This is a genomic window from Clostridioides sp. ES-S-0054-01 (genome assembly GCA_021561035.1).
GTDB lineage: Bacteria > Bacillota > Clostridia > Peptostreptococcales > Peptostreptococcaceae > Clostridioides.
This window is the reverse complement of sequence record CP067346.1, coordinates 2,865,560-2,923,230: the sequence shown is the minus strand read 5'-3', so window position 1 is coordinate 2,923,230 and position 57,671 is coordinate 2,865,560. Positions and strand designations below refer to the sequence as shown.

Here is a 57,671-nt window from a genome sequence, read left to right as displayed (position 1 = left end):
CAGCTGTATATCAAGGGATATCAAAAGGAAATTCTGATTTAAACACACAAGTAGATAGACTATATAATAGTATGCTTGCATGGGAACAAATTATGGATTTAATATATTCTGAAAGAGGAGTATTTAAGACACAAGATTTAGATGGTAATGGAACTGTAGATGATAATGAATTTAATATAACTAAAAATGATATGGCTCCAAAATCACGTATGAACATAAAATATCAAAGAATGTTTATTGGAGCATTTATGTATGCTTCTGGGCTACATGTAGGAGTAGAATACGGTTCAGTGCCAGGACTTATGAATGGAGTACCTTTCCAAATAGATACTAATGGAAAAGCTAGTGGAGGAAGTTTATTTGGATGGGGAATAGGTCATGAGATAGGGCATGTTACAGATATTGGTAAGATGACCTATAGCGAAACTAGTAACAATGTACTTGCTTTACTTGCCCAGACATTTGATGATAAGACACATTCAAGACTTGAAGGTTCAACAATGGATAAGATATATGAACATGTAACTTCAAATAGCTTAGGTATACCAAGCAATGTATTTGAAAGGCTTGGAATGTTATGGCAATTACATCTAGCTTATGATGATGATTTTACAGGCTCAATGTTAAAGAATAACTCAGATGCTGATTTAAGTAATGACACATTCTATGCAAAGATTTCAAGAAAATACAGAGCACTTTCAAGTAGTGACCCAATTAATAGTTTACCAAAAGACCAAATGTTGGTAGCAATGGCATCAAGTGTTGTTGAAAAAGATTTAAGAGATTACTTTAAGGCATGGGGAGTAGAAATTACACCAGAATTAAGCAGTATAATGGATAGTAATAAGTACGAAAAAGAAGCTAGAAAGATACAATATGTAAATGACGAAGCTAGAAGAAAGATTTTAAATGAAAATATAGCTAGTATGGCGAAAGATACTAAAGTAAGTGCTAGTTTTTCTGATGGGATAATAAGTGGTTCTCTAGTTAAGTCTAATAAGATATCTATAGACCTAGATGTAGATAAGGATAAAGATAAGATATTAGGATACGAAATAATAAGAAGTGATGGAAATTATTTAGATGGTGAAAATGGAACTCAAGTAAAATACAGAACAGTTGGGTTTGTAGATGCAAAAGGAAATAGTAAAGCTAAATTTACTGATAATATATCTCCTCTTAACAACAGAGCATTTACATATAAGGTAGTTGCATATGATTATCATCTAAATCCAACAGAAGAATTTGAAGTTGGTACTGTAAAATTATCAGATGAAGGGAAAATAAATAAATCAGCATGGTCATTCATAACAAATACTGTTTCTGATGGTGATGTTAGAACTGAAAATGACTCACATGGACCACTACAAAATCCTGAAATTGATAATATAAAGGACAATGATGCAAGTACTACTTATAAAGGGAAGAGAATTAGTAAAGCTGAGTGGAATAAAGACCCACAAAAAGACCCTGATATAAATGTAGAAGAAAATCCATATATAATAGTAGATATGAAAGAGACATTACCTATAGTAGGATTAAAATATACAAAACCAAAGACAGAAGCTAGAAAATTCTCATTAAAAGGATTGTTTAACTTTAGAAAGGATACTAGTACAACATACAATTCTTTAACTAATTACAAGATACAAGTAAGCAATGATAAAAAGAACTGGGAAGATGTAAGTCAAGGAACTTTTGAATATGGACAAGATTTAGTTGGTGGAGGAAAAGACCAAGATAATGAGGCTAGAGTTACATTTAATAAAAATGGTAATCTTTGGACTTATCAAGCTAGATATGTAAAACTAATCTCAAACAATAAGTCTAATATAGAAGTTGCAGAGTTAGATATAATAGGACCTCCAGGTGACAATATAGAGATTGGAACAGTGAATAGTGCAGACCAGACTCGTACTAATGGAATTGGAAAATTAGCAGAAGATTATGTATATCAAAGTGATAACTCTAACACAAGTGAAGATGAAACAGCTAAGATTCCAGCAGGTTCAATAGTTATTACAGGCGAATACAGTGGAAATCCAGCATTTAACTTACCACTACTTATAGATAAAAACAATAAGACTATATCTGGAGAAGCACTTTTATTTGCAGAGGTTCCAGAAAAAGGTGAATTAGGAGAAATAAGTAAAGGTACATGGGTTTACTATATGCCAAAAGAAAGCTTTGATTCTTTAAGTGATAAAGTTAAGGCTGAATTATATAGATACAATGACCTTCAAGGAGATACTCCAGTAGGTCAAAGATTTGTAAGTGATACAATGTATGTACCTGTGGAAGCTAAGAATTACGATGAGTTAAAGACAATAAGCCTTACTGATAGTAATAGTAAAGCTAGAAAGGCTACAAGAAATGCTATTGATGTCAGTAATAAGAAGGTTGTAGCTGTAAGTAATAAAGTAAAAGGTAACATTGTCAGAGATAAATAGTAGAGGTAAGTCTAAAAAAGCTAAAAATACTAGTGCTAACATTGTATATTTAATGTGAGTAGATACTAGAATAGTTTTAAAAGAGTAGATGTTAAAAGTAAAGTATATAAATGTAACTATAAGTTTAGGATAATTTATAAATTAAATATAAAAGCTAGGTGGATAAGCAATTTTATCCATCTAGCTAATGATAGATAAGGACGGGTGTTAATGAGTAAAAGAAAATCTTTTATAAGAACCGTAGCAGTGTCAACTATGGCAGTAGCTGTAACTGGTAGTGCTACATGTGCATATGCAGAACCAGTTTTACAAGGAACAAAAACTTATGAGAAAGTAAATACCATAGACATATCTGTGGACTCAGTAGAAAATATAGTATATTCATTTCAAGCTAGTATAAAAGTACAAGGTGAGGTTGAAATAGTAGATAATGAGCAGAAAGAAAAGATTACTTGGTCTGATAATATAAAATCTCAGATAAAAAGTGGAAATGCAAATGCTACTTGTAGAGCAGAATACAATAAATCAAGTAATACAACTACATTAGATATATATGTTACATCAAATGAAGATTTACTAGATGGAAATAGATTGAATATAGGAAGAATATCTGTAAAAAAATCTGGCAGTAACTCAAATGCTGACTATAAAATTTTAGGGAATGGAACAAGTGATAAACCAGCTTTAAAAATTGTAACATATAACAATAAAACAGTGGATTATGAAAGTATAAATTCAGATGAAAGTTTAATATTTACCCTTATTAATGAGAGTGAAGTAAAACCAATTGGGGGAACTGGCTCTAGTAAAAGTGACCCTGAAAAGTATAAGATAGAGAAAAGTGAAGCACTTGAATATTTATTAAACAATATTAGGATAAACTATTCTGTTGTTAGCAAAGAAACAGAAGAAAGTGGCTTAAATGTAATATTAAAACTTGGATTATCACAAAAAACGACTAGAGGAAGAAAAGCTACAATAAACAAATATGTTGAAGTTACGCTTCCAAAAAGTTTAGAGTACATAGTTGAAAATGAATTATCTAAACCAGATGAATTGCCACCAGATAATAATAGTGGAGGAAGTAATTCAGGTGGCTCATCTAGTGGTGGAAGCTCTGGAGGAGGAAGTTCAAGTGAGTCTACATCTAATGTCATAGTCAAAAAATTAAAAGGTGCTGATAGATTTGAGACAGCTGTTAAAATATCGCAAAGTGGCTGGACAAAATCAGATACAGTTGTAATTGTAAATGGAGAAGATAAAAGTATGGTGGATGGACTTACAGCTACACCACTTGCTAGTGTAAAAAACTCACCAATTCTTTTATCATCAAATGAAAAGCTTCCTCAAAAAACTGTAGAAGAATTAAAAAGATTAAATCCATCAAAAGTAATTGTAATAGGTGGAAATAACTCAATGCCAAATTCAATTGTTGAAGCTATCAAAGCTGTAAATTCAAAAATATCAGTACAAAGAATAGGTGGAGATACAAGATATCAAACTTCTATTAATATAGCAAAAGAAATAGATAAGACAAATAAGGTAAGCAAGTTGTATATAGGGGCAGGAAATGGAGAAGCTGATTCATTATCAATAGCATCACTGGCTGGTAAGGAAAAAACTCCAATAGTACTTACACAAAAAGATGGTGTAGATAATGAAGCTGAACAATTTATTAAATCAAATAATGTGTCAAATATATACTTTATTGGTGGAATAGAAAAAATATCCAACAAGGCTATTGAGCAAGTTGGAAAAATAGCAAACAAAGATATATCAAACAATAGAGTAGCAGGTCAAACTAGACAAGAGACAAATGCCAAAGTAATAGACAAATTCTATTCTCAATCTAAACTTGATGGAGTTGTAGTTGCGAATCAAGATAAACTTATAGATGCCTTAGCAGTTGGACCATTAGCAGCTAAAAACAATTCACCAGTTATACTTGCTACAAATGCGTTAGATAAATCACAAGAATCGTCATTAAAAGGTAAAAATTCATCAAAGTTGTTTGAAGTAGGCGGAGGAATAGCCTCATCTGTAGTAGATAAGATTAGGAGCTTAATTGAAAAATAAATATATTAAGTAAATTAAAAATAAGAATGTATTTAAATATAAATTTATATGTTTAAAAGTACATTCTTATTTTATTTTTATTATGTTGATAATTTAATAATATTGAAGTTAAAATGTATAATAATTTGAGTAGTATTAAGTTTATTTTTTAAATGAAGCAGGTATCTTTCATCTATAAACTCTATTTTTGAGCATATTTAAAATGAAGATAAAAATAATTTTTTAAATTTAATAAAATAAAATATTAATATATAGACGAAATATATTAATATCATATATACTCTATAATATATAGAAAATAAAGGAAAAATGAAGTTTAAATGAAAACATTATAAATATAAAATATAAAAATCATCAGGGGGATATGAAAATGAACAAAAAAATATTATCATTAGGTCTAGCAGTATCATTAATCTTGGTAAACTTCAAAAGTGTAAGTGCATCATCAGTAGTAGAAAAAATATATGGTAAAGATAGATATGAAACAGCAGCAAAGATAGCTGATAGACAGACTTATGAAACAGTAATTTTAGTAAATACAGAAAAATCACTTGCAGATGGATTAAGTGCAAGTGGATTATCAGGTGCTACAAAAGCGCCAATACTATTTACACAACAAAATAAGATACCAGCAGACACAAATAGATGTTTAAAAAATATCAAAAAAGCATACATAATAGGTACAGAAGATACTATAAGTAAATCAGTAGAAAAAGAACTAGATTCTAAAAATATAGAAGTCAAAAGAATTGGTGGAGAAGATAGACTAAAAACAAGCTACTTAATAGCTAAAGAAATAGCAAATATAAAACAAGTGGATAAAGTACTCTTAACTAATGCATATAGTGGAGAAGCAGATGCAATGAGTGTATCATCAGTAGCTACTAGAGATGGAGCTCCAATCATACTTACAGATGGAAAGAGTGTACCTTTTGATGTAAAAAATATTCCATCGTATTGTATAGGCTCGGAGGAGATAATGAGTAATTCTCTAGTAAAAAGTACAAACTCAGTAAGAATACAAGGAACTGACCGATTTGAAACTAACAAAGAGGTAATAGACTACTTTTTTAAAAGTGCAGATGGATTTTATGTATCAGATGGGTATCAATTAGTAGATGCAATAGCAGCTGCACCACTTACTAAAGACTCTCCAATGGTACTAGTAAATGATGGTAGTGATAAGACTGTATTAGAAGGAGCTAAGAATATAACTTCTATAGGTGAAATAGATGAGAAAGTAATACAACAGTGTATAAATGCTTCAAAGTCAAATGGACAACCCCCAACAATTACAGTTGGAAGTACAGAGATATATAGAGGTGAAAAGTTTGACACTGGCAAATTAAATATAGTAGCTAAAGATAACACTGGGAGGGTATTGCCAATCGAAGTTGATGGATTTATAGATACGGATAGAATAGGTACATATATATTGACATTAAAGGCTACAGATGAATGGGGAAAAAGTATAGAAAAAAGAGTAGAGATAAAAGTGTTAGATGATAAATCTCATGATTACAACAGCCCAGAATTTAAAAAAATGGTGTCTACTGAAATGTACAACTTAATCAATTCTTATAGAAAAGAAAAAGGTAAAGAGCCTTTGGTGGTGTCTAGTAAGCTAGAAGGTATGGCAAATGCGTGGTCTAAGTATATGATGGATAACGCAGTTTTTGCACATTATATAGATGGAAAAAATGCTCCACAAGTATTTTCTGAATTTGGAATGAGAAGTGAGGAGAATATAGCATATATTTATATAGATTCTAAGAGTGTTCAAACGACTCAAGATGCAAAAGATTTGGCAAAGGCTATATTTGAAGTATGGGAGAAGTCTCCTGAATATAATGCAAATATGCTTAGTGATGATTTTTCCAGTACCGGATTTGGACTTTATATATTATCTGACGGTCAGGTACATGCTACTCAAGAGTTTTTAAATGGTAACGAGGGTAGTTTGTAAAAATTTACCATAAATCTTGTTTTTTTATTAATTTACTGATATCATAAAATGAAAATCACATCTAAAGTACTTTTTGTAGTCTATTTTGTTATTATTTTATAGATTATAGTATTTTAGATGTTTTTTATTTTAGTCATTTATAAATTTTAAGGGAATCACTACTGAGGATGTAATTTATAATTAGCTGAATTATATAAAAAAATTAGTAGGAGGAGTTCGATGAAGGTAAATAAGAGAGTATTATCGATAGGATTGACAATATCATTAATAATGGCAGGGGCAACAAATATCAATGCACTTTCAAGCATAGAAAAGATACAAGGGAAAGATAGATATGAGACTTCTGCATTGATATCAGACAAACAAATATATGATACAGTCATATTAGTAAACACTGATAATTCTATAGTAGATGGATTAAGTGCAAGTGGACTATCAGGAGTTGCAAAAGCTCCTATAATGTTGGTACAAAAAGATAAAATACCAACTGATGTTGAAAAAAGATTAAAGGACGTTAAGAATGCTTATGTTATAGGAACAGAGGATACTATAGGTAAGTCTGTGGAAAATCAACTTAAGAATAAGGGAATTGAGGTCAAAAGAATTGGTGGTGAGGATAGAATAAAGACTAGCTATCTTATAGCTAAGGAAATTTCAGCTATTAAACCAGTAAATAGTGGTGATAAGGTTTTTCTTGTAAATGGATATACAGGTGAGGCTGATGCAATGAGTGTATCTTCTGTAGCTGCTAGAGATGGAGTGCCAGTGATACTTACTGATGGAAAGAGTATACCATTTAATGTGGATGATGTTCAGTGTTATTCTCTTGGCTCAGAGGAGATAATGAGTAATGAACTCGTGAGTAAGACTAATTCTGTTAGGATTGCTGGTAAGGATAGATTTGAGACTAATAAGAAGGTTATACAACGCTTTTATAAGGGAACAAAGAAGTTTTATGTTTCGCAAGGGTATAAATTAGTTGATGCTGTGGCTGGTTCTCCATTGGCTAAGGAAAAACCTATAGTACTTGTTGATGATGGAAGTGATAAGAGTGTACTTAGAGGTGCTGATGAAGTTACTTCTTTAGGTGGAATGGATAAGAAGGTTGTTGACCAATGTGTTAGTTCTGTATCTGATAAAAATACACTGCCTACGATAACTGCTAATGATGTTGAGATTTCTGTAGGGGATAAGTTTGATAATAGTATGTTGAATATAGTTGCTACTGATTATTATGGAAACGATTTAAAGACCGATATTAAAGGAAATGTAGATGTTAATAAGGTTGGTACGTATGTTTTAAATATAAGTGTAGTAGATAATTTAGGTCAGAAGAGTGAGATTAGTGTAAATGTTAAGGTAGTTGTAAATACAAGTACAAAAGACCCTAATAGTTATGAGTTTAAGGCTATGGTTTCTAATGAAATGTATAACTTAGTTAATTCATATAGAAAAGAAAAAGGTAAGAAGACTTTAAGGGAATTAGATTCTTTAGCTGGAATGGCAAGTGCATGGTCTAAGTATATGGATGATAAGAAGGTATTTGCTCATGAGATTGATGGTAAAAATGCAGCTGAAGTATTTTTTGGATTTGGAGCAAGAAGTGGTGAAAATATTGCATATCTACCTATGAATGTTAAGTCTGTTTATACTTCTAAAGATGCAAAGGATATGGCTAAATCTATTTTTGATTTATGGAAGAAGTCTTCTAAGTATAATGAGAATATGTTAAAAGAAGAATTTTATAGTTTCGGATTTGGTATGCATGTTTCTAGGCAAGGAGAAGTGAATGCGACAATGGAATTTTTAAATAGTTAGATTTTATATTAATTTATATTAGAAAATATGCAGTGAATTTGTAAAAATAGATATATAAAATCAAAATAACTTAAAAAATTATAAAAAATAATTTAAAAAATATAAAAATGATGAAAAAACAATTAATTTGTTGGAAAAAACTTCAATTAATTTTGCATAAATTATTGAAATTATATTTTATATAGTCTATCATAAGAGTGTGAGAAATATTTGGATTATATGAACATGGAAATTTAATGTACATAATTAAAGAGATGTAATTAATATAATGTTGGGAGGAATTTAAGAAATGAATAAGAAAAATTTAGCAATGGCTATGGCTGCTGTTACTGTAGTGGGTTCTGCTGCTCCAGTATTTGCTGCTGACGTTGATCAAAACGTAGACGTAGACGGTAAAGGGTATACAGTAGTTCAGGATAAGTATGAAAAATTACTTAAGGAATTAAAATCAGGTTTAAAAAATGAAACAATAACAAAAGTAAGTATATATTTTGATGGTGAATTTATAACTACTGTAGATGCTGGTGAAAAAGCTGGTGATAAGTTAGAGACACTTACTAAAAATCAACTTAAAGGTTTAGGTGATGGAAAGTATGTGGAATTTGCAGTTAGATATAAAACTGAGGAATCTAGTACACCTGAAGCAGAAAAACTGACTCAAGATATGTTAAAAGCAGCTAAGAAAGATATAGAAGATAATGCTTCTAAAGAAATCATTGATGAAGCAAAGGATGATGGTTCAGCTAAAGGAATGGTAACAATTTCAGGTGATGTTACAACTAAAGCGTCTCCTCTTACATTAGGTAAGCTTGTGGATGCGCAATTATCATCTGATGGTAATACACTTACAATTAAACAAAAAAATCTTGGTGATCTAAGATATGGTGAAGTAGCTTCTACTGGTGTAACTGATGGAGACGATAAAGCAAAAGCTATTGTGTTTGAAGAACAAGTTTTCAATGTTGACGAAGAAAAAAGTATAAAATCGATAAGCGAATCAGCAAATGCATTTAAATTTAATGCAAATACTTTTAAGGTAAGTGGATTAGAGTTTAGTACTACAAGTAGTAGTGGAGGAAGTTCTACTCCTGAAACTAAAGATGTTACAATTAAAGTGATAAAAGCTGTAGAAAAAACAATAGATGTTAAATCTAACTCAAGTACAAAAGCTAAAGATTTAGCTAAACAATATGTATTTAAAGATGATAAAGTTGACAACGATGGTAATCCAGAAAAAGACAATTTAAGTTATATAGCTGAACATGTAAGCGAAGTAGCAGTGAGAGATACTGATGGTGATTTAACAGTAACTCTTTATCCAGAAGGAAAAAGATTAGGTACTTTATCTGCATCTACAAAAACACCAACTGACTTAGGAAATGAAAATGCACCAGCTAAAATAGTATTAAAAGCTTCAAAAGAAAAAGATTTAATAGATTATTTAGATGATTTAGTAACTTATAATAACAGCTACTCAAATGTGCAAGCTGTTGCAGGTAGTGATAGAATAGAAACTGCTATAGAATTAAGCCGTAAATTCTATAACTCTACTGATTCAAAAGCATTATATAAAAATCCAGTAAATAGTGTTGTACTAGTTGGTTCTCAAGCTATAGTTGATGGTTTAGTAGCATCTCCTTTAGCAGCAGAAAAAGATGCTCCTTTACTATTAAGTTCTAAAGATAAGTTAGATTCTTCAGTAAGAGCTGAAATAAAGAGAGTTATGGATTTAAATTCTTCAACTGGAATAAGCAATGAAAAAGAAGTTTTCATAGCAGGTGGAGTAAATTCTGTATCTAAAGCAGTTGAAAATGAATTAAAAGATATGGGTCTTAAAGTAACTAGATTATCAGGTGATGATAGATATGAGACTTCATTATCTATAGCTGATGAAATAGATATAGATGATAAAGCATATGTAGTAGGTGGAACAGGATTAGCAGATGCTATGAGTATAGCACCAGTTGCATCTCAATTAAAAGGTGGAGAAGCTACTCCAATCATTGTTGTAGATGGAAAAGCTGAGAAGTTATCTAAAGAAGCTGAAGATTTCTTAGATGATGCACAAGTTGATATAATCGGTGGAGAAAATAGTGTTTCTGCTAAAATGGAAGATTATATAGATGATGCTACTGGAAAATCTCCAGAAAGAATTAGTGGTGAAGATAGACAAGCAACTAATGCTGAAGTTATAAAAGAATACTTTGATAAAGATGGAGTTGAGAATTACTTCTTAGCAAAAGATGGTTCTACTAAGGAAGATCAATTAGTAGATGCTTTAGCAGCAGCAGCGGTAGCTGGAAACTTTGGTGCTGTATATGATGGTGATAAGGTAACTGGAACTCCATCTCCAGCGCCAATAGTATTAGCAACTGATAATTTATCAGCTGAGCAACATGTAGCTATAAGTAAAACAGTTAATGGCAATGGTGCTAAAAACTTAGTTCAAGTAGGACAAGGAATAGCTGATTCAGTTGTTAAGAAATTAAAAGAATTATTAGATATGTAATATAAATGCTATATATTAAAAAGGTTTCTCTTTTGAGAAGCCTTTTTTAATTAAACATATGCAGATAAAAAAAGAGGCTAAATTAGCCTCTTTTTAATGTGAGAAACACTTAAAAAATAAGATGTAATTATTTATTTAAGTATCATTATTATACTATACCTTAAAATAAATGTCTACTATTGTATCATTTTAATGTATAATAGTAAGTGGAAAACAAATTAGGAGGTAAATTAAATATGTCAGTTTTAGATGTAATACTAGACAAAACAGATGAATTAGAAATTAAAAAATTAAATAATATAGTAGATAAAATAGATGCTTTAGAAGATAAAATAAAAATACTAGATGATGAAGCATTAAAAAGTATGACAAATGTATTTAAGGATAGATTAAGTAAAGGAGAAACCTTAGATGACATATTGCCAGAAGCTTTTGCTGTTGTAAGAGAAGTATCAAAAAGAATATTAGGTATGCGTCAATATAGAGTTCAATTAATTGGTGGGATTGTATTACATCAAGGGAAAATAGCAGAGATGAGAACGGGAGAAGGAAAGACTCTAGTGGGAGTAGCTCCAGTTTACTTAAATGCATTGACTGGTAAAGGTGTACATGTCATCACAGTTAATGATTACTTAGCTCAACGTGATAAAGAGCTTATGCAACCAGTGTATGAATTCTTGGGATTAACAGTAGGAGTAATTATTAATGGGCAACAGCCAGCAGAACGAAAATTACAATATCAATGTGACATTACTTATGGTACAAATAATGAGTATGGATTCGATTATCTAAGAGATAATATGGTAACTCGGAACTCAGACAAAGTTCAAAGAGAACTGAACTTTGCTATAGTTGATGAGGTTGATTCAATACTTATAGATGAAGCTAGAACTCCACTTATAATTGCTGGTGGAGGAGACGAAGGTACTAAGCTATATGAACTTGCAAATGCTTTTATAAAAACTATAAAAGATGAAGATTTTGAAATGGATAGAAAAGACAACACAATAGCACTTACTGCAAGTGGTCTTAGTAAAGCAGAAAAATTTTTTGGAATAGAAAATATTACTCATATAGATAATATAGAAATTTTTCACCATGTAAATCAATCTCTAAGAGCACATAAATTAATGGATATAGATGTTGAATATGTTGTTAGAGATAATGAGATATTAATTGTAGACGAATTCACAGGGAGAATAATGGATGGAAGAAGGTTTACTGATGGTCTTCATCAAGCAATTGAAGCCAAAGAAGGTGTAAAGATAAATGATGAATCAAAGACCATGGCAACAGTAACATTTCAAAATTTCTTTAGATTATACTCTAAATTATCAGGTATGACAGGTACAGCAAAGACAGAAGAAAGTGAGTTTGAAACTACATATAAGATTAATGTTGTTCAGATACCTACCAATAAGCCTGTTATAAGAGCTGATTTGCATGATAAAGTATTTAAGACAGAACGTGCAAAGTACAATGCTGTTGTAGAAGAAATAATAAGAATAAATAAAACTAAACAACCAGTGCTTGTAGGGACAGTTTCAATTGAAAAATCTGAAAAGTTATCTAAACTACTTAAGAAGAAAGGGATAAAACATGAAGTCTTAAATGCTAAACAACATGATAAGGAAGCTGAAATAATATCTAAAGCTGGTAAATTAGGTTCCGTTACAATTGCTACTAATATGGCAGGTAGAGGAACAGATATATCACTTGGAGCTGGAGATAAAGAAGAAGAAGAAAAGGTGAAAGAGTTAGGTGGATTGTATGTTATAGGTACTGAAAGACATGAGACAAGAAGGATAGATAATCAGCTTAGAGGGCGTTCAGGAAGACAAGGTGACCCTGGAACTTCTAGATTCTTTGTAAGTTTAGAAGATGAAGTAATAAAATTATATGGTGGAAAAAGTATAGAGAAGATATTAAAAAGAATGAATGCAAATGAAGATGAAGCATTAGAAAGTAAGGCTTTAAATAGAGCAATAGAAAGAGCACAAAAAGGTATTGAAGGTAAAAACTTTGAACAAAGAAAGAATGTTCTAAAATATGATGATACTATCAATGAGCAAAGAAAAGTAATATATGATGAAAGAAATAAGGTACTGGATGGTTCTGATATTGAAGAAGAGATACAAAAAATGGTTATGGATATTATTAAAGATGCAGCTGAAAAATACTTAAAAAAAGTTAGAGATTATCATGGATATTTTAAATATCTATACAGTACTTTTATGCCAGCTGATACTCTATTAATTCCAAATTTAGATAAAAAGAGCGTTGAAGAAATAGTAGAACAAACTTATCAGATTTCAAAGCGTGTTTATGATCTTAAAAAGATGATGATTGGAATTGAAGAACTAGCTCAATTAGAGAAAAAAGTATTACTTCAAGTTGTGGATACTTATTGGGTCGACCATATAGATGCAATGGATCAGCTAAGACAATATATAGGTCTTAAATCTTATGCACAAAAAGATCCATTTAAAGAATATGCTATAGAAGGTTATGAGATGTTTGAAACTTTGAATAAGAATATAAGGATAACAACAGTACAATATTTGTACAAGTTTAACTAAAAAAGTGACCCTTTGGGTCACTTTTTTATATTAAAATTAAAGTACAATTTATCTTGCAATATAGTTTTATAAATAAACGTTTATATTAGTGAAAAAGAGGCTGAACGTCAGCCTCTTTTTCTGTGTGAGAAATACGGAAAAAAGAGATGCTTGAAATTTCTTTCTTCCATCTAATATTATACTATAAAGATAATAAAAAGTCCATGAGTTATCTCTATGATAAAAAAAAAAAATTACAATTTTGTTACTTTTTAGTATACAATAATAGATTTAAATTGTTATTGTTAACTTTTATTAATAAAATATCCAAATATTACAATATCTACAGTTTGTTGAAATAATATGCAAATTATATTATAATTGGTAAATAAGGAAAAAATGATAAATAACTGAATTTTTTAGGGGGAAAATATATGAATAAAAAAAGTCTTTCTTTAATTATGGCAGCTGCAATGGTAAGCACATCAGTAGCTCCAATTTTTGCTGAAGAAGCTACACAAGTAAATGAACAAATAATAACTAAAAATGAAAAAGATTTAAAAGATGTTAGAGGTGAATTAGAAGGAAATTCAAAGGTTAAATTGATAGCTGGAGACGATAGATATGAAACTGCAGTAGCTATAGCAAAACAAACGGAATACACTGATAATGTAGTTATAGTTAATTCAAATAAACTAGTTGATGGATTAGCAGCTACACCATTAGCTCAATCTAAAAAAGCACCTATATTATTAGCATCTGATAATGAAATACCAAAAGTAACTTTAGACTATATAAAAGATATAATTGAAAAAAATCCATCTGCTAAAATATATATAGTAGGTGGAGAGTCAGCAGTATCAAGTACAGCTAAAAAGCAATTAGAATCAATAACTAAGAATGTTCAAAGGATAGCTGGAGATGATAGACATACAACTTCTGTAGCAGTAGCAAAAGCTATGAGTTCTTTTAAAGAAGCATTTGTAGTAGGTGCAAAAGGTGAAGCTGATGCTATGAGTATAGCTGCTAAAGCTGCTGAACTTAAGGCTCCTATAATAGTAAATGGCTGGAATGATCTCTCAGCAGAAGCTATCAAATTGATGGATGGAAAAGAGATTGGCATAGTTGGTGGTTCTGACAATGTACCTAGCCAAATTGAAAATCAACTTGCTGATGTTGATAAAGATAGAAAAGTTCAAAGAGTTGAAGGAGAAACAAGACACGATACCAATGCTAAAGTTATAGAAACATATTATGGCAAATTAGATAAACTATATATAGCAAAAGATGGATATGGAAATAATGGTATGCTAGTAGATGCATTGGCAGCAGGACCTCTAGCAGCAGGTAAAGGTCCGATACTTCTAGCTAAAACTGACATAACAGACTCACAAAAGAATGTCCTTAGTAAAAAATTAAATCTTGGTGCAGAAGTAACTCAAATAGGTAATGGAATTGAATTGACTGTAGTCCAAAAAATAGGCAAAATACTAGGATGGTAATAATCAACAATATAGAAAAGGATTCCTTATTATTTATAGGAATCTTTTTCTATCGACATAATATACATCAAAGTATAACGTGTTCTTGACAGATAGGAGGATATAGTAGTGATAGAAGCAACATTGTTTTTTTCCCCACACCAAGATGATGAAACATTAAGTATGGGTAGTGCAATAATTGAACATGTAGAAAAAAGTGATACACATGTTATATTATGCACTGATGGTAGTAAGTCAATAATAAGAAAAGTATTAGATGATGGAGGGTCATGCTCTTATCATATTAAAGACGTGCATAAGTACTCTTTATCAGAAAGTGATTTTTCAAAAAAGAGAGATGAGGAATTTAAAGATAGCTGTAAAGCATTGGGAGTTAAAGAAAATAATATACATATAGAAGATAATAGGGCTCATGATGGAGAATTAAACAAAGAAAAAGCAAGAGATATAATACTAAAATACCTAGAAAAATATCCTAATGCTAAAGTGAAGACAGTAACACCATATAAGGCCCTTGGAATACATGAAGACCATAGGGCATTGGGTGAAGCAGCATTGGAATTATATAAAGAAGGAAAAATAAAAGATTTAAGGTTTTATGTAGAACCATACGATTATAATGATTTTAAAAAAGTTAATCCAAATGTTAGAGTATGGAAGGTATTGAGTAATCAAGAAGAGAAATTATTAAATGCTATGGATGCATATAAAAAGTGGAACCCTGAAAATGGCAGCTATGCAATTGGGTATCACTCTGTAAAACTGCATTTTGATGAGTTAAAATCTAAGAAAATGCAATATGTACATGCTCCATAGACATTAATAGAAAAATTAGGAGGATATAGTTAATGAAAATATCAAAGAGAATAATGTCACTTTTAACAGCCACTTTTTTTATCTTTGCATTGTCTATTAATATAGCTGATGCTTCATCAAAAGAAAGTCTAGTAGGTTCTGGTAGATGGGAAACTGCAATAAAAATTAGCCAAAATGGGTGGAAAGAGGCTACTAATGCGATACTAGTAAATGATAATTCTATAGCTGATGCATTATCTGCAACTCCATTTGCTAAATTGAAAGATGCACCTATTTTATTAACTCAAAGTGATAAATTGGATAGTAGAACTAAAGCAGAATTAAAAAGACTAGGTGTAAAAAATGTATACTTAATTGGAGGTATGAATACTTTAAGTACTAATATTGAAAAACAATTAAAATCAGAAAATATGACTTTTGAGAGAATTTCAGGCAATAGTAGATATGAAACATCTTTAAAATTAGCTGAAAGATTAGATAAAGAAAAGAGTATTTCTGATATAGTTGTAGTGAATGGAGAGAAAGGGCTAGCTGATGCAGTAAGTGTGGGTTCTGCTGCTGCACAAGAAAATATGCCAATTATACTTTCAGACCCTAATAATGGAATAAAAGTTGCAAATAACTTTATTAGTAGTAAAAATATAAAGAAATCTTATATAATTGGTGGTACATATTCTGTATCCAGTTCTATTGAACAAAGTTTACCTAATGTAAAAAGATTATCTGGAAATAATAGAAATGAAACTAATGCAAAGGTTGTAGAAGAGTTTTATAGAAATACAGATTTAAAAAATGCGTATATAACTAAAGATGGTATGAGAAAACAGGGAGATTTAATAGATTCTCTAGCTGTAGGTGTATTAGCAGCTAAAAATAGATCACCAGTTGTATTAGTAGGAAATACACTTGACTCTAGCCAATATGATATATTAAACACTAAAAGTTTTGATAATATTGTACAAGTAGGTGGGAATGGAAACGAAGATGCTGTGAAGGATATCCTTGATTTACAAGAAGAAACTATATATAGAGTTAAGACAGCAGATGAATTGGATGTTGCTCTAAGAAAAGCAGATGCTAATGATGTTATAACATTTAAACCTGATGATAATAAAAAGATTACTAGTTCATTTAGTATAGAAACTACAAAAGCTATAAATGTAGAACTTGAAGGATTGTATACACAAACAATAACTGTAGATATGCCAAATGGAGAATTGACTAATAAAGGGACATTAGATGGAACTGTGAAAATAATGGATATAAAAAATGGTACATTTATCAATGAAGGAGAGATAAATGATGTTGATGTTTATGATTCAAATGGATGCAAAATAGAGAATAAAAGTGATGGAGACATATGGGTTTTAACTATATCTAGTAGTGCCAAAGATGTAGATATAGAAAATAAAGGTGATATAAGTAAGGTTACAAATAATTCTACTAGTGTTATAATAAAAAATTCAGGAAATATTGACACTCTAAGTGGAATTAATGCACCAGCAATAAGTGGAAATAAACCTAGAGTTGATGATACAGATAAGGACGAAAAAAGAGCAAGTGGAATATATCCTACTTCAGAGCCTTTATCACCTGCAAGAGCTGGCTATGTAAGTGTAAAAATATTCACTAAACCTGAAGATACAAATTACAAAATTTATTATAGAGTAGTAAGCAGTAGACCATCTGCGTTATATATTGGGGATAGAATAGATACAGATGACTGGACTGCTGTACCATCTTCTGTTTTACCATTTACTATCAAAGCAGAAAACGGAGATTATATAGAAGCTGTTGAAATAAATTCTGATACTAAGAAAGTATCTAGATGGGGAAAATCTGACTACATAGATGATGGTTTTTATTTAAAGTCAGAAACTGCAAAAGGATTAAAGGCAGAGACTGAGTTTGAAGGAGATTATGTTAAGCTAACAGCAACAGGTTCTGATTCTGGATGTACAGTTTACTATAGAATAGTATCAAAGAAGCCAGCATCAATGAATGTTGGAGATAAAATCACTATATCTGATTGGGAGGAAATTACAACAAATAGAGTAAAGATAGATGTAAATGATGTAAAAGAAAAATATATAGAATTAGTTGAATTAGATGATTCTACTAATAAAGTGACTAGATGGGGAGTAAGTGATAAGGTAGTAGAATAGAATGTTTAATATAAAAAATAAAAACAGACTGTATCTTAATTGATTAGTCTGTTTTTTGTTTCCTAAAAATTATCATCTTACTAAATAAATAATTTAAAACTATAACAACTACATTAGTAAATATTTTCACTATAATATCATTTACAAAAAGTAAATCAATCATTACATACATAATAAACATTTCTATAATCCCAGAAAGTAATCTAAAACTAACAAAAGACAAAAATTCCTTAAATAAAAACCTTAGTTCGGTTATTTTACTTTCAAACACAAAAAACTTATTAGTAACATAAGCAAATAAAACAGCAAGTATCCATGCCAAAGCATTTGCAATCATAAAATTAAATAAAATAACTCTAGTAAAAAATAAATAAGAAACTATATTTACAAGGGTAGTAAATGCTCCAAAAAATAAATATAATATTGTCTCTTTATGTTTTTTAAAAATCAAATATAACCCTCCTAAACTAATCAAATATAACTACTCTTGAAGATTCTAACATATTTTAGTATAACATATCAATTAATTAATAAATCGACAGAATATAAAATATCATAAAAAATAAAATGATAACATTATACAATTAATATGCACTCATAATACATATTTTATCAAAATAAAATATGACCTTGATTTAGAAATCTGATATAATAAAAATTAAATACATATAAGGGGGTAAACATGAAAAAGTATAAATCAAAAAAATTGTCAAAGCTACTGGCATTGTTGACAGTTTGTTTTTTAATAGTGTCAACAATACCTGTCTCAGCAGAAAACAATAAAACTCTGAATGGAGTAGAAACTGCAGAGTACTCTGAAAGTTATCTTCAATATCTAGAAGATGTCAAAAATGGAGACACAGCCAAATATAATGGAGTAATACCAGTTCCGCATGAAATGGAAGGTACAATACTTCACAATAAGGGAAGAAGCACTCTTCCATCATCATACAAATCAAGTGCATCATACAATCCAATGAATTTAGGATTGACTACACCAGCAAAAAATCAGGGAGACCTTAACACATGTTGGGCATTTTCTAGTATGTCAACTTTAGAGTCATACCTAAAGCTAAAAGGCTATGGAACATATGACCTTTCAGAAGAGCACTTTAGATGGTGGTCAACTGGTGGAACACATGGATGGAATGTAGATGATATGTCAGGTAGTTCAAATGTAACAGCTATAGGATATCTGACTGCATGGGCAGGTCCTAAGTTAGAAAAGGATATACCATATAATCTTAAATCTGAGGTGCAAGGTGCAACTAGACCTTCAAATATGGATACTGCATCTACACAATTTAATGTAACAGATGTTGTTCGTCTTAATAAAGATAAGGAAACTGTAAAAAATGCTATAATGCAGTATGGTGCAGTGACATCTGGATATGCACATTATTCAAGATATTTTAATGATGATGAAACAGCATATAATTGTAATGATAGAAGTGTGCCTTTGAATCACTCTGTAGCGATAGTAGGATGGGATGATAATTATTCAAAAGATAATTTTGCATCTGATGTAAAACCAGAATCAAATGGAGCATGGTTGGTAAAAAGCAGTTGGGGAGAGTTCAATTCTATGAAAGGATTCTTCTGGATTTCTTATGAAGACAAAACTCTTTTAAAAGATACAGATAACTATGCAATGAAATCAGTATCAAAACCAGATAGTGATAAAAAAATGTATCAACTTGAGTATGCTGGTCTTAGCAAGATAATGTCAAATAAAGTAACAGCAGCAAATGTGTTTGATTTTAACAGAGACTCTGAAAAACTTGACTCTGTTATGTTTGAAACAGACTCTGTAGGAGCAAAATATGAAGTATATTATGCACCAGTAGTAAATGGAGTTCCTCAAAATAACTCAATGACAAAACTTGCAAATGGAACAGTATCATATTCTGGATACATAAATGTACCTACTAATTCTTACAGCTTACCAAAAGGTAAAGGGGCAATAGTAGTAGTTATAGACAACACAGCAAATCCTAATAGAGAAAAATCAACTTTAGCATATGAAACTGACATAGATGGATACTATCTATATGAAGCTAAAGCAAACTTAGGTGAAAGTTATATACTTCAAAATAATAAATTTGAAGATATAAATACATATAGTGAATTTTCTCCTTGTAACTTTGTTATAAAAGCTATAACAAAAACATCTTCTGGACAAGCTACTTCAGGAGAATCTTTAACTGGAGCAGATAGGTATGAAACAGCAGTTAAAGTTAGTCAAAAAGGATGGAGTTCTTCACAAAATGCAGTATTAGTAAATGGAAACGTAATAGTGGATGCTTTAACAGCAACTCCATTTACAGCAGCAATCGACTCTCCAATTCTTTTAACAGGAAAAGATAACTTAGATTCAAAAACTAAGGCAGAGTTACAAAGATTAGGAACTAAAAAAGTTTATCTAATAGGTGGAGAAGATTCTTTAAGTAAGAATGTACAAACTCAACTTAGCAATATGGGTATATCAGTAGAAAGAATTTCAGGTAGCGATAGATATAAGACTAGTATATCTCTAGCTCAAAAGCTAAACAGTATAAAATCTGTTTCACAAGTTGCAGTGGCAAATGGTGTAAATGGACTTCCAGATGCAATAAGTGTTGGTGCAGCAGCTGCTGATAATAATATGCCAATAATACTTACTAATGAAAAGAGTGAGTTACAAGGTGCTGATGAATTTTTAAATTCATCAAAAATAACTAAGTCTTATATAATTGGTGGTACAGCTACTTTATCATCAAATTTAGAAAGTAAGCTTTCAAATCCAACAAGACTTGCAGGAAGTAATAGAAATGAAACTAATGCTAAGATAATAGATAAATTCTATACTAGTTCAGATTTAAAATATGCTTTTGTTGTTAAAGATGGTTCAAAGAGTCAAGGAGACTTGATAGATGGGCTAGCAGTAGGAGCATTAGGGGCTAAAACTGATTCACCAGTAGTTCTAGTTGGGAATAAGTTAGAGGAAAGTCAAAAAACTGTACTTAAGTCTAAGAAAATAGAAACTCCTATTAGAGTTGGTGGAAATGGAAATGAAAGTGCTTTTAATGAACTAAATACTCTTTTAGGGAAATAGTGAATAGAAAGATAATAAATCGATATGTTTTATTATTAAAATATTTTAATAAAAGTTTATAAATATGAAATAGCAAAAATGGAGTGCCTTAAAATGGAGTGCCCTAAAATGAACTTTTTAGTTCATGAGGCACTCTTTTTTGTATGAAATTAAATATATTTTCATCATTTCAACAATGAGAAAGAGCGTATATCTATTTTAAGACAGCATATTTTTTATTGAGAAAAATGTAATAATTTTAAACTGTAAAATAGTGTAAAGATATTTTATAATATAAATATAGTAAGATTTTAAACAAAATAAGGGGGAATAATAATGAAAGCACCAAAAACTATTTTAACAATACTGACAATAGCGCTTACTTTAAGTAGCATTTCTATAATACCATCATATGCACTTACAGAGGAAAAACTAATAGGTAATGGTAGATACGAAACTGCTGTAAAGATAAGTCAAAAGGCATACGGCTCTAGTAATAATGTTGTGTTGGTTAATGATAATTCATTAGCTGATGCACTTTCAGCTACACCATTTGCAAAAGCTAAAGGAGCACCAATACTTTTGACAGAAAGTGATAAACTAGATGATAGAACTGAAAAAGAGATAAAGCGTTTAGGAGCTAAAGATATTTATTTAATAGGTGGTACTGCTGTACTTAATAAAGATATAGAGAGCAAATTAAAAAGTGAGGGACTTAATGTAGAAAGAATTAATGGTAAGGACAGATATGAAACTTCACTGATTTTGGCTAATAAGCTTAAGGATATAAAAGATATTAAGGAAGTTGCTGTGGTAAATGGTGAAAAAGGGTTGAGTGATGCTGTTAGCGTTGGAGCACCAGCAGCTCAAAATAAGATGCCTATAATTTTATCTAGCCCTCAGGATGGGGTAGAAGCCTTTGATAAATTTATAAGAGATGAGAAAGTTATAAAAGCATATGTAATTGGAGGTACGAATTCTGTTTCAAGAGCTGTGGAAAAGAGCCTTCCTAATGCAGAAAGATTGAGTGGAAAGGATAGAAATGAGACTAATGCTAAAGTTATAGAAAAGTTTTATTCTGATACGAATTTAAGCAATCTATATGTGACTAAGGATGGTAGCAAAAATGAAAATCAATTAATAGACTCGTTAGCAGTTGGAGTGTTGGCTGCAAAAAATGAATCTCCTGTTGTTTTGGTTGGTGATAAATTAAATACAAAACAGAGAGATATACTTAGTACTAAAAAATTAAGTATTATAACGCAGGTAGGTGGAAGTGGAAATGAAGAGGCTTTTGACGAGATTAAGAGTTTACAAGAAAAAACTGTATTTGAAGCCAAAACAGTTGAGGAATTAACTGATATGATGAATATCGCAAGTCCTAATGACATTATTAACTTTAGCCCCAAAGAAGATACTGTAAATGAAGCTTTTAGGATGGTAACAAATAAACCAATAACTGTGAATATAAATAGGGATTGCTTAAAAACTATTACAATAGATATGCCTAATGGTGAAGTAAATAACTATGCTACTTTGGTAAATGTTATAGTTAGAAATATTGGAGAAGGTGGATTTAATAATCATGATACAATAACTATATTGTCAGTTCGTGACAAAAATGGTAGAGTTATAGAAAATACTAGAAATTCAGATATAGAAACAATGATGATATTAGCTTCTGCCAATGATACAAAGTTAATTAATGATGGATATATAGGAAAGCTTATAGATAATTCATCTAATAGTGATATAACTAATAATGGTACTATAGATAAAAAAGTTAATCAGCTTGAGGATTTAGAGGCTAAGGTCGATTCAATTGAAAAAGCTATAGATTCTATAAGCCAAAAAATCAATAAAATACAAGATATACTAGATAAGCTTGGATTTCTAAAGAAATTCCTTAGCTAAAAATATGTATATTTAAGTGAACTGTGTGTTGGAATTATATCTAAGATGTATATTTAAATATATTTATAGATAAATAGGCTTATAGCTAAATATATAGTTCAATATATGTTTAAATAAATTTTTGGGAGGTAACATGGGGAGCGGAATTGAATGTAACAAAAAAATACATAAAAGTATTGACAAAACTAGAATAAAGAAAAATAATCTAAATAGCAATAGCAATAGCAATAGCAATAGCAATAGCAATAGCAATAGCAATAGCAATAGCAATAGCAATAGCAATAGCAATAGCAATAGCAATAGCAATAGCAATAGCAATAGCAATAGCAATAGCAATAGCAATAGCAATAAAATTTCAAATAATAGTGTAGATTCTAAACTTATGAATAGCAGAGTTAAATCAATAGATATAATAAGAGGGCTATCAATAGCCCTCATGATAGTTTGTAATAATCCTGGTACTTGGATGAGAATGTATCCTCAACTAAGACATGCTATATGGCATGGTGTAACACTTGCAGACTTTGCATTTCCTTTTTTTGTTATATCCTTAGGTGTTACAATTCCAATATCAATAAACAGTAAACTAAAGAATAATAAATCTACAATACAAATAATACTAAGTATATTTAAGAGAAGTATTTTACTAATGTTGTTTGGATTTTTCTTAAATTACCTAGGAAATCATGACTTAAATACTGTAAGAATACTTGGAGTGCTTCAACGTATGGGACTAGTATACCTTGTAACTAGTCTAGTGTATTTACTGCTAAAAAAGCTAAATGTAGGAAGTACTGCAACTATAATTACTTTCTTATGTATATCTGCATTGATAATAGTGGGGTACTATATATTAGCAAAACCTTATGGGTTTGAGCTAGAAGGTTCTCTTGCACAATTAGTGGATTTACATTTCTTTAAAGGGCATTTGTATAAACCAGAGTTTGAACCAGATGGCTTTTTAACTAGTATAGTAGCAATTTCTTCAGGAATGTTGGGATGTACTATGGGATGTGTTCTTTTAAAAGAAAGTATAGGAGAATATAAAAAATTTTTTAAAATATTAGTTATGAGTATAATTTTACTAATAGGTGCTTTTATATTTAATCAATACTTTCCATTTAATAAAAGGTTATGGTCTAGTTCATTTGTACTTTTAATGGCTGGAAGTTATGGTATATTACTGTCAATATTTTACTTTATATGTGACATTAGAAATAAAAGTAAAATATTTACCCCAATAATAGCACTTGGAAGTAGTCCCATTTTTACATATATGTGTCTCGAGATATTAAGCCATGTTTTTTGGAATGTTCCAAAACTTACAGATAAAGTCGATTATCCAACTACCTTGGTAGAGTGGACTACATATGAACTTATAACACCTTGGGTAGGTACAACTTGGGATTCTCTTGTATTTTCTTTACTATACGTCTTATTCTGGGTTATAGTAATGTCTATTATGTATAAGAAAAAAATATTTATCAAAATTTAGTGTAATATTTTCTAGACAAGAATTCCTTTGTTTTGTTCAAATATACAGAAACTATCAAATATAATCAAAATTTCTCCTCGATAAAATTTAAAAAGCATGCCATAAAAGATTACAAAAAGTTTACAATTTGTAATTTTTTGTGCTATAATGAAAAAAGATTTACATAATATTGAATTTATGTAATATAAAGCAAGCTTAAGATGTATTAAAAAAGATTTAGAGATTTAAAGGTCCAAAAAAATTAGGGGGGATATGATGAAAAAAACAACAAAATTATTGGCAACAGGAATGTTGTCTGTAGCAATGGTGGCACCAAACGTAGCTTTAGCAGCGGAAAATACTACTGCAAATACAGAATCTAATTCAGATATTAATATAAATTTACAAAGAAAAAGTGTAGTGTTAGGAAGTAAATCGAGTGCAAGTGTAAAATTTAAAGAAAAATTAAATGCTGATTCAATAACATTAAATTTTATGTGTTATGATATGCCACTTGAAGCTACTCTAAATTATAATGAGAAGACAGATACATATGAAGGTGTAATAAACTATAACAAAGACCCAGAATATTTAAATGTATGGGAACTTCAAAGCATAAAAGTAAATGGTAAAGATGAACAGAAGGTTTTAAATAAAGAAGACTTAGAGTCTATGGGATTAAATCTTAAGGATTATGATGTAACACAAGAATTTATAATAAGTGATGTAAATTCAACAAAAGCAGTAAATGAATATATGAGAAAAACTTCTGCACCAGTAAAAAAACTTGCTGGAGCTACTAGATTTGAAACTGCTGTTGAGATAAGTAAACAAGGTTGGAAAGATGGAGCCAGTAAAGTTGTAATAGTTAATGGAGAACTAGCAGCAGATGGAATCACAGCTACTCCACTTGCATCTACTTATGATGCACCAATATTACTTGCAAATAAGGATGATATACCAGAAAGCACAAAAGAAGAATTAAAACGTCTAAATCCAAGTGATGTAATAATCATAGGTGATGATGGTTCAGTTTCACAAAAGGCAGTGTCTCAAATTAAATCTGCTGTGAATGTAAATGTAACTCGTATTGGTGGGGTTGATAGACATGAAACATCTTTACTTATAGCAAAAGAAATAGATAAGTATCATGATGTTAATAAAATATACATAGCAAATGGTTATGCTGGTGAATATGATGCTCTTAATATTTCACCAAAAGCAGGTGAAGACCAACAACCTATAATATTATCTAATAAAGACTCTGTACCACAAGGTACATATGATTGGTTATCTTCACAAGGTTTAGAAGAAGTTTATTACATAGGTGGTAGTCAAAGTTTATCATCAAAAATTATAGACCAAATATCTAAAATAGCAAAAAATGGCACTTCAAAAAATAGAGTTTCTGGAGCAGATAGACATGAAACAAATGCAAAGGTAATTAAGACTTTCTATCCAGATAAAGAGTTGAGTGCAATGTTAGTTGCAAAATCTGACATAATAGTTGACTCAATAACAGCAGGACCTTTAGCAGCTAAATTAAAAGCTCCAATACTTATAACTCCAAAAACTTATGTTTCTGCATACCATAATACAAACTTATCAGAAAAAACAGCAGGAACAATATATCAAATTGGTGATGGAATGAAAGATAGTGTTATAAGTTCTATAGCATCTAGTTTATCAAAACACAATGCACCAATAGATGGAAATTCAGGAACATCAACAGGAAAAACTGTAGTGATAGACCCAGGTCATGGGGGGTCTGATTCAGGAGCAACAAGTGGGCTGAACGGTGGAGCACAAGAAAAGAAATATACTCTTAATACAGCACTTGCAACTACTGAATATTTACGTTCAAAAGGTATAAATGTTGTTATGACTAGAGATACAGATAAAACAATGGCTTTAGGAGAAAGAACAACTTTATCAAATACTATAAAGCCAGATTTATTTACAAGTATACATTACAATGCATCTAATGGAGCTGGTAATGGTGTGGAAATTTATTACAAAGTAAAAGATAAGAATGGTGGGACAACTAAGACTGCAGCATCAAATATCTTAAAAAGAATACTAGAAAAATTTAACATGAAAAATAGAGGAATTAAAACAAGAACACTTGCAAATGGTAATGATTACCTGTATGTTTTAAGAAACAATAACTATCCAGCAATACTTGTTGAATGTGCATTTATAGACAATAAGAGTGATATGGATAAGTTAAATACTGCAGAAAAAGTAAAAACAATGGGAACTCAAATTGGAATAGGAATAGAAGATACAGTAAAATAAAAAATATTAAAGCAAAACATATCATCTCCTGTTATAATGTAAAATATAACAAGAGATGATATATTTTTGTAAAGAATCAAATTGTTTACAATGATGTTTCTTGTATTGATAATCTGCTCATTATTGAGTATAATATAGAAATAAGTCAAAAATAAGATAGAAATAAGTTGAAATTAAGAATTAAAAAATTTTTATTCCAATATGGAGGTAACTATGTCTGGATATACTAATGATGAGTGTGAAATACCTAAAATTAAAAGCTATCCAGGGGCAGATAAAGAAATTGCAAGTGAGATTGACTATAGCATAGTAAAAGGAACAATTTTATTTGATTTGTACCAGAGAATTATGGATTTAGTCTTATCTATAATAGGGCTTGTGATAGGTTTACCTTTAATAGCAATATTTGGAATTCTTATTAAAATAGAGGACAAAGGACCAATAACTTATAAGCAAGAAAGACTAGGAAAATGCGGGAGAAGATTCTATATATATAAATTAAGATCTATGAGAACAGACGCAGAAAAATTTGGCGCACAATGGGCTGAAAAAGATGATCCTAGAATAACTAAGGTTGGAAAGTTTATTAGGAAAACTAGAATTGATGAGATTCCACAGCTGTTTAATATATTAAAGGGGGATATGGGCTTAATAGGCCCTAGACCAGAGAGACCAAACTTTACTGTTCAATTTAATGAGGAAATACCTGGATTTATCAACAGGCTTGCTATAAAACCTGGGCTTACAGGTTGGGCACAAGTAAATGGTGGATACGAAATCACTCCTGAAGAAAAACTTAAAGAAGATATTTACTATATAAAAAATAGGAGTATATTACTTGACTTTAAGATACTCTTTAAAACTGTTAAAGTAGTATTGACAGGAGACGGAGCTAGATAATTTTAAAATATTAGATTACTAATCAATGAAAAAGCTCTTTAAAAAGAGCTTTTTTATTGTCAAAAAATACAAAAAAGAAAAGGAATGAGAACTTATGATTAAAAAAATTTCTACTATATTATCGTTAGTTTTGTTAATCTCTATTTCTAGTACTATAGGAGTATTTGCAGATTCAAATCCTAAAAGAGAGTTGATAGAAGGAAGTATACCAGAAATTTCAACAGAATTAAATAAAAGAGCATTTAAGAATTCTAAAGAAGTAATTCTTGTAAATGAAGATTCAATTGTAGATAGTATAAGTGCAACACCTTTAGCATATACAAAAAATGCTCCAATAGTTGTAACTAAGAGTAAAAATCTTGGTAGAGTGACTAGAAATTATTTAAAAGAACTAGGTCCAGAGAAGGTTACGATAGTAGGTGGTTTAAAGGCAGTATCTAAAGATGCTGAACGTAATATAGAAAAAATGGGAATGAAAGTAGAAAGAATAAGAGGAAAAGACAGATATGATACATCTCTAAAGATAGCTAGAGAAATGTATAGAACAGTAGGATTTGATAAAGCATTTTTACTTAGCTCAACTACGGGATTAGAGAATGCCATATCTGTATATTCTTATGCTGCTAAAAGTGGGATGCCAATAATATGGGCTAAAGATGAAGGCTTTGAAGAACAAATTGATTTTTTAAAAGGTAAAAACCTTGAAAAAATATATGCGTTAGGTGATTCAAAAGAATTTATTGCAGAGATTGATTCTAACTTAAAAAATATAGAAGGTATAAAGCAAATAAATAAGTCAAGTACAAATGTAGATTTAATAAAGAAGTTTTATGATGAAAAAGATATAAAGAAAATCTATACTGCTAGATTAGACTTTGGTAGTAGATCTGATGTAAACGAATATATTTCTTTGGGAGTAGTATCAGCAAAAGAAAATATGCCAATACTGATTTGTAGTGATAATTTAAGTCGTGCACAAGATAAATTCTTGAAAAATAGTAATATAAATGATGTAGTTGAAGTTGGATATACAGTAGGTGATTATAGTCTACTTAAGAGTATATTTAATCTAACATTCTTATCTTGTATAATATTAATACTACTATTACTATTGATTACATTTAGGGCACTTAGATATGAGTCGAAATAGTTTTTGATTTATAAGGAAGCTTTTCATAGGTTAAATTTACTTAGTCAAAATAATGTTTATAAGCAGTTTTAAAAGTTCTACTTTTAGAGTTTAAATTAGATAAGGAGAAAGAAAATGTCAAAAACAGCTAAAGCAGCATTGTGGATTATGGCAGCCACTATGTTTTCAAAAGTATTAGGTTTCCTTAGAGAGCTTGTACTTGCAAATTTCTATGGGACAGGTATGTATGCAGATGTGTTTGTATTAACATTAAATATACCTGGTTTAATCATAGCAGTCATAGGCTCTGCAATTGCTACAACTTATATACCTATGTACTTTGAGACAAAGAAAAGACTCGGAGATGAAGGTGCCTTAAAATTTACTAATAATGTTTTAAATATATGCTATATAATGGCTATAGTAATAGCTATTATTGGGCTTTTATTTACAGAGCAATTTGTTACAGTATTTGCAGCAGGATTTAGAAATGACCCTGCTAAGTTCCAAGCAGCAATATTATTTACTAAAATAATGATTTCAGGAGTTTTGTTCCTGAGTGGAAGTAAAATATTTAGTTCATTTTTACAGGTAAATGATAGTTTTGTAATTCCTGGGCTTATAGGAATTCCATATAATATTATAATAATAGCAGCAATAGCACTAAGTGCAGGTAAAAATATATGGATACTACCAGCAGGAGCACTATTTGCTATGGCGAGTCAACTATTATTTCAACTTCCATTTGCATTTAAGAAGTCCTACAAGTATAAGCCGTATATAAATTTAAAGGATGAGTCTATAAAAGAATTAGTTAACCTAGTATTGCCTATGTTAGTAGGAGTAGCTGTTGGACAGTTAAATATATTTGTTGACAGGCTATTGGCAACTACTTTGGGAGATGGTAAGTTGTCTGCTCTTAACTATGCAAATAGGTTAAATGAGTTTGTTATGGCATTATTTGTTACATCTATAATAACAGTTATATATCCTAAATTAGCAAAAATGTCAGGTAAAGATAACAAAGAAGGATTTATAAGCACTATTGTAAAATCGTCAAATTGCATTATATTGGTGGTGCTTCCTATATCTATAGGAGCTATTATATTAGCAGAACCTCTTGTTAGGATATTATTCCAAAGAGGTAAATTTGATGCGTTATCAACAGACCTTACATCTATAGCTCTTAGATTATATTCACTAGGCTTACTGGCTTGTGGAGTAAGAGATGTTTTATATAGGGCATTTTACTCTCTTTCAGACACAAAGACGCCGATGATAAATGGAAGTATAGCTTTAATAATAAATATAGTTCTTAATTTGATATTAATAAGACCACTGGGGCATGCAGGGATTGCTATATCAACTAGTACGTCTAACATAATTACAGTTATATTATTATTTATATCTCTTAAAAAGAAAAATGGATATTTTGGAGGAGATAAAATTATAAAGACTGGTTTAAAAAGTTTAGTAGCATCTGGTGTGATGGCAGTAGTCACTTTATTGATATATAGTAATCTATATGTATTTATAGGTGCAGGAACAATTAAAGAAATTATATCAGTTGGAGCTGGAGTATTAGGTGGAGCTTCTGTATATACGATATTGATAGTTTTATTTAAGGTAGAAGAGATGGATTTAGCTTTTGAATTTTTAAAAAAAGGAAAACAAAAACTACTTAAAAGATAGATATTTGCCTTGAAATTTTAAATTAGAGTCAGAAAGGATGAAAATATGGATTATAAGAATAATTATGAGATGTGGTTAAATTCTCCTTATTTTGATGAACAAACGAAAAATGAGCTATTGAGCATAAAAGACGATGAAAAAGAAATACAAGATAGATTCTACAAGAATTTAGAGTTTGGAACAGGTGGTTTAAGAGGTATAATAGGAGCGGGAACTAATAGAATCAATATTTATACTGTTAGACGTGCGACACTTGGAGTTTTAAATTATATCATGAAGACTCAAGGAGAAGAAGGAAAACAAAAGGGAATAGTTATAGCACATGATAGTAGATACATGTCGAGGGAGTTTTGTATAGAAGTAGCAAAGACTTTAAGTGCCTATGGTGTAAAGGCTTATATTTTTGAAGAATTAAAGCCTACACCAGAACTTTCTTTTGCTGTTAGATATTTAAAGTGTGCTATGGGAATAGTAATAACAGCAAGTCATAATCCTAAAGAATACAATGGATATAAAGTATATGATTCAGATGGGGGTCAAATATGTATAGATATGGCAAATGCTATAATAGCAGAGGTTAATAAGATTGATGATTACAGTAGTATTAAAAGTGTAGATTTTGAAGAAGCTTTATCTAAAAATTTAATAACTATATTAGATAATGAAGTAGATGATGAGTTTATAAAGGCTGTCAAGAAACAAGTTTTAAGACAAAATATAATAGATGAATGTGGAGAAAAGTTAAAAATAATATATACACCTATTCATGGGACAGGAAATAAGCCAGTAAGAAGAGTCTTAAATGAATGTGGCTTTAAAAATGTAAGGGTAGTTACGGAGCAAGAATTGCCAGATTCTAATTTTTCAACAGTAAAGTATCCTAATCCTGAAGAAAAGTCAGTGTTTAATATAGCTATTGAAATGGCAAAGAGTAATGGCACTGATTTAATAATAGGAACAGACCCTGATTGTGACAGAGTAGGAGTTGTTGTAAAAGATTCAAGTGGCGAATATGTAGTCTTAAATGGAAACCAAGTTGGCTCACTTTTAGTTAGATATGTATTAGAGAGTTTAGCCAAAGAAAATAAACTTCCTAAAAACAATCCTACAATAATAAAAACTATAGTTACATCAGAACTAGGTGCCAAAATAGCAAAGGCTTATAATGTAGATTGTTTAAATACTTTAACAGGATTCAAGTTTATAGGAGAAAAAATAAAATCGTTTGAAGAAAATAATGATAGAAGCTTTATAATGGGGTATGAGGAAAGCTATGGTTACTTAATTGGAACTCATGCTAGAGATAAAGATGGTGTTGTATCTTCACTTATGATATGTGAAATGGCAGCATACTACTTTTCAAAAGGTATGAACTTGTATGAAGCTTTGATAGATACATATAATAAATTTGGATACTACAAAGAGGTCTTAAAGTCAGTGACTTTAAAAGGTATAGATGGAATAAAAAAAATAAAAGAGATGATGCTTTACTTTAGAAGTGTTAAAATAGATAATGTGGCTGATATAAAAGTAGATAAGATTTTAGATTATAAAGATGGTGTTGATGATTTACCTAAATCAGATGTACTTAAATTTTTACTTGAAGATGGCTCTTGGATAGCTATAAGACCTTCAGGTACAGAACCTAAAATTAAATTTTACTTTGGAGCAAATTCAGACAACCAAGAAGATGTAGAATTTAAATTAAAAAATTTAATATCTTATATATTAAATGTAGTGGATTCTATATAAGAAGCTAAGGGGAGATAAACAATGAAAGTATACAATGTCATAATGGCTGGAGGAGGCGGAACTCGTTTCTGGCCACTTAGTAGACAAGAAGTACCTAAACAGCTTATAAATTTAAGTGGAGAAGATGCTTTAATAAACGAAACTATAAACAGAATAGATTCTCTAGCAAAAAAAGATGATTTATTTATAGTAACTAATGAGAAACAATTGGAAGCTTTGAAGGATATAGTAAAAGATAAATGTTTAGATAGCAATATCTTACCAGAACCATGTGCCAGAAATACAGCAGCAGCCATAGGTTTTGCAGCTTTTAACATAATGAAAAAATATGGTGATGGCGTTATGTGTGTATATCCGGCTGACCATTATATAAAAGATGAAAAAGAGTTTAAATCTATTTTAGAAAAAGCTATCTATATAGCAGAAAATAATGATAAACTAGTAACTATTGGAATAACTCCTACATTTCCATCAACAGGATATGGATACATAAATTTTAGTAGAGAAAACACTATAGAGAATGTTGCATATGAGGTAGTGGAGTTTGTAGAAAAGCCAAACTATGAGATTGCCAAAGAATATGTAAACTCTAAGAAATATGTATGGAATAGTGGAATGTTCGTATGGAAGGTATCTAAAATATTAGAAGATTTTAAGAGATACTTACCAAAAGTATATGAAAAATTAGAAGAGATAAGCAAATATTTAGGAACAAAACAAGAAATAGAAAAAATAAAAGAAATATACCCAACTATACAATCAATCTCTATAGATTATGGTATTATGGAAAGAAGTAATGATGTTATAGTAGTTCCCGGTAATTTTGGGTGGAATGATGTTGGTTCTTGGGACTCTCTAGGTGCAATATATCCAACTGATGATGAAGGTAACATCAAAAGAGGTGAAAATATTACCATAGATACTAAAAATTCAATTATATATTCAGATGACAAATTAATATCGACAATAGGTATTAGTGATTTGATAGTAGTATCTACAAATGATGCAGTTATGGTTTGTAGAAAAGATAAAGCTCAAGATGTTAAAAAGATAGTAGAGCAATTAAAAGAAGAAGATAGACAAGAATATATGTAGGAGGTGTTCGTTTGATTCCTAAAAAAATACATTATGTATGGTTTGGTGGACCAAAAGGAAATATAGAAAATATATGTATAAATTCTTGGAAAGAAAAACTTCCAGAATATGAGATAGTAGAGTGGAATGAAAAAAACTTTGATATAGAGAAAGAAATAAAAGGAAATAAGTTTTTGGAAGAATGTTATAAAAGAAAGCTTTGGGCATTTATATCAGATTATACAAGAATAAAAGTACTCTATGAACAAGGTGGAGTTTATATGGATACAGATATGCAAATATTAAAGGATATAACTCCTCTTTTGGAAAAGAATAGACTAATTTGTGGGTATGAAGATGATAGAGAATATATAAATGGTGCTATAATAGGTGCAGAAAAAGGACATCCTTTTTTAAAAGACTTATTGGAGTATTATGAAAAAGAAGTGCTTACTTCATCATTGTTTACAATACCAAAGATTATGACTCATCTTATGGAAAAAAATTATAAGAAGATTGACCCTAATAATTATGAAGAAGGAATATGTGCTTATGATAAAGAATATTTTTATCCTTTTGGATTTAAAGAAGACTTCACACCAGAATGTATTACAGAAAACACTTATGGGATACATTGGTGGGGAAAAAGTTGGGCTAAAAAGAGAAATTATTTTTTAGAAAGCAAACACTTAACAGGTGTAAATAAGATATGGAAGTGTTGTAAAATATTTGCAAGTAATACTTTACGAAGCTAAAAGGGAGAAAGTAAAATGAAGACTTTAAACGATGATAGAAATATTATGATTAGAAAATATCTTTATATATTTGTTTTGTTTATCATATTACTTAGAAAGTATATGATATCATTTATTGACCCAAATATGAATATAGGGATGATTAAATCAGCGTTATTTTATTCTTCAATAGGAATACTAATGCTACTTTTTTTATTTGATAAGAGAAAAAGTATAACAGAAATGGTGTTAGTTGGAGTTTGTGTCTTACTTTATTTATTAAATAGGGAAGGAGCTATATTATTAATCGTTTTATTGGCTGTATCAGCTAAACAAATAGATGATAAATTTATAGTTAAAAATTATTTAATAATATCTGCGTGTTTTTTAATGGTAGCTATATTATTATTTAATTTATTTCCTTCATTAGTATTTAATCAGGAAGTTCACTATAGATATATAGAAAATATAGATATGCTTGTTACAAGAATGGATTTTGGTCTTGGTAATCCAAATGGAGTATTTTATCATATGGTTACTATATATGCAGCATATATATTCTTAAGATATAAAAACTATAATAAATGGGATAGAATAATTTTATTTGGCTCTGCATTTTTTGTTTATCAAACTACATATAGTAGAACTGGCTTTTTTACTATACTAGCAGGATTAATTTTTGTAGAAATAATAAGATTGATAAACATAAAAAAAATAAAAGGTCTACCAACACTTGTAAAGATATTGCCAATACTGCTTACTTTATCTAGTGTGGCTATTGGTATAATGTTTTCTAAAAGCAGTATATTAAATAGATTATTAGCAAGTAGACCTAAGTATTGGCATGTATACTTAGCTGAAGCAGGAAATTTTATGAAACCTTTTGGAAATTCATATAGTGCAGCTATAAAAGCAACTAATCCATTAGATAGTTCTTATATATATATAATTAGTGTGCTGGGAGTAGTTGCTTGTATATTATTTATGTATTTGATGTATAAAGGTATAGGAAGTTTTATAGAAAAAGATAAAAATGAGTATTTAGTAGCCTTATTTATATTTTTACTATACTCTTTTGCAGAAAATTTATTATTAGAAGCTTCATTTAGTTTTGCAGTAGTATTACTAATAAAAGAAGTGATATTAAATGATAAAAGGGAAATAGATTTGTGGAAGATGAAAAGTAGGAGGTAGTAATGTTAATATCATTAATAATGCCAACATTAAATAGATATGATGATATATACTTACTTATGGACAGCTTAGAAAGTCAAACTTACAAAAACTTTGAACTTATAGTAGTAGACCAAAATGATAATAACAAAGTTAAGGAGATAGTTGGTAAATACGTTGATAAGTTAGATATAAAGTATATAAAAAGCTCTAAAAAAGGATTAAGTTATAACAGAAATGTAGGCATAGACAATGCTAGAGGGCAAATTATAGGTTTCCCCGATGATGATTGTGTCTACGAAAATGATACATTAGAAAAAGTTATAAATTTCTTTAATAAAAATAAAGATTATAAAATATACAGTTGCAAAACTATGGATGCAAATAAAATTGATGCATTTAAGAAAATGTATGATGGAACTTGTGATATCACAAGTTCCAACGTTTTAAATACTATAACATCCATAACTTTTTTTATTGATTTTGAGGGCAAAGACTATACAAGATTTGATGAAAAATTGGGTGTTGGTGGAGAGTTTGGTGCTGGTGAAGAGATAGATTATGTTTTAAACTTATTGAGTTTAGGTTTTAAAGGAAAATACTTTGGAAATGATATAATTTACCATCCTGCAAAAAAACATTCTAAATCTAAAGAAAAGTATCAAAAAGATTATAACTATGGAAGAGGTTTTGGAGCCATATGCAAAAAAGAAATAGTTTATAGAAAAAATTATAAGTTTGTAAAGGTTATGGCATCAAAACTTATAAGAAATATAGGTGGTCTTGTGTTGAGTTCTAATAGAGATTATCATAGTGCTACAATAAGAGGAAGAATTAATGGATTTAGACAGTATAAGTTATAATGAGGATGGTGTTTATGGACAAGGTTAAATTTTTAATAAATATGCTTTTGGCTTTTTTTATATATCCATTTAGTAAGCATAAGTTTAATGGTAGAAATATTTGGCTTATAGGTGGACATTCAGGAGATATATACAATGATAATGCAAAGTTTTTTTATGAGTATATGTTGAAAGAACATAATGATGTAGAAACTTATTGGGTAGTAAATAAAGACAGTAAAGTATTTGATAAAATTCCAGGCAAAAAATTAATAAGAGGAAGCGTAGAAAACTATTTATATTATTACAATTCAAAAGCTATAGTATTTTCACATGCACCATCAGCAGATATAGCACCATATAATTTTGCTGTACCTGTTCTTAATTATTTTCATAAAAAGACGATAAAAGTGTTTTTAAATCATGGGACTATAAGTTTTAAAAAGAGAAAACCAATGAATAAAAAGTTCAAAAATATTATAGATAACCTATATAAAAGTTATAATATAGTTACAGCAAGTTCTGAGTTTGAAAGAAATGTTATGGTAAATGATTGGGGAATGTTAGATGACTCAGTTTATATAATTGGAAATGCAAGATATGACAATTTACCAACAAATGAAGTTGCACAAACTCGAGATATATTATATACTCCTACATGGAGAGATTGGATAAAATTTAGTTCAGGAAAATTTACAGATACAGATTATTTTAAAAATATAATGAATTTTTTGAATGATGATAAATTAAATAAAATATTAGATGAGAAAGATATAAATGTAAAAATTTATATGCATCATCTTATGCATGAGTTTATAGATGATATAAAAGAAAATATAACGGGAAAAAAAATTGTATTTTTAGATAAAGGGGTAACTCTAGCAAATGAAATCAGAAAATCAGCTGCAAATATAACTGATTATTCAAGTGTAGCCATAGACTTTTTATATATGAATAGACCTATATTGTTTTACCAATTTGACTTGGATGAGTATATGGAAAAAGTTGACTCATATATAGATTTAAAAAGTGAAATGTTTGGGTCTTTGGCTTATAATAATGATGAAGCTGTGAATAAACTTATTGATATTATTGAAAATAATTTTGAGGTTATGGATAACCAAAAAAATGAAAGAAATAAGTTTTTCAGATATAATGACAATAAGAACTGCAAGAGGATATATGATTGTGTAATAAGTAAAATTAAATAAATATTTTATAAATGATGAGGAAGGTAATATGAAGAAGAATTTAGTATCTATAATTACTCCCATGTATAATTCTGAAAAATTTATTGAAGCAACCATAAAATCAGTATTAAACCAAACTTATCAAGAATGGGAAATGTTAATTATTGATGATTGCTCAACAGATAATAGTCCTAATATAGTCAAATCTTATATGCAACAGGATAGTAGAATAAGATGTATAAAGACAGAGACTAATAAGGGGGTCTCTAATGCTAGAAATTTAGCACTAAGTAAGGCAACAGGACAATTTATAGCTTTTTTAGATAGTGATGACCAATGGAATAGTAGTAAGTTAGAAAAACAAGTAAACTTTATGTTAGAAAATGACTATGTAATCTCATTTACTTCATATGAACTGATGGATGAAAATGATAAAAAATTAAACAAAGTAATAAAAGTACCACCTAATGTAGATTATAAAAGATTATTAAAAGGAAATATCTTAGGATGTCTTACTGTTGTAATTGATAAGTCTAAACTAGATTTTGAAATCAAAATGAGTGGTGTAAGACATGAAGATTATGTTTTATGGCTATCTATATTGAAAAAAGGGCATATTGCCCACGGAATAAATGAAGTTCTAGCATTATATAGAAAATCTAGTAATTCACTTAGTGGTAACAAAATAAAAGCTGCCATGTGGACTTGGAATATATATAGAAATATAGAAAAAATACCTCTATACAAAGCTATATACTACTTTATTAATTATGGAATAAATGGAATCAAAAAAAGTTAGATAGAGAGGAAGATTTAATTAATGTATAAATATAAATTTACTGTATTTACTCCAACATATAATAGAGCTCATTTACTTGAAAATTTGTACAGTGATTTAAAAGCTCAAACTTATGACTTTGATGATTTTGAATGGTTAATTGTTGATGATGGAAGTAGCGACAGTACTAAAGAATTAGTTGAAAAATTTATATCAGAAAATAAATTAAATATAAGATATATATACAAAGAAAATGGAGGAAAACATACTGCAATAAATCTAGGTGTAAAAAATGCAGATGGAGAGCTATTTTTTATTGTAGATAGTGATGATGGTTTAGTTAAAGATTCTCTTGAAATTGCTAATAACGAGTGGAATTCTGTAGAGAATAAAGAAGGTTTTAGCGGAGTTGTTGGACTTTGTGTATATCCAAGTGGAGAGTTGATAGGGACAGAAATGCCTGAAGATAAGAAAATATGTCACTTTGCAGATTTATATTTTAAGTATGGAGTTAAGGGAGATAAAAGCATAGTATTTGTAACTGATGAGCTTATAAAATTTCCTTTTCCAGAAAGAAAAGAAGTGAAATTTTTACCAGAAAGTGTAGTATGGAATGAAATGTCTAAATACTATAAAGTTAAATGTGTAAACAAACCTATGATAATAAGAGATTATTTGGATGATGGTTTAACTAAGAATATATTAAATAAAAATGCATTAAAAGGTAGAGCATTAGAGTTTTTATATTTAATAAATCAAAATACATATCCCTTAGGTAGATATCCATATATGTGGATAAAAAATTACATAAATTTAGCCAGATACTCGTTATTATCTGATAGTCATTATTTTGGCGAAATCAAAAAAATATCTGATAAATTTTTGTATTTAGCATTATTCCCATTAGGATATTACAAATATATTGGACAAAGAAAATTAGTATCTAAGTAAACTTGTTGGTATAGTACTGCTAGTTGCTATATAAGGAGAGTAAAAATATGAATGAGCCTTTAGTATCGATAATTACTCCTGTATATAATTCAGAAGAGTTTTTATCAGAGACAATAAAGTCAATCCAAAATCAAACTTATAAAAATTGGCAGCTTTTATTAGTGGATGATTGTTCTAAGGACAATTCAAGTGAAATTATAAAAAGTTTTCAAAAAGAAGATGCTAGAATAAAATATATAAAGCTTGAAAAAAATTCTGGAGCTGCAGTATCTAGAAATGTTGGTATTAAAAATGCGGAAGGTCGATTTATCGCATTTGTAGATAGTGATGATTTATGGGATAGTAAAAAGTTAGAAATTCAGATAGAATATATGTTAAAAGAAAATATCGGATTTTCTTTTACATCTTATAGATATATGAGACAAGATGGAAAAAAAACGAGTAAAGTTGCAAAAGCACCTAAAAAGATTGACTATGAGGGACTGCTTAGAAATACTATAATAGGGTGTTCTACTGTAGTCATTGATAAGAATATCGTAGGTGAATTTAGTATGCCTTTAGTAAGAAGAGGACAAGATACTGCAACTTGGTTACAGTTACTTAAAAAGGAAAAATATGCATATGGAATTCAGAAAGATTTAGTGAATTATAGGCTAGTTGGAAATTCTATATCAAGCAATAAGATAAAAGCATTAAAACGAACTTGGAATACTTATAGAAATGTTGAAAATTTAAGTTTACCAAAAACCCTATATGTATTTTGTTTCTATGTTTTTAATGCTATCAAGAAAAGAGTATAAGTTTTATATACTTGGAGGTAAAAATAATGAAAATAGCTATAGCTGGGACTGGTTATGTAGGATTGGTTACAGGTGTTTGTCTAGCAGAGGTAGGTAATGAAAATGTAGTATGCGTCGATGTAGATGAACAAAAAGTTAAATCAATGAAGCTTGGAAGAGCTCCTATATATGAAGAAGACCTAGAAGAACTTATGGTTAAAAATTACAACAGAGGAAGAATAGATTACACTACTGACTATAGAAAAGCGTATGAAGATGTAGATGTAATATTAATAGCTGTAGGTACTCCAGAGAGAAGTGATGGTTCAGCTAATTTAGATTATATAAAGTCAGTTGCAAAACAAATAGCTGAAACTGTAACAAAAGATACTCTAGTGGTAATAAAATCTACAGTGCCAATTGGTACAAATGAAGAAATAGAAGATTATATAAATAGAAACCTAAAAAATGATGTAAAAGTAGAACTTGCATCTAATCCAGAGTTTTTATCACAAGGAACAGCAGTAAAAGATACTCTGCATGCTTCAAGAATCGTTATAGGTGTAGAAAGTGAATGGGCTAGAGATATATTAGAGGAAATTTATAAGCCTTTTAATCAACCTATAATAGTTACAAATAGAAATAGTGCTGAAATGATAAAGTACGCGTCAAATAACTTTTTGGCTCTTAAAATATCATTTATGAACGATATTGCAAATCTTTGTGAAATAGCTGGAGCTAACATAGAAGATGTAGCTTTAGGAATGAGTTATGATGATAGAATAGGAAGTAAGTTTTTAAAGGCTGGAATAGGATATGGAGGTTCTTGCTTTCCAAAAGATACAAAAGCTCTTCACTGGCTATCAGAACATAATGGTTATGAATTGAAAACAGTAAAAGCTGCAATAGAAGTGAATGAAAGCCAAAAACTTAAATTGGTTAGAAAGGCATCTAAACTAGTAGAGAGTTTTCAAGACATGAAGGTTGCCGTTTTGGGTTTGACTTTTAAACCAGACACTGATGATATAAGAGAAGCTCCATCTATACCAAATATAAAATATTTGCTAGAAAGAGGGGCAAGAGTAACTGCATACGACCCAATTGGTGTAAGCAATACTAAGAAAATATTTGGTGACTCTATACTTTATGCTGATTCTGTAGATGATGCGATAGAAGATGCAGAGATATGTTTTATAATGACAGAATGGAAAGATGTATTAAATTATGATATACATAAGTATAAGGAAAAGATGAAAAATCCTTTAGTTCTTGATGGGAGAAATTGTTATAAGGTTAAAGATATGGAAGAGTTAGGGATTGAGTATTATTCGATAGGAAGGTAAATATTATGAAGACTGTTTGTTATTTAGCTGATGGGTCAAATCCTCATACTTTAAAATGGTGTAGTTTTTTTAAAAATAAAGGATATGACATTCATGTAATTTCTTTAAATGGAGGTTACATGGAAGGAATAAAAATTTATGACTTTGGTTCTAATGTAGAAGAACTAAAAAATGAAAATATTTCTAAAAAAACAGGATACTTAGGTTCAGTAAAGAAAATAAAGAAGCTGGTAAATGAAATAAAACCAGATATATTACATGCACAATATGCAAGTAGTTATGGATTTATAGGAAGTCTACTTGGGTATCATCCATATATTATTTCTGTTTGGGGTACTGATATTTATGATTTTCCTAACAATGGTTTTATACAAAAACAAATTATAAAACATAACTTTAGAAAAGCAGACTATATTTTTTCAAATAGTAGAGATATGGCTAAAGAGGCTAATAAATATACAGCTAAACATGTAGATGTAACCTTTTTTGGAGTAGATATGGATAGGTTTAAGCCTATGGAAGTAGAAAAAGAAGATGCTTTTGTAATAGGAATTATAAAGAGTCTAGAAAAAAAATATGGAATAGAATATTTAATACAAGCATTTAAGATGCTAAAAGATGAATATAAAGAGAAGAAAATAATTCTTAAAATAGGTGGTTCTGGAAGTCAGATGGACAACCTAATAAATTTAACTAAAGAATTAGAAATAGAAGGTGATGTTCAGTTCTTGGGAAGAATATCTCCAGAAAATGTCAGTAAGACTTTTAATTCTTTTGACGTAACTGTATTTCCTTCTTTAAGAGAGGGATTTGGGGTGGCAGCTATAGAATCAGAGGCGTGTGAAGTACCTGTCATAGTTACAAACGTAGGTGGACATCCAGAATCTGTATGGGAAAATGAAACTGGCTTAATTGTAGAACCAAAACAACCAGAAGAAATAAAAAATGCTATAATAAAACTAATGGAAAATGATGAACTTAGACTTAGTATGGGTAAAAAAGGTCGTCAATTTGTTAGAGAAAATTATGAAGTTAATTTGAACTTTAATGATATAGAAAAAATTTATGATTCTATATTTGATAAATATAAAAAATAAAATTAAAAAATACAGCAAAAGATAGATGTTGTTGGCTATGCTTAGGTGCGTAGCTTTTGCTGTTTAATGGAGGGCTTCTAGTTATGCGAGAAAGTATAGATTTAGAGAAAGAAAGCTTTTTTGATAAGCTTTTTAAAAAATATAAATTTAGACAATTAACATTATTAATTCTAGATATTTGTAGCGTGCTAGTAGCATTTCGAATGTCTTTGAGTTTGACAGGTAATTTAAATGTATTTACTATTAATGATATAACAATTTCAGCCTGTATATATATAGTACTTCATATAGTATCATTTAGATTGTTTAAGTGTTATAACACATTATGGAGATATGCAGGAGAAGAAGAAATTATATCTATTTTTATAGCAACTTTAGTTTATTTAATTCCAGCTTATGTAATAAATAAATTATTAGGGTTTGATTATCCTATAATGTTTTATGTACTAAATACAATATTTATTATAATGTTCACAAGTGGTGCGAGAATAGCCTATAGAGCTATAAGAATAGTTATAAATAAGACATATTCTAGAGGAAAGGTTTCAAATATCCTTATAATTGGTGCAGGAGATGCAGGAGAAATGGTTATACAGGAATTAAAAAGAAATCCAGAACTTAAAAAAGTAGCAGTGGCTATAATTGATGATGATAAAAATAAGATTGGAAGAATAATTCATAACGTAAAAATTGTAGGGACAACTTCAAATATAAAAGAGGTAGTTGAAAAATATAATGTAGATGAAATAATCTTTTCAATAGCAAATATAGAGAAACGTAGAAAAAAAGAAATTATTGATATATGTAAAAACACTAACTGCAAAATAAAGACAATACCGGGAATTTACGAAATTATAGATGGAAAAGTTGATATAAAACAGATTAGAGAAGTAGAAATAGAAGACTTGTTGGGTAGAGAACCTATAAAAACAAATTTAAGAGAGATAAGCAATTATATTGAGGGAAAAGTAATCCTAGTAACTGGAGGAGGAGGCTCAATTGGCTCAGAGCTTTGCAGACAGATTGCAAGTTTTAATCCTAAAGAGCTTATTATAGTTGATAATTATGAAAACAATGCCTATTCAATACAACAAGAATTACTTAGAAAATATAGAAATGAGTTAGATTTAAAGACAGTAATAGCGTCAATAAGAGAAGAAAAAAGAATGGATGAAATATTTAATAAATATAAGCCAGAAGTAGTATTTCATGCAGCAGCACATAAACATGTTCCTCTTATGGAATCAAGCCCTGGTGAAGCTATAAAGAATAATATATTTGGAACTTTAAATATAGCTGGATTATCTTCAAAATATAGAGTTAAGAAATTTGTCCTTATATCTACAGATAAGGCTGTAAACCCTACTAATATAATGGGAGCTACTAAAAGGGCTGCTGAAATGATTATACAGACTATGAATTCTGAAAGCCAGACTGAATTTGTTGCTGTTAGATTTGGAAATGTACTTGGTAGTAATGGTAGTGTAATTCCACTTTTTAAGAAACAAATTGAAGATGGTGGACCAGTGACAGTTACTCATCCAGATATCATTAGATATTTTATGACAATACCAGAGGCAGTAGGTTTAGTCATACAAGCTGGAGCTATGGCTAAAGGCGGGGAAATATTTGTGCTTGATATGGGAGAGCCGGTAAGAATATTAGATTTAGCCAAAAATTTGATTAAATTCAGTGGATTTGAGCCAGATGTTGATATAAAAATTGAATTTTCTGGTCTTAGACCAGGTGAGAAGTTGTATGAAGAACTACTTATGTCGGAAGAAGGTCTGTTGGATACAGAGCATAAAAAGATTTTTATTGGTAAACCAATAGATGTCGATAGAGAAAAAATAACAAAATACCTAAAACTTTTAAGAGAAATTACTAATAACGAGGAAATTGAAAAAATAGATGGTATTATGAGAAAATTAGTGCCAACTTATATTAAACCAGAAGATGCTAACATCAAGGAAATTGCAATAACTCGAGATAAGTAGAATATATTTCTAATTTGTAACCAGGGGGAGCAAAAAGAAACAAATATATACTAAAAAGAAACAAAAGATTACAAAAAGATTACAAAAAGATTACAAAAAAGGTTGCAATTTATTTTGATGTAAGATAGAATGTTAATTAGGAATTGGAAATGAAGGAACAAAATGTTAAATTTTCGAAAGGATTAGGTACTTGAGATTATGATGAATATTAAAAATAAAAAACATATATTGAAAAAATTTATAGCTATGGTGTTAATAGCAGGAGTTGTAACAGTAGAAGCAGGAGCAATAACAGCTAGTGCAGCAGAACTGACTAATTCACCTATGAGTGCAACAGTAGACCCGTGTGATTTTTTAAATGTAAGAAGTGGAGCTAGTGCAAATGATGCAGTAGTGGGAAAGATAAACACAGGAGACAAAGTTGAAGTTTTAGAATTACATTCAAATGGATGGATTAAAATAAAAACAGTTGACAATGTTACAGGATGGGTAAATGGAGATTATTTAACTATTGAAGGTGGAAATGTAGACTCAAAGGTACAAAATGTTTTAAACTTAGCGTTTAAACAACAAGGTAAGCCATATAGATGGGGAGCAACTGGACCAAATTCTTTTGATTGTTCTGGGTTCACTTCTTATGTCTATAAAAATGGAGCAGGAGTTAATTTACCAAGAGTATCAAGATCACAAGCAACAGTAGGAAAGAAAGTATCTAGAGCAGAATTAAAACCAGGAGATTTAGTTTTCTTTGGTTCAGGTGGTTCAATAAATCACGTTGGGTTGTATGTAGGGGATTCTAAATTCATACATTCACCACAAACAGGAGATGTAGTGAAAGTTACTAGCATGGCTCCAGGAACTAATTATGCTAGAAGACTTATAACTGCTACACGTGTTTTATAATAATAATAGATATTGATTTACATAAGATTGGATATTAACATTAAGTATGTATAATTACATTTAATGTTTTACATAGATATTTAAGAGTTTAGTAATATTAAAATAGTGATGAACGTTACAAAAACAGCAAAGAAGGTAAATTTCTTTGCTGTTTTTTTATAATAAATTTTAACTATATTATTCAATATTTGACAGATAATGTGAGTTTTAGATATACTTAGTAATAAGTATATTGTATAAAAAAATAAATTTAAGAAATTAAGGGGGATGAAATGAAAAAAATAAGTATATTAGTATTATCATTGATAATGACACTTACTATGTGTAGTGTAAGTTCATTTGCTGATTCATCAAATGATAGGGAAATGAGAGCTGCTTGGATATCTACAGTTTATAATTTAGACTGGCCTAAGACTAAAAATAATGAAGCCAAGCAAAAAAAGGAATACACAGATTTATTGGACAAATTAAAAAGTTCAGGGATAAATACAGCAGTGGTTCAAGTAAGACCAAAATCAGATGCTTTATATAAATCAAATATAAATCCATGGTCTGAATATCTTACAGGTACACAAGGTAAAGACCCTGGATATGACCCATTACCATTTTTAATAGAAGAAGCACATAAAAGGGGAATGGAATTCCATGCATGGTTTAATCCATACAGAATAACTATGGCAGATGAGAGCATTGATAAATTGCCAGCAAACCATCCGGCAAAGAAAAATCCAAGCTGGGTAATTAAACATGGAAATAAGTATTACTATGACCCAGGTTTACCAGAAGTTAGAAAGTACATAGTGGATAGTATAGCAGAGGTAGTTCAAAATTACGATATAGATGGCGTTCATTTTGATGATTATTTCTATCCAGGAGTAAGTTTCAACGATACTGCTACATATCAAAAATATGGAAATGGACAAAATAAAGACAATTGGAGAAGAGAAAATGTAAATACTCTACTTAGAGGTGTAAAAGCGTCTATAAAGAGTATAAAATCTAATGTTGTATTTGGTGTAAGTCCAGCTGGGATATGGAGAAACAAAAGTAGCGACCCAACAGGTTCAGATACATCAGGAAATGAAAGTTATGTAGGTACATATGCAGATACAAGAGCATGGATAAAACAAGGATTAATTGATTATGTAGTTCCACAGCTTTACTGGCCAATTGGTCTTAAAGCAGCAGATTATTCTAAATTAGTGGCATGGTGGGCTAACGAAGTAAAAGGAACAGACGTAGATTTATACATAGGACAAGGCATATATAAGCAAGGTCAATCAAGTTATAATGGGCAAAATATAGCAAAAGAAATAGTACAACAAGTAACATTAAATAGAAAGTATAGTGAAATAAAAGGTAGTATGTATTTTTCAGCTAAAGATATAGCAAATAGCACTTCTATACAAAAGGATTTAAAGAGCCTATATTCCAGCAGTGAAGAGCCAGTTGCTCCACCATCTAATGTTAAAGTGGAGAAATTAAGAGGTGCTGAAAGATATGACACAGCAGTATCAATAAGTAAAAAAGGTTGGGCTAAAAATTCAGATACAGTAGTACTAGTAAATGGGTACTCTATAGTTGATGGTATAACATCAACACCACTTGCTACAGCAAATGATGCTCCTATACTATTGGTAAATAAAGATAATATACCAACATCTACTAAGAATGAGATAAAAAGACTTAATCCCAATAAAGTTGTTCTAATTGGAGGAAATAATTCTATTGGAGATAAAGTTGAAAGTGAGATAAAAGATACATTATCAAATGTATCAATAAATAGAGTTGGTGGTTCAGATAGATATAGTACATCTTTAATGATAGCAAAAGAATTAGTAAAAAATAATCCAGTAGAGAAACTATATATAACAAGTGGTACAGGTGAAGCAGATTCTCTTTCTATAGCTTCAAAAGCAGGAGAAGAAAAGCAGCCAATCGTACTAGTATCAAAAGATAATGTAAGTGATGAAGTTTACAATTGGATATCAGACTTAAAAGTAAAAGATGCTTATTTTATAGGTGGTAATCTAAGTATATCTGATTCAGTAATAACTAGATTAGATAAGGTTATTACAAACGATGTATCTAAAAATAGAATAGCTGGGGAAAATAGAGAAGAAACAAATGGAAAAGTAATACAAAAATTCTATCCTAATGCTGAATATCCATCAATGTTTGTAAGTAAAAGTAATCAGTTAGTAGATGCATTAACATCAGGACCTTTAGCAGCTAAATTAAAATCACCAGTAGTTATGCTTGGAAATAGTGTGACATCTGCTCAAAAAACAGCTTTAGAGCCTAAGAAAACTGCTCTAGTATATGAAGTTGGAGATGGCATAAATCAAAACACATTAAACACTTTCTTAAACTTAGTTAAGTAATAAAAAAGTTAATTTAAAATATAGATTATTTTATGAATGTAGATTAAAAGTCGATTAAAATGAAAATTATCAAGAAAAATTAGAAAATAAAAAAGAACTATATGCATTTTACAATCAAGTGTAAACAATAACTTGAAAATAATTATGCGATATAGTTCTTTTTTTATATTTAATCTTATATTTGCAGTAAACTTTATGTTAAATTTCTTATTGTTTAAATTCTATGTCATTAAATATAAAATCATGTAATATGTCTAAAGTATCTGGGTCAAATCTAAGAACCCATCCAGCTTTTCCATATATACCACCTGTACTGTGAATTTCATCATCAATAGGGAATTCAAATTGCTTAACATTTAAGTCACCCATTTTTAAAACTTGAGCTCCTAAAGAAAGTATTGCATTAGGTTTCATGTTAGTTTTAACATATGGAAGAACAGCATCTAATAAACCTGGATATTTAGTGACAGGTAAAGTTTCTGTTTTCTTGATTATAGCTTGTATAATCTGTCTCTGTCTACCATCTCTAGCAAAGGCTGTATCGTTGTGTCTGATACGTGCAAAAGATAGTGCTTGATATCCATTTAAAGTTTGATCTCCAGATTTTCTAATGTATTGTATGCTACCTTTATCATCACTTTTATTCCATTTATAAGTTTCAGGAATAAATTTATTTAGTTCGTGTATTTCTCCTTTTTCAATGGTAACTTCAACACCACCAATAGCATCAATTATATACATAAATGATTCGAAATTAACACAAGCATAATTCTGAATATCAATATTAAAATTCTCTTCAATAGTTTGTATTAATAAATCAGCTTGTCCATAAGCATAAGCATGAGTAAGTTTTTGTTTACTATAGCCAGGGATGTCTACATAGCTATCACGAGCTAGTGATGTAAGTTTGATATCATTGTGTTTGTTATCAATGGTAAGTATCATCATAGCATCTGACCTTGAAGAATCTTCATTTGGTCTAGCATCTGTTCCCATAAGTAGTATATTAGTTATACCATTTTCATTTTTATGGTCATTGTTATCTAATAAATCACTACTTATGCTTGAGTCATGAATAGCAGACAATTTATAATAAAAATATCCATAGACACTTATAGGGAATAGTACTACCAAGAAAGCCAGTAGTATAACAAATTTCTTTAATTTTGACAAAAGTACCCCTTCTTTCTTCTTTTTCCTGTATATTTTTTAATAGCATACACTTAATTATATTAAAGTATTGAAATATATTCAATACTTGTTTCAGTTACAAAAAAAAGACAATAATATAATTTATAAGAAAATTTATCGACCTATATATACAGTTAAAAGTATATATAATATATTTTTTAAAAGTAATTTATATTTTAAAATAAAAACACACCCCATAAATACAAAGTAATTTGCATTTAAGAGGTATGTATTTATCATCAAATTATTAGTTTGTTTTGGAATTTCTAATCTTCAACCATAATGTCTTTAAATATGAAATCATGCATTGCATCTAGTTCATATTCCTCAAAAGGTATTACATAGCCTGCATTACCTATTTTTCTACCATTTTCAGTAGAAAGAGGAAATTCCATGGATTTAAGGTCTAAATTTCCTATACTTAAAAGTTCTTTTCCTAAAGATATTATTTCATTAGGGTTCATATTAGTTTTTACGTACGGAAGTATTGTATTAACTAGATTAGGATATTTAGTAACTGGTAAATCCTTAACACCATTTATTAAACTTTGTATAACACTTCTTTGTCTTCTATCTCTTTCATCTGTACTATCATTTTTTCTTATACGAGAAAATGCAAGTGTTTGGTATCCATTTAATTTTTGTTCACCGGAGTTTCTTATATATTTAAGAGAACCTTTGTCAGCATTTTTATTCCATTTATAAGTTTCAGGTATAAATTTATTTAATTCTCTTATCTCACTCTTATTGACAGTAACAGTAACTCCACCTAGAGCATCGACTATATCCATAAAAGAGAAAAAGTCAACTACAGCATAATTTTGTATATCAAGTTGGAAGTTTTCCTCTATAGTTTCTATTAATAAGTTAGCTTGTCCATATACATAAGCATGTGTTAATTTTTGTTCTCCATGTCCTGGTATATTAACATAAGTATCTCTATTTAATGAAGTTAATTTAAGACTTTTATTTTTATTATCAATAGTCAGTATCATCATGGCATCAGAACGAGAAACTTCTTCTCCTGGTCTTGCATCTGTACCTAACAATAATATATTTGTGATATTTTCTTCGTTTTTATAGTCATTACTACTAAGCGCCTCTGTATTTATACTATCATCTTGGATAGTTTTTAATTTAGTAAAAACATATCCATATATGCTAATAGGAAATGCTATAACTAAAAGGGCTAGAAATATAACGAACTTTTTGAGTCCTGACAATAATATCCCCTACTTTCTAAATTTTTTAACTACACATAGTTAATTATATTAAAAAATTGTTACATAAGCAATAAAAAACGCAATAAATTAGCATAAGTTTGTCAGAATATAATTATTTTTATAATATTTTATAGAAGAAAGTGTATAGTTATTATTATTTTTTTTGGAGTATAATTATATGAAGACTTAAATTTTTATAAATTGATGTGTGTGTTGAAAAAAATATTTTCCTAAATGTGGCTATAACATCTTGTTAAACGTGTAAATTGTAATTTAAAATTTTTAGTGTATAATAGGAATTGAAAATTTAAACTGATAAAAATTAATAAAAAATAATTATAAATTAATAATTTGGGGGAGAAAATGTATGATAAAATTAATAGCAACAGACTTAGATGGAACTTTATTGGATGAAAAGAGCGAAATAAATCCAGAGTTTTATAGAGTATTTAAAAAATTAAGAGAGAAGGGGATAATGTTTTCTGCGGCAAGTGGTAGGCAGTATCAAAATCTTATAAAAAAATTTGAAGATATAAAAGATGATATGATGTTTATCTCAGAAAATGGAACACTTGTAGTATATAAAGGAAAAGAAATATTATCAAATCCTTTGGATAAAGAGTTAGTAAATGAAATCATAGAGACGACAAGAAGTATAAAAGGGAAAAAAATTGTAATGAGTGGCAAAAAATATGCCTATATAGAAAGTAAAGATGAAGCATTTATAGAAGAAGTTAGCACTTACTATGAAAAGTTTAAAGTTGTAGATGACTTGACTAAGGTAGAAGGTGATGTATTAAAGATAGCTGTATTTGACTTCAAAGGTGCAGAACATAACAATAGCATCTATTTTGAAAAGTTTTCTGATAGAGCCCAAGTGTGTATTTCTGGAGTAGAATGGCTTGATTTAACTGCAAAAGGTGCAAATAAAGGAAGTGCTATAAGAAAAGTACAAAAAATGTTAGATATAAAATATGAAGAAACTATGGTATTTGGTGACCAATTAAATGACTTAGAAATGATGAAGAGTGCTTATCATAGTTATGCTATGGAAAATGCAAATGAGCATTTGAAACAAATTGCTAGGTTCAGAGCAAAAAAAAATACTGAAAATGGTGTTATAGATAAGATAAAAGAGGTCATAAAAATTGGATAACCATCTGTGATGGAGGTCTAAATGAAAAAGATTATTTTGGCTGGTATAAATGACAAGTTAAAAAAAGCATATAAATTACAACTTGAAGATGTATTGGGGGAAATTGCAGAAATAGAAACTTATGATATAGAAGATTCAAACTTGTCAAATTGTGATGTCATAGTAGCAATGAACTATTTAGATGAACAGATAGTAGATAAATGGGTGAAGAAAAATACAGAAAAATTAGTTTTAGTAAAAACAATGTACACAAAACAATCCATAGAAAAATTGAAACAAATTCCAAGAGGAAAAAGAGTACTTATTATAACTCCTGAATGGATATATGCTTTAGAATGTATAACTATATTGAAAAATTTGGGGATAAATCATATTGAATTTGTACCATACCATAAAGAATTATTTGGAGTATATATAGAAAATGTGGACACTGCTATTTATTTGGGTGAAAGCTTTTATACTCCAGATTTTATTACAAACTTTATTGACATTGGTTGGAGAGAAATAGTATATAATGCTTATTTAGAAATATTGAAAAAACTAGGAATATCCCAAAATGAAGTATCAGCTAAATTAGATGTAGTAAAAGAGAATGTATATAGTGAAGATGATATTGATATTAAAGCTATTATGAAAAATTTGATGTATAAGAATAGAGTACATCATTTAATTAATTCAATACCAATAGGTATGATAATTTTAAATCAAGATAAAACTATAGAGTTATATAATGAATATGCAAGAAGATTACTTAATATAAAAGAGAGTAATGTAGGTAAAGATTTAAGTGAAATCAAATTATTACTAAATATATATAATCTATTTAAACGTACAAATCTCAAGAAAAATATATACTATTCAGATAAAACTTTAAATAAAGAATTCATAGTAAGTAAAAACAGTATAGATTTTATGGGGAAAAATTATCAAGAGGCTATATTTATAGATGAAGTCTTTGATGCACATAAAGGTAATACTGGAAAGATAAATAAATCTTATTTGGCTAAGTATACATTTAATGATATAGTAGGGAACTCACAAAAGAATAAAGAAGCTATAGAGTATGCTAAAAAATACTCTAAAATAGATTCAACTGTCTTAATATTGGGGCAAACTGGAACAGGAAAAGAATTATATGCTCATTCTATTCATAATTATTCAAATAAAAATAATAGACCTTTTATTTCAATAAATTGTACAGCAATACCAGATGAGTTACTTGAAAGTGAATTATTTGGTTATGAAAGCGGTAGTTTTACAGGTGCTAGCTCTCAAGGGAAAAAAGGGTTATTTGAGATAGCTAATGGAGGAACTATATTTTTGGATGAGATAGGAGATACAAGTCAGTTATTTCAAGTAAAACTTTTAAGAGTGTTACAAGAGAAGGAAATAGTTAAAATTGGTGGATATGAAAAAATTAGATTGGATATAAGAGTAATTGCTGCTACCAACAAGACTATAAATGAACTTAGAAATTCTAAATATTTCAGAAAAGATTTATTTTATAGACTCAGTACCTGTATATTGAGTATACCTTCACTTGAAGAACGTAAAGAAGATATACCTGTGTTATGCAATTATTTTCTAGAGAACATTGGCTACAAACATAAAAAGATGGATAGTAAATTGAAAAAGTTTTTGCATGAATATAAATGGGATGGGAATGTACGAGAATTAAAGAATTGTATTGAGTATGTTGGAAATTTTGGTGGAGAATTACTCACTATAGACGATTTACCTATGATATACAAAGACTCTTATAAAAATAAATATTATGAAGATAAAGAACCTACTTTAAATATATATGAAAACAATCTAAATCTATGTAAAAATAATTGTGAAGATAATCAAAATATACTAAATAAGATTAATACTATTGATGATATAAATTTTGAAAAAACTAACGAAGATACTAATACTGTACAAAGAGATAGTAAAATATATTTTGAGAATTTAAGTCAGCAGGATAATATTGTAGCATTTGAGATTATGAGAATCCTGTATAAAGAAAAATGTGGCAGAAGGGCGATAGTAAAAAAACTACAATCAAAAAACATAAACTCAAGTGAGCATAATGTTAGAGTAATTATGAATTTTTTAGAGTCAGAGGGATATATAGATAAAAGTATTGGGAGAAATGGGAGTCACCTTGAAGAAAAAGGCAAGAAATGGGTTGATAAAAACTTATAAATAGAAAATAAATGGGATATTAATTTAATGATATCCCATTTATTTTTTTTGTTCATAATAATATTTGTTTAATTAGAATAACTAAAATAAAAAAAATAGCATTCACAAGCATTGTAAAACTTATTGAGTTTAAAACTTACTTACTTGGCACAATCATTGCTTATATAGTAGATAACAAGTAAAAATTAATTATTCCAAGGAGGGTTTTAAATATGAAAAATGATTTAATTAATTGTGTTGATAAATATAAAAAAGATTTAGTAGAAATGGCAAAAGGAATATGGGAAAATCCAGAGACTTCATATGAAGAATATTTTGCAAGCGGTGTACAAAAGAAGTACTTAGAAGAAAATGGATTTAATGTAAATACTGTACAAGGAATAGAAACTGCCTTTGTAGCAGAGTTTGGAGAAGGTAGACCTGTGATAGGGATATTGGGAGAATACGATGCCTTACCAGGATTATCTCAAAAGGTATCTTTAACTAAAGAAGCTGTAACTGAATCTGGAGCAGGTCATGGGTGTGGTCATAATCTGTTAGGAGTAGGAGGAGTAGGAGCAGTAGTAGCATTAAAAGAAGTTATGGAGAGGGAAAATATCAAAGGAACTATAAAATATTTTGGATGTCCAGCTGAAGAAGGAGGAGTAGGAAAATGTAATATGTATAAAAAAGGATGTTTTAGAGACATAGATTGTGCATTTAGTTGGCATCCTTTTGATATAAATAGTCCCTGGAGACCATCTAGTTTATCAAATTTTTCTATGAAATTTAGATTTAAAGGAATTACTTCTCATGCAGCACAATCTCCACATACTGGTAGAAGTGCACTTGATGCTGTTGAACTTATGAATGTAGGTGCTAATTATCTAAGAGAACACATATTGGATTCTATACGTATGCATTACGTAATAACTAATGGAGGAGAAAGACCAAATATAGTTCCTGGCTCTGCAGAGTCATGGTATTTCTTAAGAGGTAAAAAAGCATCAGATGTAAAGAGTACTCTTGATAGATTAGTAAAAGTTGCTAAGGGTGCAGCAATGATGACAGAAACAGAGATGGAATATGAAGTTATAGACGCAATGTATGATTATTTACCTAATCAAAGTTTGACAGATATTGTATCTGAGAATATGAGGATGGTAGGAGTACCAAACTTTAAAGCTGAAGATTTAAAGTTTGCTCACAAATTAGCAAATACAATTACAAAAGAAGAAAGACGAAATGTAGCAACTTCATTTCAAGGTAACCCTAATATAGTAGAAAAATATCTACATGATGATATTGTCGACTTTGAAGATTATAAATACAAAAATGTATCTGGTTCAACTGATGTGGGAGATATAAGTTATATAGTACCAACTGCACAGTTTGTTATGGCGGCATGGCCTATTGGTACAGCAGCTCATACTTGGCAAGCCTGTTCGTCATCCGGTTCTAATGTAGGTTTTGAGGCAATGCTATGTGCAGCAAAAGTGCTTGCTTGTTCTGCATATGATATCTTAATGGACAAAGAAAAGCTTGAAAAATCAAAAGAAGAATTTACAAAATCTTTGGATGGATTTGAGTATAAACCATTGGTATAATTTTTATTTTAAGAATAGAACTGTGGTTTAAGTAATAAAGTAATCTTAAATTTACTGAAAATAGGGGGTAAAAAATGGAATCAAATAATATATCTAAGTCACAAAAAGGATTTTTTAGAGGATGGTTAGTTGTATTTGCTGGTCTAATATTAATGATATCTGTTTATGGAATAGTAAATAATTGTGCAAGTTTATTTATAAAACCTGTAACAGAAGACTTAGGTTTTTCTAGGTCTGAATTTTCTCTTTATTATACAGTAATTGCTTTATCTACTATGGCAATAGCACTCTTTATGGGGAAGTTAACAAAAAAATTTAAATTGAAAAATATAATGTTTGTAGGATGTGTATTGGCAGGAATTGGTTATATAGGATATTCATATGCAAACAGTATATATGCTTTTTATTTAATGAGTATATTTTCAGGTTTGGGGTTAGGTATGACAACTCTAACTCCTCTATCAATAATAATAAGCAATTGGTTTTTAGAAAAAAGAGGGCTAGCCTTAGGTTTAACTTTTATGGGAAGTGGAGTAGGTGGTATGATATTTAATCCTATAGCTAACTATATAATCTTAAATTATAGTTGGAGACAATCATATTTAGTATTGGGAATAATAATATTAGTTACAACTATACCAGTAGTTTTGATATTTATGTATGAAAAACCGAGTGATAAAGGTCTATTGCCATATGGACATAATAATTCTCCTGAAAACGTTTTAAATGCTTCTGTAAAAGGAATTATGCTTGGAGATGCTATAAAAACTAAAATATTTTGGATTATGCTTATGGGACTGATTTTGATTACAATAATAGCTATGGGAGTACAAATGCATATTGCATCTTACTTGACTGATATAGGGTATCCTTCAACTTTTGCAGCAAGTGTTATATCTATAAACATGGGAGTAGTTATATTAGGTAAAATACTTCTAGGTTATGTGTTTGATAAAGTAGGATGTGAGAAAGGTGTTATACTTGTTGGGTTGCAGGTATTTTTAGGGGTATTGGCTTTATTATTTGCTAGTAAGTATCCAGCTATAATAGTGTTTATTATATGTTGGGGAATTGGAAACTGTATGGGGACTATTGTACCTGCTCTCATCACATCAGAGATATTTGGAAAAAAAGATTATTCAACAATAGTTGGTGTAGTAAATGCAGTAGTTTTATTAGGAGCAGCTTTAGGTTCAGCTGTTACAGGAAGGTTATATGATATGTCTGGAGGATATACATTAGCATGGATGACATATCTGGTATTGACTGTAATTATGGTTGGTTTGATATTAATAAGCTTAGCTTTAGGAAAAAAGAAAAAGTTAAAAGAGGTTTAAATTATATTAATTAAATAAATGAAAAATATCAACGTAATTTTTAATAAAATAAATTTATTTATATAAAATTACGTTGATATTTAATAAACACCGCTAAAGATATTTATTTTTTTATTATGCTTAGTATTTTGTCTTCTATTTGAGATGCATTTTCAGCTGAAATTAAATAAACATACTTGCCTGCTTTCTCAACTATAGTATTATTTGCTATTTCAGAATTGCTTTTTTCTCCATGTCCTTCTCCAAAAGGTGCTTGTATCATGTCTTTTTTATAATTTTCTAGAGTTTTATAGATTTTATCTACATCGTCAGTTTTTATAACGATAATATCTTCTAGAGATAATTTTTCAGAAGAATTAATTACAAAACCTTGAATGATGTCTTCCTCCACATCATTGAAATAGTTAAATTCCTTTGCATCAAAGATTTTTGATTCTTTTATAAGTAAATCAGCAGATTTTAATGCCCTTTCAATTCTTGATGTAGAAACGTTTTTGTAATCACCACTTGAAGAACAACCAACCATTCCTAATGATAAGATTATCGAAAAAAACAATATTAAAATTTTTTTCATGATAAACCTCCAAGTTTTTTTAATTCCATCTTAAATTAGTTTACTACATAATTATATAAAAATAAATGTATTTAATGTTACAGTTTTGATTAATAATGTAATATTTTGATAATAATACCTATTAAGAGGTGATTAGAAATGAGAATACCAAAACATGTAGGAATTATACCAGATGGAAACAGAAGATGGGCAAGTCAGAATGGTATGACAAAAGATAAAGGATATAAAAGCGGAATAGACCCTGGATTAGAATCTTATAGATTATGTAGAGATTTAGGTTGTGAAGAAGTAACTTTTTATGGATTTACAACTGATAATACAAGACGTCCATCAGTGCAGACAAAAGCTTTTACAAAAGCATGTATTGATGCTGCAAATATATTAATAGATGAAGGTGCGGCTTTACTCGTTGTTGGAAATACAAAATCTCCAATGTTCCCAGAGGAATTATTACCATATACTAATAGAATTAAAGCTAAAGAAGGTCAAATAAAAGCAAATCTTCTGGTAAATTATGGATGGTATTGGGACTTAAATAATATATCAGGAGTAGAAAATGTAAGTAAAAATAATATACAGGATTACATACAGTCATTTGATGTATCTAGACTAGATTTGATAATCAGATGGGGTGGAAGAAGGAGATTAAGCGGTTTCCTTCCTGTACAATCAATTTATGCAGACTTTTATGTTATAGATAATTATTGGCCGGATTTTAAAAGTGATGATATAAAAGATGCATTTAGTTGGTATGATACACAAGATGTCACTTTAGGCGGATAATTAAAAAGCTTCTGATTTAAGGTTGTAGAGTGTTTTAAATTATTGAAAAAAAAACTTCTTGATGGTAAAATAACACTAATAATATGTGAAAGTGTAAAAATTTATACCAAGAAGGGTGAAGAAATGTCAAGAGGCAATAATAACAATAATTCAAGAAACAAATCTAAAAATACTAGCCATCCGAATAGAAAAAAGCGAAAATTAAATAAGAAAAAGTTAGCAGTGTTGATTTGCTTTACAGCGTTATTTTTATTTATGGCATTTAAGGCTACTCAAGGTGTAGTAGCTTTGGTA

Annotated in this window: 39 protein-coding genes and 1 pseudogene (2 of these 40 running past the window's edge); 36 read left to right on the top strand and 4 right to left on the bottom strand. The window is 29.4% G+C overall.

The annotated features are described in order from the left end of the window. The 9 genes and pseudogenes from JJC02_13575 to JJC02_13535 all read left to right on the top strand — a co-directional run. On the top strand, positions 1–2,450 hold the 3' portion of the coding sequence (locus tag JJC02_13575) for a calcium-binding adhesion protein (GenBank protein ID UDN53919.1). It extends 3,529 nt beyond the left edge of the window; only the last 2,450 of its 5,979 coding nucleotides appear in the window; its start codon lies beyond the left edge, outside the window; its stop codon occupies positions 2,448–2,450. 210 nt (positions 2,451–2,660) lie between these two features. Further along, positions 2,661–4,526 carry a cell wall-binding protein Cwp10 gene (locus JJC02_13570; protein ID UDN53918.1) on the top strand — a complete coding sequence of 622 codons (1,866 nt, stop codon included), beginning with the start codon at positions 2,661–2,663 and terminating at the stop codon, positions 4,524–4,526. Between the two features lie 364 nt (positions 4,527–4,890). Continuing rightward, the gene (locus JJC02_13565; protein UDN53917.1) at positions 4,891–6,492 is read left to right on the top strand and encodes a cell wall-binding protein Cwp11; all 1,602 of its coding nucleotides are present in this window, start codon (positions 4,891–4,893) and stop codon (positions 6,490–6,492) included. A gap of 219 nt (positions 6,493–6,711) precedes the next feature. Then, positions 6,712–8,310 (top strand): cell wall-binding repeat-containing protein, encoded by a 1,599-nt coding sequence (locus tag JJC02_13560; protein UDN53916.1) that lies wholly within the window; start codon positions 6,712–6,714, stop codon positions 8,308–8,310. A gap of 289 nt (positions 8,311–8,599) precedes the next feature. After that, positions 8,600–10,819, top strand: a complete 2,220-nt coding sequence (slpA, locus tag JJC02_13555) for an S-layer protein SlpA (protein ID UDN53915.1) — start codon at positions 8,600–8,602, stop codon at positions 10,817–10,819. 236 nt (positions 10,820–11,055) lie between these two features. After that, positions 11,056–13,398, top strand: coding sequence for a preprotein translocase subunit SecA (gene secA, locus JJC02_13550; protein ID UDN53914.1), 2,343 nt, complete (start codon positions 11,056–11,058; stop codon positions 13,396–13,398). 524 nt (positions 13,399–13,922) lie between these two features. Then, positions 13,923–14,879: pseudogene (locus tag JJC02_13545) on the top strand (cell wall-binding repeat-containing protein). 108 nt (positions 14,880–14,987) lie between these two features. Next, positions 14,988–15,695, top strand: a complete 708-nt coding sequence (locus tag JJC02_13540) for a PIG-L family deacetylase (protein UDN53913.1) — start codon at positions 14,988–14,990, stop codon at positions 15,693–15,695. Between the two features lie 32 nt (positions 15,696–15,727). After that, complete coding sequence (locus JJC02_13535; GenBank protein UDN53912.1) at positions 15,728–17,860, top strand: cell wall-binding repeat-containing protein; 2,133 nt, start codon at positions 15,728–15,730, stop codon at positions 17,858–17,860. 43 nt (positions 17,861–17,903) lie between these two features. Here JJC02_13535 and JJC02_13530 read toward each other — a convergent pair whose 3' ends face one another. Then, on the bottom strand, positions 17,904–18,311 hold the full coding sequence (locus JJC02_13530) for a GtrA family protein (protein UDN53911.1): 408 nt from the start codon (positions 18,309–18,311) through the stop codon (positions 17,904–17,906). Between the two features lie 231 nt (positions 18,312–18,542). Here JJC02_13530 and JJC02_13525 point away from each other — a divergent pair, with 231 nt between their 5' ends. The 21 genes from JJC02_13525 (at position 18,543) to JJC02_13425 (ending at position 47,337) form a co-directional block, all read left to right on the top strand. Next, the gene (locus JJC02_13525) at positions 18,543–20,954 is read left to right on the top strand and encodes a cell wall-binding cysteine protease Cwp84 (protein ID UDN53910.1); all 2,412 of its coding nucleotides are present in this window, start codon (positions 18,543–18,545) and stop codon (positions 20,952–20,954) included. 315 nt (positions 20,955–21,269) lie between these two features. Beyond that, positions 21,270–22,847 carry a cell wall-binding protein Cwp5 gene (locus tag JJC02_13520; GenBank protein ID UDN53909.1) on the top strand — a complete coding sequence of 526 codons (1,578 nt, stop codon included), beginning with the start codon at positions 21,270–21,272 and terminating at the stop codon, positions 22,845–22,847. 133 nt (positions 22,848–22,980) lie between these two features. Continuing rightward, positions 22,981–24,342 carry a DUF5009 domain-containing protein gene (locus JJC02_13515; GenBank protein ID UDN53908.1) on the top strand — a complete coding sequence of 454 codons (1,362 nt, stop codon included), beginning with the start codon at positions 22,981–22,983 and terminating at the stop codon, positions 24,340–24,342. A 255-nt stretch (positions 24,343–24,597) separates the two neighbouring features. Further along, entirely contained in the window at positions 24,598–26,619 is a 2,022-nt protein-coding gene (locus tag JJC02_13510) for an N-acetylmuramoyl-L-alanine amidase (GenBank protein ID UDN53907.1), read from the top strand. Positions 26,620–26,832: 213 nt separating this feature from the next. Next, on the top strand, positions 26,833–27,519 hold the full coding sequence (locus JJC02_13505; GenBank protein ID UDN53906.1) for a sugar transferase: 687 nt from the start codon (positions 26,833–26,835) through the stop codon (positions 27,517–27,519). A 94-nt stretch (positions 27,520–27,613) separates the two neighbouring features. Beyond that, the gene (locus tag JJC02_13500; GenBank protein ID UDN53905.1) at positions 27,614–28,669 is read left to right on the top strand and encodes a cell wall-binding protein Cwp7; all 1,056 of its coding nucleotides are present in this window, start codon (positions 27,614–27,616) and stop codon (positions 28,667–28,669) included. Between the two features lie 114 nt (positions 28,670–28,783). Continuing rightward, positions 28,784–30,340, top strand: a complete 1,557-nt coding sequence (gene murJ / locus JJC02_13495) for a murein biosynthesis integral membrane protein MurJ (GenBank protein UDN53904.1) — start codon at positions 28,784–28,786, stop codon at positions 30,338–30,340. A 45-nt stretch (positions 30,341–30,385) separates the two neighbouring features. Continuing rightward, the gene (locus tag JJC02_13490; GenBank protein ID UDN53903.1) at positions 30,386–32,092 is read left to right on the top strand and encodes a phospho-sugar mutase; all 1,707 of its coding nucleotides are present in this window, start codon (positions 30,386–30,388) and stop codon (positions 32,090–32,092) included. Between the two features lie 21 nt (positions 32,093–32,113). Continuing rightward, complete coding sequence (locus tag JJC02_13485) at positions 32,114–33,187, top strand: mannose-1-phosphate guanylyltransferase (protein UDN53902.1); 1,074 nt, start codon at positions 32,114–32,116, stop codon at positions 33,185–33,187. Positions 33,188–33,198: 11 nt separating this feature from the next. Further along, positions 33,199–33,921, top strand: coding sequence for a glycosyltransferase (locus JJC02_13480; protein ID UDN53901.1), 723 nt, complete (start codon positions 33,199–33,201; stop codon positions 33,919–33,921). Between the two features lie 15 nt (positions 33,922–33,936). After that, positions 33,937–35,094, top strand: a complete 1,158-nt coding sequence (locus JJC02_13475) for a polysaccharide polymerase (protein ID UDN53900.1) — start codon at positions 33,937–33,939, stop codon at positions 35,092–35,094. A 2-nt stretch (positions 35,095–35,096) separates the two neighbouring features. After that, a complete protein-coding gene (locus JJC02_13470; GenBank protein UDN53899.1) occupies positions 35,097–35,936 on the top strand; it encodes a glycosyltransferase family 2 protein in 840 nt (279 codons plus the stop codon). A gap of 14 nt (positions 35,937–35,950) precedes the next feature. Further along, complete coding sequence (locus tag JJC02_13465) at positions 35,951–37,126, top strand: CDP-glycerol glycerophosphotransferase family protein (GenBank protein UDN53898.1); 1,176 nt, start codon at positions 35,951–35,953, stop codon at positions 37,124–37,126. A 28-nt stretch (positions 37,127–37,154) separates the two neighbouring features. Further along, the gene (locus tag JJC02_13460; GenBank protein UDN53897.1) at positions 37,155–37,904 is read left to right on the top strand and encodes a glycosyltransferase family 2 protein; all 750 of its coding nucleotides are present in this window, start codon (positions 37,155–37,157) and stop codon (positions 37,902–37,904) included. 21 nt (positions 37,905–37,925) lie between these two features. Beyond that, on the top strand, positions 37,926–38,834 hold the full coding sequence (locus JJC02_13455; protein ID UDN53896.1) for a glycosyltransferase family 2 protein: 909 nt from the start codon (positions 37,926–37,928) through the stop codon (positions 38,832–38,834). Positions 38,835–38,881: 47 nt separating this feature from the next. Then, the gene (locus JJC02_13450) at positions 38,882–39,634 is read left to right on the top strand and encodes a glycosyltransferase family 2 protein (GenBank protein UDN53895.1); all 753 of its coding nucleotides are present in this window, start codon (positions 38,882–38,884) and stop codon (positions 39,632–39,634) included. 26 nt (positions 39,635–39,660) lie between these two features. Beyond that, positions 39,661–40,956 carry a UDP-glucose/GDP-mannose dehydrogenase family protein gene (locus tag JJC02_13445; GenBank protein UDN53894.1) on the top strand — a complete coding sequence of 432 codons (1,296 nt, stop codon included), beginning with the start codon at positions 39,661–39,663 and terminating at the stop codon, positions 40,954–40,956. A 5-nt stretch (positions 40,957–40,961) separates the two neighbouring features. Next, a complete protein-coding gene (locus JJC02_13440) occupies positions 40,962–42,053 on the top strand; it encodes a glycosyltransferase (protein ID UDN53893.1) in 1,092 nt (363 codons plus the stop codon). A gap of 83 nt (positions 42,054–42,136) precedes the next feature. Next, on the top strand, positions 42,137–44,050 hold the full coding sequence (locus JJC02_13435; protein UDN53892.1) for a polysaccharide biosynthesis protein: 1,914 nt from the start codon (positions 42,137–42,139) through the stop codon (positions 44,048–44,050). Positions 44,051–44,248: 198 nt separating this feature from the next. Next, positions 44,249–44,953, top strand: a complete 705-nt coding sequence (locus JJC02_13430) for a C40 family peptidase (GenBank protein UDN53891.1) — start codon at positions 44,249–44,251, stop codon at positions 44,951–44,953. A 272-nt stretch (positions 44,954–45,225) separates the two neighbouring features. Continuing rightward, the gene (locus JJC02_13425) at positions 45,226–47,337 is read left to right on the top strand and encodes a cell wall-binding glycosyl-hydrolase Cwp19 (protein UDN53890.1); all 2,112 of its coding nucleotides are present in this window, start codon (positions 45,226–45,228) and stop codon (positions 47,335–47,337) included. A gap of 207 nt (positions 47,338–47,544) precedes the next feature. Here JJC02_13425 and JJC02_13420 read toward each other — a convergent pair whose 3' ends face one another. Together JJC02_13420 and JJC02_13415 are read right to left on the bottom strand one after the other, a co-directional pair. Next, a complete protein-coding gene (locus tag JJC02_13420; protein ID UDN53889.1) occupies positions 47,545–48,510 on the bottom strand; it encodes an LCP family protein in 966 nt (321 codons plus the stop codon). 284 nt (positions 48,511–48,794) lie between these two features. Then, positions 48,795–49,751, bottom strand: coding sequence for an LCP family protein (locus JJC02_13415; GenBank protein ID UDN53888.1), 957 nt, complete (start codon positions 49,749–49,751; stop codon positions 48,795–48,797). Positions 49,752–50,118: 367 nt separating this feature from the next. Here JJC02_13415 and JJC02_13410 point away from each other — a divergent pair, with 367 nt between their 5' ends. The 4 genes from JJC02_13410 (at position 50,119) to JJC02_13395 (ending at position 56,020) form a co-directional block, all read left to right on the top strand. Next, entirely contained in the window at positions 50,119–50,907 is a 789-nt protein-coding gene (locus JJC02_13410) for an HAD family phosphatase (GenBank protein ID UDN53887.1), read from the top strand. 21 nt (positions 50,908–50,928) lie between these two features. Continuing rightward, on the top strand, positions 50,929–53,097 hold the full coding sequence (locus tag JJC02_13405) for a sigma 54-interacting transcriptional regulator (GenBank protein ID UDN53886.1): 2,169 nt from the start codon (positions 50,929–50,931) through the stop codon (positions 53,095–53,097). A gap of 212 nt (positions 53,098–53,309) precedes the next feature. Beyond that, positions 53,310–54,683, top strand: coding sequence for an amidohydrolase (locus JJC02_13400; protein UDN53885.1), 1,374 nt, complete (start codon positions 53,310–53,312; stop codon positions 54,681–54,683). A gap of 74 nt (positions 54,684–54,757) precedes the next feature. After that, entirely contained in the window at positions 54,758–56,020 is a 1,263-nt protein-coding gene (locus tag JJC02_13395) for an MFS transporter (GenBank protein ID UDN53884.1), read from the top strand. A 103-nt stretch (positions 56,021–56,123) separates the two neighbouring features. On the opposite strand, the gene JJC02_13390 is transcribed toward JJC02_13395, so the two are convergent. Continuing rightward, positions 56,124–56,594 carry a DUF4358 domain-containing protein gene (locus JJC02_13390; protein UDN53883.1) on the bottom strand — a complete coding sequence of 157 codons (471 nt, stop codon included), beginning with the start codon at positions 56,592–56,594 and terminating at the stop codon, positions 56,124–56,126. Positions 56,595–56,732: 138 nt separating this feature from the next. On the opposite strand from JJC02_13390, the gene JJC02_13385 reads away from it, so the two are divergent. Next, positions 56,733–57,377: an undecaprenyl diphosphate synthase family protein gene (locus JJC02_13385; GenBank protein ID UDN53882.1), complete on the top strand. Its 645-nt coding sequence runs from the start codon at positions 56,733–56,735 to the stop codon at positions 57,375–57,377. Positions 57,378–57,419: 42 nt separating this feature from the next. After that, on the top strand, positions 57,420–57,671 hold the 5' end (the start) of the coding sequence (locus JJC02_13380; GenBank protein UDN53881.1) for an N-acetylmuramoyl-L-alanine amidase. 654 nt of this gene lie beyond the right edge of the window; the window shows 252 of its 906 coding nt (coding positions 1–252); it begins with the start codon at positions 57,420–57,422; the stop codon falls past the right edge of the window.

What these genes read in the sequence shown, in the direction of transcription:
- JJC02_13455 (UDN53896.1), top strand. Translation starts at nt 37,926, where the DNA reads ATGTATAAATATAAATTTACTGTATTTACTCCAACATATAATAGAGCT.
- JJC02_13425 (UDN53890.1), top strand. Translation starts at nt 45,226, where the DNA reads ATGAAAAAAATAAGTATATTAGTATTATCATTGATAATGACACTTACT.
- JJC02_13520 (UDN53909.1), top strand. Translation starts at nt 21,270, where the DNA reads ATGAAAGCACCAAAAACTATTTTAACAATACTGACAATAGCGCTTACT.
- JJC02_13460 (UDN53897.1), top strand. Translation starts at nt 37,155, where the DNA reads ATGAAGAAGAATTTAGTATCTATAATTACTCCCATGTATAATTCTGAA.
- JJC02_13430 (UDN53891.1), top strand. Translation starts at nt 44,249, where the DNA reads ATGATGAATATTAAAAATAAAAAACATATATTGAAAAAATTTATAGCT.
- JJC02_13560 (UDN53916.1), top strand. Translation starts at nt 6,712, where the DNA reads ATGAAGGTAAATAAGAGAGTATTATCGATAGGATTGACAATATCATTA.
- JJC02_13445 (UDN53894.1), top strand. Translation starts at nt 39,661, where the DNA reads ATGAAAATAGCTATAGCTGGGACTGGTTATGTAGGATTGGTTACAGGT.
- JJC02_13465 (UDN53898.1), top strand. Translation starts at nt 35,951, where the DNA reads ATGGACAAGGTTAAATTTTTAATAAATATGCTTTTGGCTTTTTTTATA.
- slpA (UDN53915.1), top strand. Translation starts at nt 8,600, where the DNA reads ATGAATAAGAAAAATTTAGCAATGGCTATGGCTGCTGTTACTGTAGTG.
- JJC02_13505 (UDN53906.1), top strand. Translation starts at nt 26,833, where the DNA reads ATGTCTGGATATACTAATGATGAGTGTGAAATACCTAAAATTAAAAGC.
- JJC02_13405 (UDN53886.1), top strand. Translation starts at nt 50,929, where the DNA reads ATGAAAAAGATTATTTTGGCTGGTATAAATGACAAGTTAAAAAAAGCA.
- JJC02_13515 (UDN53908.1), top strand. Translation starts at nt 22,981, where the DNA reads ATGGGGAGCGGAATTGAATGTAACAAAAAAATACATAAAAGTATTGAC.
- JJC02_13510 (UDN53907.1), top strand. Translation starts at nt 24,598, where the DNA reads ATGAAAAAAACAACAAAATTATTGGCAACAGGAATGTTGTCTGTAGCA.
- JJC02_13450 (UDN53895.1), top strand. Translation starts at nt 38,882, where the DNA reads ATGAATGAGCCTTTAGTATCGATAATTACTCCTGTATATAATTCAGAA.
- JJC02_13385 (UDN53882.1), top strand. Translation starts at nt 56,733, where the DNA reads ATGAGAATACCAAAACATGTAGGAATTATACCAGATGGAAACAGAAGA.
- JJC02_13535 (UDN53912.1), top strand. Translation starts at nt 15,728, where the DNA reads ATGAAAATATCAAAGAGAATAATGTCACTTTTAACAGCCACTTTTTTT.
- JJC02_13490 (UDN53903.1), top strand. Translation starts at nt 30,386, where the DNA reads ATGGATTATAAGAATAATTATGAGATGTGGTTAAATTCTCCTTATTTT.
- JJC02_13395 (UDN53884.1), top strand. Translation starts at nt 54,758, where the DNA reads ATGGAATCAAATAATATATCTAAGTCACAAAAAGGATTTTTTAGAGGA.
- JJC02_13565 (UDN53917.1), top strand. Translation starts at nt 4,891, where the DNA reads ATGAAAATGAACAAAAAAATATTATCATTAGGTCTAGCAGTATCATTA.
- secA (UDN53914.1), top strand. Translation starts at nt 11,056, where the DNA reads ATGTCAGTTTTAGATGTAATACTAGACAAAACAGATGAATTAGAAATT.
- JJC02_13485 (UDN53902.1), top strand. Translation starts at nt 32,114, where the DNA reads ATGAAAGTATACAATGTCATAATGGCTGGAGGAGGCGGAACTCGTTTC.
- JJC02_13500 (UDN53905.1), top strand. Translation starts at nt 27,614, where the DNA reads ATGATTAAAAAAATTTCTACTATATTATCGTTAGTTTTGTTAATCTCT.
- JJC02_13400 (UDN53885.1), top strand. Translation starts at nt 53,310, where the DNA reads ATGAAAAATGATTTAATTAATTGTGTTGATAAATATAAAAAAGATTTA.
- JJC02_13475 (UDN53900.1), top strand. Translation starts at nt 33,937, where the DNA reads ATGAAGACTTTAAACGATGATAGAAATATTATGATTAGAAAATATCTT.
- JJC02_13525 (UDN53910.1), top strand. Translation starts at nt 18,543, where the DNA reads ATGAAAAAGTATAAATCAAAAAAATTGTCAAAGCTACTGGCATTGTTG.
- JJC02_13410 (UDN53887.1), top strand. Translation starts at nt 50,119, where the DNA reads ATGATAAAATTAATAGCAACAGACTTAGATGGAACTTTATTGGATGAA.
- JJC02_13390 (UDN53883.1), bottom strand. Translation starts at nt 56,594, where the DNA reads ATGAAAAAAATTTTAATATTGTTTTTTTCGATAATCTTATCATTAGGA.
- murJ (UDN53904.1), top strand. Translation starts at nt 28,784, where the DNA reads ATGTCAAAAACAGCTAAAGCAGCATTGTGGATTATGGCAGCCACTATG.
- JJC02_13570 (UDN53918.1), top strand. Translation starts at nt 2,661, where the DNA reads ATGAGTAAAAGAAAATCTTTTATAAGAACCGTAGCAGTGTCAACTATG.
- JJC02_13440 (UDN53893.1), top strand. Translation starts at nt 40,962, where the DNA reads ATGAAGACTGTTTGTTATTTAGCTGATGGGTCAAATCCTCATACTTTA.
- JJC02_13435 (UDN53892.1), top strand. Translation starts at nt 42,137, where the DNA reads ATGCGAGAAAGTATAGATTTAGAGAAAGAAAGCTTTTTTGATAAGCTT.
- JJC02_13470 (UDN53899.1), top strand. Translation starts at nt 35,097, where the DNA reads ATGTTAATATCATTAATAATGCCAACATTAAATAGATATGATGATATA.